Annotated in this window: 54 protein-coding genes, 1 pseudogene and 1 riboswitch (1 of these 56 running past the window's edge); of the genes and pseudogenes, 30 read left to right on the top strand and 25 right to left on the bottom strand. The window is 51.1% G+C overall.

Going from position 1 to position 57,671, the window contains the following annotated elements; translation table 11 throughout:
- Positions 1–2,233: the 5' portion of a heavy metal translocating P-type ATPase gene (locus tag AC1BI1_RS11095; protein ID WP_476717361.1), read on the bottom strand. The gene continues 332 nt to the left of window position 1, outside the view; the window shows 2,233 of its 2,565 coding nt (coding positions 1–2,233); its start codon is at positions 2,231–2,233; its stop codon lies off the left edge, out of view.
- A 392-nt stretch (positions 2,234–2,625) separates the two neighbouring features.
- Between AC1BI1_RS11095 and phnD the strand changes: the two genes are divergently transcribed.
- The 5 genes from phnD to AC1BI1_RS11070 all read left to right on the top strand — a co-directional run bounded on the left by phnD (position 2,626) and on the right by AC1BI1_RS11070 (position 6,846).
- A complete protein-coding gene (gene phnD / locus AC1BI1_RS11090; RefSeq protein ID WP_476717360.1) occupies positions 2,626–3,519 on the top strand; it encodes a phosphate/phosphite/phosphonate ABC transporter substrate-binding protein in 894 nt (297 codons plus the stop codon).
- A 15-nt stretch (positions 3,520–3,534) separates the two neighbouring features.
- Positions 3,535–4,287: a phosphonate ABC transporter ATP-binding protein gene (locus AC1BI1_RS11085; RefSeq protein WP_476717359.1), complete on the top strand. Its 753-nt coding sequence runs from the start codon at positions 3,535–3,537 to the stop codon at positions 4,285–4,287.
- On the top strand, positions 4,280–5,170 hold the full coding sequence (gene phnE, locus AC1BI1_RS11080; protein WP_476717358.1) for a phosphonate ABC transporter, permease protein PhnE: 891 nt from the start codon (positions 4,280–4,282) through the stop codon (positions 5,168–5,170). Before AC1BI1_RS11085 ends, phnE begins: the two co-directional genes overlap by 8 nt.
- A 207-nt stretch (positions 5,171–5,377) precedes the next feature.
- Entirely contained in the window at positions 5,378–5,641 is a 264-nt protein-coding gene (locus AC1BI1_RS11075; RefSeq protein ID WP_476717357.1) for a DUF2933 domain-containing protein, read from the top strand.
- Between the two features lie 71 nt (positions 5,642–5,712).
- Positions 5,713–6,846, top strand: coding sequence for a murein hydrolase activator EnvC family protein (locus AC1BI1_RS11070; RefSeq protein WP_476717356.1), 1,134 nt, complete (start codon positions 5,713–5,715; stop codon positions 6,844–6,846).
- A 370-nt stretch (positions 6,847–7,216) separates the two neighbouring features.
- Here the strand turns inward: AC1BI1_RS11070 and AC1BI1_RS11065 are convergent, their stop codons facing one another.
- Positions 7,217–7,354 (bottom strand): hypothetical protein, encoded by a 138-nt coding sequence (locus tag AC1BI1_RS11065; RefSeq protein WP_476717355.1) that lies wholly within the window; start codon positions 7,352–7,354, stop codon positions 7,217–7,219.
- Positions 7,355–7,370: 16 nt separating this feature from the next.
- A complete protein-coding gene (locus AC1BI1_RS11060) occupies positions 7,371–8,831 on the bottom strand; it encodes a putative sulfate exporter family transporter (RefSeq protein WP_476717354.1) in 1,461 nt (486 codons plus the stop codon).
- A gap of 400 nt (positions 8,832–9,231) precedes the next feature.
- Positions 9,232–9,341: riboswitch (SAM riboswitch) on the top strand.
- A gap of 61 nt (positions 9,342–9,402) precedes the next feature.
- Here AC1BI1_RS11060 and AC1BI1_RS11055 point away from each other — a divergent pair.
- The 7 genes from AC1BI1_RS11055 (at position 9,403) to AC1BI1_RS11025 (ending at position 17,361) form a co-directional block, all read left to right on the top strand.
- Positions 9,403–10,539, top strand: coding sequence for a trans-sulfuration enzyme family protein (locus AC1BI1_RS11055; protein WP_476717353.1), 1,137 nt, complete (start codon positions 9,403–9,405; stop codon positions 10,537–10,539).
- 34 nt (positions 10,540–10,573) lie between these two features.
- Complete coding sequence (locus AC1BI1_RS11050) at positions 10,574–11,713, top strand: trans-sulfuration enzyme family protein (RefSeq protein ID WP_476717352.1); 1,140 nt, start codon at positions 10,574–10,576, stop codon at positions 11,711–11,713.
- A gap of 97 nt (positions 11,714–11,810) precedes the next feature.
- Positions 11,811–12,737, top strand: a complete 927-nt coding sequence (gene cysK, locus AC1BI1_RS11045; protein WP_476717351.1) for a cysteine synthase A — start codon at positions 11,811–11,813, stop codon at positions 12,735–12,737.
- A 24-nt stretch (positions 12,738–12,761) separates the two neighbouring features.
- Entirely contained in the window at positions 12,762–14,732 is a 1,971-nt protein-coding gene (gene cooS, locus AC1BI1_RS11040; RefSeq protein WP_476717350.1) for an anaerobic carbon-monoxide dehydrogenase catalytic subunit, read from the top strand.
- A gap of 72 nt (positions 14,733–14,804) precedes the next feature.
- Complete coding sequence (locus AC1BI1_RS11035; RefSeq protein ID WP_476717349.1) at positions 14,805–15,803, top strand: ABC transporter substrate-binding protein; 999 nt, start codon at positions 14,805–14,807, stop codon at positions 15,801–15,803.
- A gap of 1 nt (position 15,804) precedes the next feature.
- On the top strand, positions 15,805–16,566 hold the full coding sequence (locus AC1BI1_RS11030; protein WP_476717348.1) for an ABC transporter permease: 762 nt from the start codon (positions 15,805–15,807) through the stop codon (positions 16,564–16,566).
- 12 nt (positions 16,567–16,578) lie between these two features.
- Positions 16,579–17,361: an ABC transporter ATP-binding protein gene (locus AC1BI1_RS11025; protein ID WP_476717347.1), complete on the top strand. Its 783-nt coding sequence runs from the start codon at positions 16,579–16,581 to the stop codon at positions 17,359–17,361.
- A gap of 57 nt (positions 17,362–17,418) precedes the next feature.
- Here AC1BI1_RS11025 and AC1BI1_RS11020 read toward each other — a convergent pair whose 3' ends face one another.
- From AC1BI1_RS11020 to AC1BI1_RS10985, 8 genes are all read right to left on the bottom strand, one after another.
- Positions 17,419–17,589, bottom strand: coding sequence for a DUF1540 domain-containing protein (locus AC1BI1_RS11020; RefSeq protein WP_476717346.1), 171 nt, complete (start codon positions 17,587–17,589; stop codon positions 17,419–17,421).
- A gap of 97 nt (positions 17,590–17,686) precedes the next feature.
- Positions 17,687–18,367: an ABC transporter ATP-binding protein gene (locus AC1BI1_RS11015; protein WP_476717345.1), complete on the bottom strand. Its 681-nt coding sequence runs from the start codon at positions 18,365–18,367 to the stop codon at positions 17,687–17,689.
- 18 nt (positions 18,368–18,385) lie between these two features.
- The gene (locus tag AC1BI1_RS11010; RefSeq protein ID WP_476717344.1) at positions 18,386–19,516 is read right to left on the bottom strand and encodes an ABC transporter permease; all 1,131 of its coding nucleotides are present in this window, start codon (positions 19,514–19,516) and stop codon (positions 18,386–18,388) included.
- A 10-nt stretch (positions 19,517–19,526) separates the two neighbouring features.
- On the bottom strand, positions 19,527–20,816 hold the full coding sequence (locus tag AC1BI1_RS11005; protein WP_476717343.1) for an ABC transporter permease: 1,290 nt from the start codon (positions 20,814–20,816) through the stop codon (positions 19,527–19,529).
- Positions 20,817–20,828: 12 nt separating this feature from the next.
- Entirely contained in the window at positions 20,829–22,091 is a 1,263-nt protein-coding gene (locus AC1BI1_RS11000; RefSeq protein WP_476717342.1) for a Fe-S-containing protein, read from the bottom strand.
- Between the two features lie 78 nt (positions 22,092–22,169).
- Positions 22,170–22,805: an iron transporter gene (locus tag AC1BI1_RS10995; protein WP_476717341.1), complete on the bottom strand. Its 636-nt coding sequence runs from the start codon at positions 22,803–22,805 to the stop codon at positions 22,170–22,172.
- Positions 22,802–23,998, bottom strand: coding sequence for an FTR1 family iron permease (locus tag AC1BI1_RS10990; RefSeq protein WP_476717340.1), 1,197 nt, complete (start codon positions 23,996–23,998; stop codon positions 22,802–22,804). Before AC1BI1_RS10990 ends, AC1BI1_RS10995 begins: the two co-directional genes overlap by 4 nt.
- Positions 23,999–24,029: 31 nt before the next feature.
- Positions 24,030–24,536 (bottom strand): cytochrome b5 domain-containing protein, encoded by a 507-nt coding sequence (locus tag AC1BI1_RS10985; protein WP_476717339.1) that lies wholly within the window; start codon positions 24,534–24,536, stop codon positions 24,030–24,032.
- 445 nt (positions 24,537–24,981) lie between these two features.
- On the opposite strand from AC1BI1_RS10985, the gene AC1BI1_RS10980 reads away from it, so the two are divergent.
- From AC1BI1_RS10980 to AC1BI1_RS10970, 3 genes are all read left to right on the top strand, one after another.
- Complete coding sequence (locus tag AC1BI1_RS10980) at positions 24,982–25,368, top strand: rhodanese-like domain-containing protein (protein WP_476717338.1); 387 nt, start codon at positions 24,982–24,984, stop codon at positions 25,366–25,368.
- 108 nt (positions 25,369–25,476) lie between these two features.
- On the top strand, positions 25,477–26,352 hold the full coding sequence (gene lgt, locus AC1BI1_RS10975) for a prolipoprotein diacylglyceryl transferase (protein ID WP_476717337.1): 876 nt from the start codon (positions 25,477–25,479) through the stop codon (positions 26,350–26,352).
- Positions 26,353–26,533: 181 nt separating this feature from the next.
- Entirely contained in the window at positions 26,534–27,208 is a 675-nt protein-coding gene (locus AC1BI1_RS10970) for a methyltransferase family protein (protein ID WP_476717374.1), read from the top strand.
- On the opposite strand, the gene AC1BI1_RS10965 is transcribed toward AC1BI1_RS10970, so the two are convergent.
- The gene (locus tag AC1BI1_RS10965) at positions 27,180–27,269 is read right to left on the bottom strand and encodes a hypothetical protein (RefSeq protein ID WP_476717373.1); all 90 of its coding nucleotides are present in this window, start codon (positions 27,267–27,269) and stop codon (positions 27,180–27,182) included. The genes AC1BI1_RS10970 and AC1BI1_RS10965 overlap by 29 nt on opposite strands.
- 140 nt (positions 27,270–27,409) lie before the next feature.
- Here AC1BI1_RS10965 and AC1BI1_RS10960 point away from each other — a divergent pair, with 140 nt between their 5' ends.
- On the top strand, positions 27,410–27,544 hold the full coding sequence (locus AC1BI1_RS10960; RefSeq protein ID WP_476717336.1) for a hypothetical protein: 135 nt from the start codon (positions 27,410–27,412) through the stop codon (positions 27,542–27,544).
- A 161-nt stretch (positions 27,545–27,705) separates the two neighbouring features.
- Here the strand turns inward: AC1BI1_RS10960 and AC1BI1_RS10955 are convergent, their stop codons facing one another.
- The 10 genes from AC1BI1_RS10955 to AC1BI1_RS10910 all read right to left on the bottom strand — a co-directional run bounded on the left by AC1BI1_RS10955 (position 27,706) and on the right by AC1BI1_RS10910 (position 40,692).
- On the bottom strand, positions 27,706–29,706 hold the full coding sequence (locus AC1BI1_RS10955) for a stalk domain-containing protein (RefSeq protein WP_476717335.1): 2,001 nt from the start codon (positions 29,704–29,706) through the stop codon (positions 27,706–27,708).
- Between the two features lie 432 nt (positions 29,707–30,138).
- Positions 30,139–31,230, bottom strand: coding sequence for a sugar ABC transporter permease (locus AC1BI1_RS10950; RefSeq protein WP_476717372.1), 1,092 nt, complete (start codon positions 31,228–31,230; stop codon positions 30,139–30,141).
- Between the two features lie 116 nt (positions 31,231–31,346).
- Complete coding sequence (locus AC1BI1_RS10945; protein WP_476717334.1) at positions 31,347–32,870, bottom strand: xylose ABC transporter ATP-binding protein; 1,524 nt, start codon at positions 32,868–32,870, stop codon at positions 31,347–31,349.
- A gap of 92 nt (positions 32,871–32,962) precedes the next feature.
- Positions 32,963–34,045, bottom strand: a complete 1,083-nt coding sequence (gene xylF, locus AC1BI1_RS10940; RefSeq protein ID WP_476717333.1) for a D-xylose ABC transporter substrate-binding protein — start codon at positions 34,043–34,045, stop codon at positions 32,963–32,965.
- Positions 34,046–34,304: 259 nt separating this feature from the next.
- A complete protein-coding gene (locus AC1BI1_RS10935; RefSeq protein ID WP_476717332.1) occupies positions 34,305–35,357 on the bottom strand; it encodes a sugar ABC transporter substrate-binding protein in 1,053 nt (350 codons plus the stop codon).
- A gap of 35 nt (positions 35,358–35,392) precedes the next feature.
- Positions 35,393–36,973, bottom strand: coding sequence for a response regulator (locus AC1BI1_RS10930; protein ID WP_476717331.1), 1,581 nt, complete (start codon positions 36,971–36,973; stop codon positions 35,393–35,395).
- A 68-nt stretch (positions 36,974–37,041) separates the two neighbouring features.
- The gene (locus AC1BI1_RS10925; RefSeq protein WP_476717330.1) at positions 37,042–38,547 is read right to left on the bottom strand and encodes a sensor histidine kinase; all 1,506 of its coding nucleotides are present in this window, start codon (positions 38,545–38,547) and stop codon (positions 37,042–37,044) included.
- A 4-nt stretch (positions 38,548–38,551) separates the two neighbouring features.
- Positions 38,552–39,562, bottom strand: coding sequence for a sugar-binding protein (locus AC1BI1_RS10920; RefSeq protein ID WP_476717329.1), 1,011 nt, complete (start codon positions 39,560–39,562; stop codon positions 38,552–38,554).
- Between the two features lie 128 nt (positions 39,563–39,690).
- Positions 39,691–39,843: an IS3 family transposase gene (locus AC1BI1_RS10915; protein ID WP_476717328.1), complete on the bottom strand. Its 153-nt coding sequence runs from the start codon at positions 39,841–39,843 to the stop codon at positions 39,691–39,693.
- 81 nt (positions 39,844–39,924) lie between these two features.
- Positions 39,925–40,692, bottom strand: a complete 768-nt coding sequence (locus AC1BI1_RS10910; protein WP_476717371.1) for a sensor domain-containing diguanylate cyclase — start codon at positions 40,690–40,692, stop codon at positions 39,925–39,927.
- 155 nt (positions 40,693–40,847) lie between these two features.
- Between AC1BI1_RS10910 and AC1BI1_RS10905 the strand changes: the two are divergent.
- Positions 40,848–40,949, top strand: a pseudogene (locus tag AC1BI1_RS10905) (ferredoxin); the annotation flags it as partial.
- Here the strand turns inward: AC1BI1_RS10905 and AC1BI1_RS10900 are convergent.
- Positions 40,935–41,867 (bottom strand): TIGR01777 family oxidoreductase, encoded by a 933-nt coding sequence (locus AC1BI1_RS10900; RefSeq protein WP_476717327.1) that lies wholly within the window; start codon positions 41,865–41,867, stop codon positions 40,935–40,937. The pseudogene AC1BI1_RS10905 and the gene AC1BI1_RS10900 overlap by 15 nt on opposite strands.
- 84 nt (positions 41,868–41,951) lie before the next feature.
- Positions 41,952–42,212 carry a hypothetical protein gene (locus AC1BI1_RS10895; RefSeq protein ID WP_476717326.1) on the bottom strand — a complete coding sequence of 87 codons (261 nt, stop codon included), beginning with the start codon at positions 42,210–42,212 and terminating at the stop codon, positions 41,952–41,954.
- A 726-nt stretch (positions 42,213–42,938) separates the two neighbouring features.
- On the opposite strand from AC1BI1_RS10895, the gene AC1BI1_RS10890 reads away from it, so the two are divergent.
- From AC1BI1_RS10890 to AC1BI1_RS10830, 13 genes are all read left to right on the top strand, one after another.
- Complete coding sequence (locus AC1BI1_RS10890; RefSeq protein ID WP_476717325.1) at positions 42,939–43,742, top strand: respiratory nitrate reductase subunit gamma; 804 nt, start codon at positions 42,939–42,941, stop codon at positions 43,740–43,742.
- Positions 43,739–45,082, top strand: a complete 1,344-nt coding sequence (gene dsrK, locus AC1BI1_RS10885) for a sulfate reduction electron transfer complex DsrMKJOP subunit DsrK (protein ID WP_476717324.1) — start codon at positions 43,739–43,741, stop codon at positions 45,080–45,082. Before AC1BI1_RS10890 ends, dsrK begins: the two co-directional genes overlap by 4 nt.
- 144 nt (positions 45,083–45,226) lie before the next feature.
- A complete protein-coding gene (locus AC1BI1_RS10880) occupies positions 45,227–45,772 on the top strand; it encodes a Uma2 family endonuclease (protein WP_476717323.1) in 546 nt (181 codons plus the stop codon).
- Between the two features lie 6 nt (positions 45,773–45,778).
- The gene (locus AC1BI1_RS10875) at positions 45,779–45,934 is read left to right on the top strand and encodes a hypothetical protein (RefSeq protein ID WP_476717322.1); all 156 of its coding nucleotides are present in this window, start codon (positions 45,779–45,781) and stop codon (positions 45,932–45,934) included.
- A 112-nt stretch (positions 45,935–46,046) separates the two neighbouring features.
- On the top strand, positions 46,047–47,087 hold the full coding sequence (locus AC1BI1_RS10870; RefSeq protein WP_476717321.1) for a copper amine oxidase N-terminal domain-containing protein: 1,041 nt from the start codon (positions 46,047–46,049) through the stop codon (positions 47,085–47,087).
- Positions 47,088–47,501: 414 nt separating this feature from the next.
- Entirely contained in the window at positions 47,502–47,678 is a 177-nt protein-coding gene (locus AC1BI1_RS10865) for a hypothetical protein (RefSeq protein WP_476717320.1), read from the top strand.
- A gap of 33 nt (positions 47,679–47,711) precedes the next feature.
- Complete coding sequence (locus tag AC1BI1_RS10860; protein WP_476717319.1) at positions 47,712–49,910, top strand: molybdopterin-dependent oxidoreductase; 2,199 nt, start codon at positions 47,712–47,714, stop codon at positions 49,908–49,910.
- A 5-nt stretch (positions 49,911–49,915) separates the two neighbouring features.
- A complete protein-coding gene (locus tag AC1BI1_RS10855; protein WP_476717318.1) occupies positions 49,916–50,479 on the top strand; it encodes a 4Fe-4S dicluster domain-containing protein in 564 nt (187 codons plus the stop codon).
- Complete coding sequence (locus tag AC1BI1_RS10850; protein ID WP_476717317.1) at positions 50,480–51,301, top strand: dimethyl sulfoxide reductase anchor subunit family protein; 822 nt, start codon at positions 50,480–50,482, stop codon at positions 51,299–51,301. It begins immediately after the preceding gene.
- 283 nt (positions 51,302–51,584) lie between these two features.
- Positions 51,585–53,564, top strand: coding sequence for a molybdopterin-containing oxidoreductase family protein (locus AC1BI1_RS10845; RefSeq protein ID WP_476717316.1), 1,980 nt, complete (start codon positions 51,585–51,587; stop codon positions 53,562–53,564).
- Positions 53,561–54,118, top strand: a complete 558-nt coding sequence (locus tag AC1BI1_RS10840; protein ID WP_476717315.1) for a 4Fe-4S dicluster domain-containing protein — start codon at positions 53,561–53,563, stop codon at positions 54,116–54,118. Before AC1BI1_RS10845 ends, AC1BI1_RS10840 begins: the two co-directional genes overlap by 4 nt.
- 130 nt (positions 54,119–54,248) lie before the next feature.
- Positions 54,249–55,436, top strand: a complete 1,188-nt coding sequence (locus AC1BI1_RS10835; protein WP_476717314.1) for a PucR family transcriptional regulator — start codon at positions 54,249–54,251, stop codon at positions 55,434–55,436.
- Between the two features lie 91 nt (positions 55,437–55,527).
- Positions 55,528–56,589 carry a tetraprenyl-beta-curcumene synthase family protein gene (locus AC1BI1_RS10830; protein WP_476717313.1) on the top strand — a complete coding sequence of 354 codons (1,062 nt, stop codon included), beginning with the start codon at positions 55,528–55,530 and terminating at the stop codon, positions 56,587–56,589.
- Here AC1BI1_RS10830 and AC1BI1_RS10825 read toward each other — a convergent pair.
- Positions 56,518–57,507, bottom strand: coding sequence for a polyprenyl synthetase family protein (locus AC1BI1_RS10825; protein ID WP_476717312.1), 990 nt, complete (start codon positions 57,505–57,507; stop codon positions 56,518–56,520). The two genes, AC1BI1_RS10830 and AC1BI1_RS10825, sit on opposite strands and share 72 nt — an antisense overlap.
- Positions 57,508–57,671: the final 164 nt, after the last annotated feature.

Raw genomic sequence — 57,671 nt, 5'->3', positions numbered from 1 at the left:
CGGTACCGCTGCCTATGGCTATGCCCACATCGGACTGGGCCAATGCCGGCGCGTCGTTGATACCATCGCCTACCATGGCTACCTTAAGGCCCTGTTCCTGGAGCCTCTTTACTTCGCTGGCCTTATCCTGGGGAAGTACTTCGGCCAGCACCCGGTCGATGCCTGCCTGCCGGGCAATGGCCTCAGCCGTACGCCGGTTATCGCCGGTAATCATGGCCACTTGGATACCCATTCTTTTTAGCCTCGCGATGGCTTCCGGTACGTATTCCTTCAGGGTATCGGCTACGGCTATAACTCCAGCCGGTTTCCCGCCCACCGCCAGGAACATGGCCGTCTTGCCCTGCTCTTCCAGTTTCTCAGCTTGGGGCAAGAGCCGGCTTATGTCTATCCCTTCTTCGGCCATGAGCCGCCGGTTGCCTAAAAGGATCTTTTCTCCCCGCCAGGAGGCCTCCACCCCGCGGCCAGGTATGGCCCGGAACTCAGTCGCATCTTCCAGCTCTAAGCCACGGGCCTTAGCTTCCCGGACGATAGCTTCGCCCAAGGGGTGCTCGGAATTTTTTTCCGCTGTAGCGGCGTAAAGCAACACACGCTCTTCATCCCAGCCACTGGCGGCCACAACATCGGTTACTTCGGGCTCACCCTTGGTTAGGGTGCCGGTTTTATCAAAAACCACAGCATTGAGCTTGGAGCTAGCCTCTACCGCATCGGCTCCCTTAAAGAGGATTCCGTTCTCCGCCCCTTTACCCGTGCCAGCCATCATGGCACTGGGGGTGGCCAAGCCTAAGGCGCAGGGGCAGGAGATGACCAGAGTGGTCACGCTTAGGAGCAGGGCAAAGCCAAAAACCCCGATTTCCGCCAGGCTATAGGGAGAAAGGATAAAACGGCTATCCGGGAGGAAATAACGATCAAACCCGTAGAAAAACCAGAAGAGGAAGACAATCAGGGCCAGGACGTGCACCCCGAATATAAAGTGCGCGGCCACAAAATCAGCCAGCTGTTGTATCGGTGCTTTGGAAGCCTGGGCATCTTCCACCATTTTTATGATTTGGGCCAGGGCCGTCTCGCTCCCTACCCTGGTAGCCCGGAATTTAAAAGAGCCTGTTTTATTGATAGTGGCCCCGATAACTTGGTCGCCCACTTTCTTTTCCACCGGGATACTCTCGCCCGTGATCATGGACTCATCCACTGCCGAATAGCCCTCGATCACCTCGCCATCGACCGGAATCTTATCTCCCGGCCGCACCACCACGATATCGCCGATGACCACCTCATCCACCGCGATTTCTATCTCCTGGCCGTCCCGGATAACCCTGGCCGTCTGGGCCTGAAGGCTCATCAATTTACGAATGGCCTCGGAAGTGCGGCCCCTGGTTAAAGCCTCCAGGTAACGGCCCAGAACGATAAATGCGGTGAGGAGAGCAGCGGACTCAAAGAAGGTGGCACCTTTACCGCCAAAGCCGGCCTCCGGCCAGAGGCTATTAATAGTAGCGATGATATAAGCTGCTCCGATACCGGTGGCATAGAGCAAGTTCATATCGGTGGCGCCTTTCTTTAGGCCCCTCCAGCTATTCACAAAGAACTGCCAGCCAGGGATAAAGACCACTGGAGTAGTTAAGAGCCACAGGAGTAACGGGTTGTGCAAGAACTCGGGAACAAAATAACGAAGGATCCAAACTTCCCGGAACTGCCCTAGCATGACCAGTATAGCTAGCGGCCAGGCGATCCACATGTTGCGGGCCTGTCGCCGAATCTCCCGCTGCCGGGCCTCCCTCTCCCGATCCAAAGCTTCCTGACCGGTTACTTTCTCACTGGCCTCGTATCCGAGCTCACTGATAGCCTTTTTTATTTCGCCTTTACTAACAGCCCCGGGATAGAAGCGCACGCGGGCGGACTCCGCCGGGAGGTTGACCACCACCTCCGTCACCCCTGGGAGGCTCTTCACCACCTTTTCTATTTTGGCTACGCAGGAGGCACAGCTCATCCCCCTGATATTTAATAAAACTTCTTCCTGGGGAACGTTGTAACCCAGCTCTTCTATAGTCTTGACCAGTGCCATAACCTGAACTTTCCTTGGGTTGTACTCAACTGTAGCCTTCCTGGTCAAGAGGTTAACTTGAACAGCCTGTACACCTGAGATATTTTTTAGGGCTTTTTCTATCTTGGCTACGCAAGAAGCACAACTCATACCTTCTACCGGTAAACTTATCCTGGTAGTAGCCACCTCTGTTGCCATAAGCAACCCCCCTTTTCTGGCATATACCCCTTAGGGGTATCCTAAAACTAGTATAGACCTTCCCTTAAAGAACGTCAAGACTTTCCTCTCATAATCAATTTTTATTTTATCCCCTGAGTGAAAATTTTATTTATCTGTTAACTCCGTTGCTTCCCTTAACCCAGGAGACAGAAGAGACTTCCTTGCTGCAATTTATTGTTTACAATACAGGTGGTATTCCAAAATGGAATAAATGAGATAACAGGAATTAATTATTTCTTGGAGAATAAATAACCAGACTACAGGCCACCTCACCTGTTGCCCGGGCTTCGCCAATTTCCCGGGGTCCGGCGGCTATAGAAGCGCTGACCTACTGTAGGTAAGAAAAGGTAAAGTTGGGGGGAATTTGCCGCATGCCATTCAGAACAACTAAAATTAATACTCGTATATTAGTATTTGGGGCTTTAATGGCCTTTGTAGTGGTATTATTGATGGGCTGTACCGGGAGCCGTAATCCAAACCCGGCCAAACCGTTGAGGGTAGGTTTAATCCCCAATCAATCGCCGGATAAGGTTAAGGCTCAGTACGAGCCCTTCAGAGCCTACCTGGCCCAAAAACTGGGCATGCCCGTGGAACTGTTCGTAGCTACTGACTATGCTGGTGTGGTGGAAGCCATGGCCAGTGATAAGTTAGATCTTGCTTACTTTGGGGCCTTGACCTATGTGCAGGCCAAACAACGAGCAGATATCTACCCCATTGTGACTGAAATAGACCGCTTCACCCATACCACCAAGTATCATAGCTTGATCATTACTCGTTCCGATAGTCCCCTGAAAGACCTGTCTGACCTTAGGGGAAAAACCTTTGCTTTCGGGGATATCAACTCCACTTCCGGTTCTCTATACCCCCGCATCATGTTAGACAAGGCCGGAATAAAGGTACCTGATGATTTGAAACAAGTGCTCTATACCGGTGGCCACGACGCTACCGCCCTAGCCGTGCAAAATGGTACCGTAGACGCAGGAGGAATCGAGGACCGGATCTTGTATGCCCTTCAAGAAAAAGGGGTTGTGGATAAGGCCAAAATAAAGGTTCTGGCCAAGTCCGATCCCATTGAAGGCTATCCCTGGGTGGTAAGGGCCTCCCTCGACCCGAAACTGGTTGAACGTATCACCAACGCTTTTCTGGAAATTCGCGACCCAAAGTTGTTACAACTGATGCGGGCCGAAGGATATGCCCGGGTAAGCGCAGCCGATTACCGTTATATAGAACAAGAAGCCGTCAGGTTGGGATTGTTACAAAAGTAGCTAGGGATGATATCCATGGTAGTTATCGAAGCGCAAAAGCTCTCTAAAGTTTACCCCGGCGGGCATGAAGCCTTAAGGGATGTCACAGTAACTATTAGGAAAGGTGAAGTGGTAGGCATCCTAGGGCACAGTGGGGCCGGGAAAACCACTTTTTTCCGGTTGTTAAACGGTGCCCTGCGCCCGACCACTGGTTCCTTGATAGTGCTGGGACAGCCCATGGACCAAATTTCTGTCAAAGGCCTACAGCGGTTGCGGCGGCGTATGGCCTTCGTGTACCAGCACCCCCACCTGGTACCTACCATAAGTGTTGCTCACAATGTACTGATAGGAGGCATAGGCAACTACTCCTTGCTTCAGACCTTACGCTCTCTTATCACTTTGCTTCCCCAAGAGCGGGAAAGAGTGTTTACCGCCCTGGAGCAACTGGGAATGGCAGACAAAATGTACCGACGGGCCAACGAGTTATCAGGTGGAGAACAGCAGAGGGTGGCGGTGGCCCGGGCTTTAATTTCCTGCCCGGAACTGCTGCTGGCTGATGAGCCCATCGCTTCCGTGGATGTCAGGACTGCAACCGTGGTCTTAGAGGCATTGAAAAAGTTGAATGCCTCCCAAGGCACCACTATCCTCCTTAATTTGCACCAAGTGGATTTTGCTTTGCGCTACTGTTCCCGTCTGCTAGTTCTCTCCGAAGGGCGACTTGTATATGATGGCTTGCCGGAAGGCATCACGGATATGAACGTTTACGGGGAGAATCGGTGTTATGCTTAACGGCAAGAGAAAGATACTTGAACATAGGTCCGGCTTGTATAATGCGATGCTCATTATTTTATTACTTATTGCCACTGCCATTAGCGCCCACCAAACCCAGTTCTCTCCCAGGTCCCTGTTCGAACCGGGGAATGCCAGGAACATTGCCCGCTTCGTGACAGGGTTATGGCCTCCCGAGGTCAGCCCTGAATTCCTCCGCAATACCCTTAGTTTGATGCTCGAAACAATAGAAATTTCCCTCGTGGGCACTTTTTTGGCGGTAATGTTGGGCTTTCCCCTTTCCATCCTGGCCTTCCGGGAACAGGGCGAGGAGTTCTCCCGGCCTTGCAGAGGAATCCTGGCCTGGAGGCTGTGTTGGGCAAAGTACTACATTGCCCGCTTAGTGCTCAATCTTTTACGCAGCATTCCAGAGCTGCTGTGGGCCCTCATCTTTGTAGTAGCAGTAGGACTTGGTCCCTTCCCCGGCGTACTAGCGCTGGCGGCCCATAGCACCGGAATACTGGGTAAGCTTTATGCAGAAATCTTTGAAAGCGTCGACCACCGCCTAGTGGAGGCAGTCCGTTCTACCGGGGCAAACCGCCTACAGCTGCTGTTCCTGGCCCGATTACCCGCCAGCCTGCCAGTTTTTCTCTCCTATACCCTGTTCCGCTGGGAGTGCAACATGCGGGCCGCAACTGTACTCGGGTTAGTAGGAGCTGGTGGAATCGGGAGCCAGTTAATCATCAGTATGAAGCTCTTCCGGTATAACGAGGTGTTGACATTAATAATGGCTATCCTGGCAATGGTTATGCTAGTGGATCTGCTAGGGCAGGCAATACGTCGGCGGGTGCTGGAGGGACCCCAGGCAAGGTGCCGGCTATCTATAACGAATAATACCCTGTAGCTAGGGGCAGACCGAGCAAAAAGGGCTGCCGGACTGAAAACACCTTCTACCTGATACTAGAGACCGATGTGAAGATATTATGAACAATATTAGGGAAATATAGGAAGCGTCTGAAAGATAATATTCCTATCTTGACATATACCCGGCCGGGGTATATTCTGGGAATAGACTGATGTCTTATTAACTGCAAATAAGGAGGGATTGGGGATGAACCATAGAAAGCATAGCTTGTTAATGCTCCTGGGTTGTGGCCTGATGATAGTGGCCGTATTTTTCTTATTGGCTCGCGGGGCAGCTACAAGTGATAGCACCTCAGGTGGTAGTTGGGCCTGGTTATTGTTTTTGCTCTGTCCCCTCATGCACCTTTTCATGATGGGGGGCCATAACCGTAGTGAATGTCAGCATGGGGAGCAAAAGGATACCACCAGAAATGATCACCCCGAAGTAGGGAAAACCCAGGTAAAGAATTAAGATGAGCGGCTATTCTAAAAGCCGCTCCTGTCAATATCAAGAGACAATTGGGTTTGCACAGAGGTGGTATTTTGCGTTGTAGATCTAAGTTTTTTCTACTTGTGATAATATTAGCTCTAAGTGCCATGCCAGCGTATGGTGAGACCCTGGAACAATTGAACAGGCAACAACAACAGTTACAACAAAATATTCAAGAGCACAAAAGGATTTTAGAGCAGAAAAACGATGAAGGACAAGCCTTACTCCAGCAATTGCAAGAAGTAGAGCAGGAAATCCAGGAAAAAGAACAACAAATACTCAAACTTGATGAAGAACTGGCCGTAGCCCAACGTAATATTTTACAAGCTACAAGAGAACTGCAACGGGCGGAAGCAGCCCAGGAAAAACGTATGCAGATTTTACGCAAGCGCCTAAAGGATATCTACCAGATAGGCCAGGTCAACTACCTGGAGGTACTCCTCCAGTCTACCAGCCTAGAAGACTTCCTGGTACGGATGGAACTGCTAACCAGAGTTGCCCGGGCTGATATGAAACTCATTCAGGAAATTAAGGTGGAACGGGAAAAAATTGCCGCCTGGAAGGCCCAACTGTTAGCGGAGCGGGATAAGGTTGCCATGCTCCGGCGCGAGGCAGATAGGCAACGGGTCCAGTTAGCTTCCCGCCAAGGAAGCCAGCGGCGGCTCCTGGCCCAGATTGAGGAGGAAAAAAAGCGAGTAGCTCAAGCTTTAGCGGAAGAAGAAGCGCTGGCGCGCGAAATTGCGGCTCAAATCCGGAGTATCCAAGACAAAAGTAAACGACAGCTGCCCCCTGAGGGAACAAAGGGTATGCTCTGGCCCGTACCGGGTTATACCCAGATTTCTTCACCCTTCGGTTGGCGCATCCATCCTTTGCTAAAGACCAGGCGTTTCCATATGGGTATTGATATCCCGGCACCCGAAGGCACGGAAGTCATTGCCACCTTGGACGGCCAGGTTATTTTCACAGGCTATCGCGGCGCTTTCGGTAATCTCATTGTCATTGATCACGGCGGCGGGTTATCCACCCAGTATAACCACCTATCGGCAATCCTGGTCCGGGAGGGACAGGAAGTAAAAAAGGGTCAAGTAATCGGCCGAGTTGGGTCAACGGGCTGGAGTACAGGCCCCCATCTGGATTACATGGTTTTACTCCGCGGCGAGCCAACTAACCCCATGGATTATTACTAAACACCATTCTGCACCGATATCACTTCTTTCTTGCAAAACCAAGCAACCTGTTGTTGCGCAACGCCATGCGTACACCTAAGGTTTATCCAACAAGCAACACTTTTCGAGCTAAATCTCGATGAAATTAAGGAGATTATTGGTCTTAGGTCTGAAAGTGTTGCAGTATGAAGAGCTTACATCAGTCCCGGACACTTCTACCGGAACGTTCTTGGGGTTCATCGAACGAAAAACGAAAAGCGCTCCCCTTTGAAGAATTGAACGGTTAAGCCCCTAATTAACGTTGCCGCAAAATAATCTGCCGGGGCCATCACGTTCTATTTCTTCATTTGATAGGGGAGCCGCCTTATTAGTAACCGTAGGAATCCAGCTCCTAAACAGTACGAGTTAGGAAAAACATGATAACTAGAAGAGCGATCCCCATCCCCAGGCTGTAGCCTATTAACTTTTTCTCGGCAGGAAGCAAATCAAACCATTGTTCCCCTTTAAACAGGTGTTCTTTGTTGTCCATGTTTGTTCCCCCTTTTTTATGCTATTGGCGGTGGGGTTATCCCCCGGAACAAGAGCCAGGAAATTAAAAGGCCAATCCAAATAATAAAGCCAAACAGGGAAATTACATAGACCACAGCCAGCTTGCCCATGCCTTCTCCCCAGAGTTTCCTAAAGTCAGATATTAAGCCGATGGTGAAAAAGGTTAAGGCAAAAAAGATGCCGCGCAAGGTATCGGCCTGGCCAACTCCTGCACTTAAGAGCTTGAGTGTCCCTTTATCGCCAGTCGAGCCAAGAAGGAGCATGATGATAAAAAGGGCAGCATAACCGATAACGAATTTCGGGAACCGCAACCATATTTCCCCGGCCGTTACTTTTTCACCCCGCCTGTTAATTTTCCAGGACCAGACCACAGCCAGGATGAAGGCCCAGACGGCAATAAAGATATCAATAAAGACCTTGACGGTCGTAGTGGTCATCAACATCCAACCCTCTTGCCACCTGATACCCAGGGCGCCGGCGGCCTTACTCCTGATCAGGGCATCGACCATGGCGCCACTCGCCGCCGCCGCCCCGTCGGTCTTGACCGCCAACCCCATCCAGGCCGCGGCGACCATGGGTTCCTTGTAGAGCCAGGCCTGGGCGGCAAAGGGCAAAATTAGCAGCTCTACGACGGCAAAAATAACCACCAGGGAAGAAACAATAATGGGCACAACTGGTCTCGCCTTGATGGCCCCACCGGTAGCAATAGCTGCCGAAACACCGCAAATAGAAATACCAGAGGCCAGGGGCGCTGCCCATTCAGGGGTGAATTTAAAGTACTTGCGGGAAACAAAGTAAACTATGGGCCAGTATATCAAGTAAGCTTCGACGATAGCAAATAAGCCTCGCCAGATTACCTGGGCGGCCAGGCCCGTAGACTGGAGGGCCGCAAGTCCGATTTTAGCACCAAGGATAACGATGGCTGTCTTTACAAACCAGTCGGGCCTGGTAGCTTCCTGAAGATATCTTGTTAGCCCAGGGAAAAAGTTGCCGATAATTAAACCCACGATTAGGGCGATAATAAATCCCGCCTCCCCGGTCATCCCCAAGGACCAGGGAATTTTCACTTTGGCCAACTGGTCCGGCGTTGCCGCAATAAAGGCGTAGTTACCGATAATCAGGCTGAGGTACGTAATGAAGAAGATAATGGTAAACCCCGCAACGAAGCGCCTGACATTGCCTCCCATGGCAGCCACGCCAAGAGCGAGGATTGCTGTGATAAAAAGATAAGTAAGAAAAAGTGAGACCACACCGGGAACACCCCTGTACACCTCCGAAACTGGAGCGAGGGCCCTGGAAAGATCGAGCCATATATTGGTTTTAACAACCCAGCCAATGGCGTCAACGCCGGTTACCTTCAACAGACCAAGGAAGACAATGAATAACCCGATCCATACTGCCCACCAATCTTCACTTTTCAAAAGCGGCGAGCGGTTTGTTTTCACTTCTTGAACCATTTTTCTCCCCCTCTTTATTTGCGAAGCCCGCAGGCAGTTTTTTATTGCTGTAGAACCATTATGGTAAAAGGTTCCTTTGAGCTTTTGGCGGCATCACTACCTGCCCCTATAACCTTACCCTGCCCGGAATCAAGCCAGGTACGGAAAAATTGTCTCCCGCTCTTCACAGGCGTTGATACTCATCGACTTAACCTCCCATTCATAATTAAGTTTTTCTATCGTTTTAGTTGGAATTTGTCTCGATTTTACCTCGACCAGGAAAAGTTGTCAAGGGCCCCTTTTCATCACAAAAACTACAAACTCTCACCCTTGACGGTACCGCCAAGAAAATAGTATAATCAATACAACTATTCCGATTAAAAAACTGTAAAAATGCAAAGCAAAAGTAAATACGGGCAGACTCTTATCAAGAGCTGGTGGAGGGACAGGCCCGATGAAACCCGGCAACCGGCCTTACTGGGTTAAGGTACGGTGCCAATTCCTGCAGGAGATATTCCTGGCAGATGAGAGTTAAAAAAGCTCTTCGTCTGTGAAGGGCTTTTTTGTTGACATAAGGAGGTGGGGCTTATCCATGCATTTAGCAACAAAGTTAGTACAACTGGGGGTGGGATACGATAAGGCGACGGGCGCCATCAGCACCCCCATTTACCAGTCGGCTACCTTCCGCCACCCGGCCCTGGGCCAGAGTACAGGTTTTGACTATAGCCGTACTGGAAACCCTACCCGTCAGGTCCTGGAAGAAGGCATGGCCAGGCTGGAAAATGGCTGTCGAGGCCTGGCCTTTGCCTCCGGTATGGCAGCCATTGCAGCTGTCCTCTGCCTTTTCCGTCCCGGGGACCATCTGGTGGTTTCTGAAGATCTTTATGGTGGTACTTACCGTCTTTTGAACCAGGTAGCCGTCCCTTTTGGTCTGGAGTTTTCCCTGGTGGACACCACTGACCTGGCTGCCCTCAGCGAAGCCATCAGGGACAACACCAAAGCTATTTTTCTGGAGACGCCTACCAATCCTTTAATGAAGATCAGCGATATCGCTGCTATCGCCGACCTGGCCCGCCGGCAGGGGTTGCTTACCATTGTTGATAATACTTTCATGACCCCTTACCTGCAGCAGCCACTGGCGCTGGGAGCCGATGTGGTAGTCCACAGTGCTACCAAGTACTTAGGTGGCCATAATGACGTCGTGCTGGGAATAGTAGTTGCTGCCCGGGAGGACATCGGTGAAAGACTTGCCTTTATCCAAAATACCATCGGCGCGATTCCGGGTCCCCAGGATTGCTGGCTGGTAATCCGGGGGTTAAAAACCCTGGCCGTACGCCTGGAACGGGCTCAGGCCAATGCTTTCGAGCTGGGGCGGTGGCTGGCAGAACACCCCCTGGTGACCAGGGTTTACTATCCGGGGCTACCGGATCATCCCGGACACGAAATCAATAAGCGCCAGGCCCGCGGTTTTGGGGCCATGCTTTCCTTTGAAGTAGCCCGCCCAGAACTCGTAGAGCAGATTTTGCAACGCCTAAAGATTATTTCTTTTGCTGAAAGCCTGGGCGGGGTAGAAAGCCTGATTACCTTCCCCGAGCGCCAGACCCACGCCGAGATCCCTGAAGCGATGCGGCTGAAACTGGGTATTAACGATCGTCTATTACGTTTGTCGGTTGGCCTGGAGGACATCAATGATCTTAAAGCCGACCTGAGCCAGGCACTGGCAGGTTAGCTTACTTTGTAGAAAAGAAGGTGCAATTAACCAAATGCAAACGGGAACCCGCCTCATCCATCACCGTTCAGCTATGGATTCTGTCACCGGCGGGGTGAGTATCCCCATCCACCAGAGTGTGGTATTTGCCCAGGAGAGCCTGGAGCAACCGGGCGAATACGAATACACCCGTTCCGGCAATCCAACCCGGCGAGCCCTGGAAGAAGCCATCGCCGATCTCGAAGGAGGCAACTATGGCTTTGCCTTTGCTTCCGGGATGGCGGCCATTACCGCTGCTTTGAGTCTCTTTTCCGCCGGTGATCATCTCCTCGTCTCCCAGGATATCTACGGCGGCACTTACCGTGCCCTGACCAGGGTCTTCAAACGCTTTGGCCTGGAAATTACCTTTGTCGATACTACTGACCTGGAAACAGTGGCTACCCAGATCCGGCCTTCCACTAGAGGGCTTTACCTTGAAACCCCTTCCAACCCACTGATGAAAATTACTGACCTGGCCCGGGCTGCTGCCTTAGCCAAGGAGCACGGGCTCATAACCATAGCTGACAACACCTTTATGACGCCTTACCTGCAAAGGCCTCTGGAACTGGGAATTGACGTGGTAGTACACAGCGCTACCAAATACTTGGGGGGGCATAGCGACTGCCTAGCCGGCCTGGCAGTAACCAGGGATGTCACCCTTGCCCGGGAGCTGGCTATGCTGCAGAACACCCTGGGAGCAGTGCTGGCACCCCACGAGTGCTGGCTTATTTTGCGCGGTATTAAGACGTTAAAAGTACGCCTAGCCCAGCAAGAGCAAACCGCCACCACCCTGGCAACATGGCTGGCCGGGCACCCGCAAGTGAAGGCCGTTTATTATCCTGGCCTGGAAGGCCATCCGGGCCGGGAGGTGCATTTCCGGCAGGCCCGCGGCGCCGGAGGTGTATTGTCTTTCCGTCTGGCCACACCGGAACTGGCCCGCCAGGTAATCAATAAGGTGCGCCTGCCGGTCATCGGCTCCAGCCTGGGCGCAGTAGAAAGTATTATCACCCTGCCTGCTACCATGTCCCATGGTAGCCTGCCGGAAGAATTTAAACATCGCTTGGGGATTACTCCTGACCTGGTACGCCTTTCAGTAGGGCTGGAGGATGCCGAGGATCTTAAGGCTGACCTGGAACAGGCATTGAAATCCTCTTGATGAATAGCGTACTAAAGTGATAAAATTACTACACGATTAATTCCGTGTAATTTGATTTGAATACTATATTTATTTTATCTAGGGAGATGAGATGTTTATGGCCCGAATTTACGAGAGCATCGTCGACCTCATTGGAGGAACGCCGCTAGTCAGGCTCAACCGCATTAACCGGACGGCGGCGGAAGTGCTGGTGAAGCTGGAACTGTTTAACCCCGGCGGCAGCGTCAAAGACCGTATAGCCTTGGCTATGATCGAGGATGCCGAAGCCAGGGGACTCCTGGATAAGGAGACGGTGATTATTGAACCGACCAGCGGTAATACGGGGATTGGTTTGGCCATGGTAGCCGCCGCCAAGGGGTACAAGCTGATCCTGACCATGCCGGAAACAATGAGCTTGGAACGGCGCAAGCTCCTTAAAGGATACGGCGCCGAACTGGTACTTACTCCGGGAGCAGAGGGGATGAAGGGTGCCATCCGCCGGGCGGAAGAACTGGCGGCCGAATATCCCAAAGCCTTTATCCCCCAGCAATTTGAAAACCCGGCCAATCCAGCCATCCACCGCCGCACCACGGCAGAAGAGATTTACGCCGATACCGACGGGCAGCTGGACGTCCTGGTCTGCGGCGTCGGGACCGGCGGTACCATCACCGGTGCCGGCGAGGTGTTAAAGGAGCGCATTCCCGGGTTGTGGGTGGTGGCGGTGGAACCGGCCGCCTCGCCGGTCCTTTCCGGCGGCATGCCCGGACCCCACAAAATTCAGGGCATTGGGGCGGGTTTCGTGCCGGAGATTTTAAATATCGAGGTTTTTGACGAAATCTTCCAGGTGAGCGACGAAGATGCCATCGAAACAGCTAGGCGCCTAGCCCGAGAAGAAGGAATGATGGTGGGCATTTCTTCCGGGGCTGCCTGCTACGCAGCACTTAGCATCGCCGCTCGTCCGGAAAATGCCGGTAAGAGAATCGTGGCTGTGCTGCCGGATACCGGGGAGCGCTATCTGTCAACCTCCCTGTTCCAAGGTATTTAACAACTTGCAGGAAGGGGCTTACCCATGAAGTACCAGTATCCCCAATTGAATGCTGAAATGCCAGGCCGGGAAGACGTGCTGAACCTCACCCCCAACCCGGCCAGCAAAGACCTGCTGGAACACCTGCACCAGCAAGGCGTGGAAACCTGGCTGGATCGTTACGAGGCTCAACAACCAATGTGCGGCTACGGTCTGCGAGGCCTTTGCTGCCGTATGTGCCAGTGGGGCCCCTGCCGGCTCAGTGACAAACGCCCCCGCGGCATTTGCGGCCGGGATATGAGCACCGTCATTATGGCCAACCTGGTGCGGGCGCTGGTAGCCGGCCTGGCGGCTCACGGCCGACACGCCCATGAAGTTATACTGGCCGTAATAGCGGCGGCGGAGGGCAAGGCCCACCTGCCCCTCAAAGGAGAAGAACGGGTGTGGGACGTGGCCCGGCGGCTGGGGCTTAACACCGAAGGGCGGGAGCTGAAGGAAGTAGCCCGGGAGGTGGCTCAGGTGCTGCTAGACGACCTGGGCCGCATGACCATGGCCCCCTTGCGCACCCTGGAAGCCTACGCCCCGGCGGAAAGGCTGGAAACCTGGCGAACCCTCGGCGTGCTGCCGCGCTCGGCTGCCTACGAGATCATGGAAACCCTGCACATGACCACCCTGGGAGGTACCAGTGACTGGATGTCCCTAGTGGAACAGGAACTCCGCTCCGCCCTGGCTTACTGCTACAGCACCCTGTTCGGCAGCTCCCTGGCCACCGAGATGCTGTTCGGCATTCCCCGGCCCAAACTGGCCACGGTCAATTACGGCATCCTGCGGGAAGACCACGTCAACATCCTGGTGCACGGCCACTCGCCGGTGATGGTGGAGAAAATCCTGGAGAAAATAGCCACCCCGGAAATCCAAGGTTTGGCCAAGAGCCTGGGGGCCAAGGGCATCGTAATTGGCGGCATGTGCTGCACCGGCGACGAGTTGCTGGCCCGCTACGGCATCCCCACCGTAACCAACATTATGGGCCAGGAACTGGCCCTGGGCACCGGTGCGGTGGATGCGGTAGTGGTAGACATGCAGTGCGTTATTCCCGGAATGAAAATCGTCGCCGACTGTTTCGGTACCCAGGTAATCACCACCTGCAACTCCAACCGCATTCCCGGGGCGGTGCATATTCCCTTCGACCCGGAGCGGCCGGAAACCCTGGAGGAAGATGCCCTTAAAGTCGCGCGGCTGGCGGTAGAGGCTTTTGCCCGGCGGGATCGCAGCAAAATCCATATTCCCCAGGTCACTACCGAGGCTATGGTAGGATGGAGTTACGAGGCCATTACCGAAGTATTCGGCGGGATCGAAGGCCTGCTGGGCCTTTTGCGGGAAGGAAAAATTAAAGGCATCGCCACGGTGGTAGGTTGCAACACGCCGAAAGTTCCCTACGAGTTTAATCACGTAACGGTGGTCCGGCGCCTCATCGAGGCCGACATCCTGGTGACCACCACCGGGTGCTGTTCCCACGCCCTGTTAAACGCCGGGCTGTGCTCTCCACAAGCGGCGGCATGGGCCGGTTCGGGCCTCAAGGAGGTTTGCCAGGCCAGGGGCATTCCACCGGTACTGGCGGTGGGCGGCTGTGTAGACAATACCCGCACTTTACGCTTGTTTATCGACCTGGCGGCGGCGGCCGGGGTGGCGGTGAAACAGATGCCCTTTGTCTTCGTCGGCCCGGAACCCGGCAACGAAAAGACGGTAGGGCAGGGAGTAACCTTCCTGGCCCACGGGGTGTCCAACGTCATCGGCTTTCCCGGGCCCATCCCCGTCCCTCAGCCCCGGCCCCGGGAGGGGGCGACGGCGCCCGATGAATACGAACGGGGCAGCAACGAAGTAGCCGACTTTTTTGCCGGCGACGGCTTGTACGCAAAGGTAGGGGCGCGAATTTATACCGAGCCCTACCCGAAGCTGGCTGCCCAGACCATACGGCTGTTGATCCGCCGCCAGCGGCTGGGCCTGGGCTGGCGGTAGCCGGCCAAAAAGACCGGGCAGTAGTTTAGGAATATAAAGGCTGTAACGAACGAAGGGAGCGGAAAAAAGATTATGGGGGGCAGGAAAATCATCCTCCTGGTACTGGTATTATTGGTGGTAGCCGGCCTGGTGGCCGGGTGTGGAGACCAAAAACCGGGCACGGCCCAGGGCAAAAAACCGACGATTAAAATAGGTTACTTGCCCATTACCCATTCTCTGCCACTTTTAGTAGCGGATGCCCAGAATAAAGCCGGCTTTCAAAATTTCCAACTAGAACTGGTCAAATTCGGCTCCTGGCCGGACTTAACCGAAGCCCTTAATTCTGGCCAGCTTCAGGGTGCCATCACCATGCTGGAGTTAGCCCTGGTAAGCAAAGGGAAAGGTATTCCTACCGAGGTGGTACTGTTAAGCCACAGGAACGGCGATGTCCTGGTGGCGGACCCGTCCATTAGCGAGGTTAAAGACCTGAAAGGTAAAAAGGTAGCCATCCCGCACCGCCTGTCCGGCCACAACATCCTCCTCCATCAAGCCCTCCAGAAGGCCGGCCTGGCTTATGAGGACGTGGAAAAGGTGGAAATGGCCCCGCCGGAAATGCCCGCTGCCCTGGCCCGGGGGGAAGTAGCAGCATACATCGTAGCTGAACCCTTTGGCGCCCAGTCGGTGGTGACGGGAAAGGCCCGGGTGTTAAAACGAGCCCAGGACGTTATCCCTGATTGGGCCTGCTGCGGACTGGTGCTTAACTCCCGACTGGCCCGGGATAATCCTGCTGCGGTCCAGGAGCTGGTGAGCCGCCTGGTGGAAGCCGGCCGCTACATCATGGCCAACAGAGCCGGAGCCATCGCCATTGCCCAACAATACATGCCCTTATCCCGGGACGCCTGGGAGCAATCCCTGGAATGGATCGACTACGACAATCTGACACCGGCAGTATCCGACCTGGCTCTTATCCAGCAAAACTTAAGGGAAATTCCCTGGGACGGCCAGCCGGGGCGCCTGTTACCGGCCGAAATCAAAGTGGAAGAGCTGGTCAACGACCGGTTTGCCCGGCAGGCCGCCGGAGGGGTGAAGTAGCTTGACCCGCCTGGAGCGCTTCTTACTGCCGCTGGCCGGCCTGGCAGCCGCCATCGTCCTCTGGCAGGCCGTGGCCTGGTCCGGCATCTACCCCAGGTACCTCTTCCCCTGGCCGGCGGATGTGGTGCTCGGCCTATCCCAGCAAATCAAAAACGGTGCTCTCTGGGAACATATCGGTGTCAGCTTGTACCGTTTCTTCGGTGGTTACCTGGCCGCCGCGGCAACAGGGGTACCCCTGGGACTCGTGCTGGGCTGGTCGCGGCGGCTTTGGGCTGCGGCGGACCCGCTGGTGCAAGTATTACGGCCGATTTCCCCCATCGCATGGTTGCCGCTGGTCACCCTGTGGTTCGGCATCGGCGATCTGCCGGCTATGGTCATCATCTTCATGGCCGCCTTTTACCCCATCCTGCTCGGCACCGTAACGGCGGTCAAAAATGTGGACCCCGTGTACCTGAAGGTGGCCCAAAACTTCGGTGCCTCCGGACGCCACATTCTGTGGCGGGTGGTCATCCCGGCCGCCTTCCCCTACATTACCATGGGCATGCACATCGCCGTAGGTACTGCCTGGGTGTTCCTGGTAGCGGGGGAAATGATGGGGGTTAGATCGGGACTGGGTTTTCTCATTATTGATGCCCGCAACAGCATGGAAACCGGCTTGGTGGTGGCCGCCATGCTAGTCATTGGCCTGCTGGGTCTTACCATTGATCGGGTGTTTGCCTGGCTGGAGCGGAAAGCCCACGGCCGGTGGGGTGTAGCACGATAGGAGGGAAGGAATTTGGCAGCAGTAAAGATAGATGTACGGGGTGTACACAAGGCCTACGCCGATAGTGAGGGGAAACAACGGCCTGTGCTGGTAGACATCCAGCTTCAGGTGCAGGACAACGAATTTCTCTGCCTGCTGGGTCCCAGCGGATGTGGTAAAAGCACCCTGTTAAGCATCATGGCCGGGTTTGAACGGCCTGACCAGGGTGAGGTGCTGATTAACGGGCGGCCGGTGACCGGTCCGGACCCTTGCTACATCACCATTTTTCAAAACTACGGCCTATTTCCATGGCGCTCGGTGCTGGGCAATGTGGAATACGGCCTGGAAGTAAAAGGGGTGCCCACCACCCACCGCCGGGCCATAGCCATGGAGTATATCCGCCTGGTGGGACTGGAATCATTTGCCTACCATCACCCGCACCAGCTATCAGGGGGCATGCAGCAGCGAGTAGCCCTGGCCCGGGCATTGGCGGTAGACCCCGAAGTCATCTTTATGGATGAGCCGTTGGGCGCGCTGGATGCCCTCACCCGCATCAAAATGCAAGAGGAACTGGTGCGCCTCTGGCAGGAAAAACAAAAGACCATCGTCTTTGTCACCCATGACATTGACGAGGCGGTCTTCCTGGCAGACCGGGTCGTACTTTTTACCGCCCACCCCGGTCGGATTAAAAAGATAATCCCTGTTGAAATCAGCCGGCCCCGAGATCGCAGCCGCTCAGATTTTGCTGACCTGCGGGACCAGATCTTCACTGCCTTCCAGATGAAACACGAGAAAGAATTGGAATACTATATTTGAAATCCCCTCAAAAATGAGAGGCCCCGTCACCAGGGGCAGGGCCTTTCTCTTATTTTTTCATTTTTTCATTGCAACAGTGTGTCTTGGTATAAAAGTTCCGCATGCCGTGTCATCGGAAACCGTGGTCATGTTATCCATGGCCGTTGGACGAACCTGAATACTGGATGCCTTGCACTCATTGCCTTCTTGGTAGAGGCAGTCGGCTACCGAGCACTTGATACGGGGCACTCCTATCACCTCCTCCACTAGCTGTAGGATACACCTTACAGGGTTAATTTATACATACCTTCCTCCACCCCACGACCTGCTGCCCTGAAGAAAAATCTCACCCTACCTTGTCGAGTACACTGCCTACTCTAAAGCCAGCTATGCGTCCATGGTCGAGAATAAGGCATTTCTCGGCCAGGTCGGCAACTTCCGGATCGTGGGTAACCATTATAATAGTGTGACCCTCCCGGTGCAGCTCCTGGAAAAGCTCCAAGACAATATGCTCATTAGCTTCGTCAAGATTTCCCGTCGGTTCGTCGGCCAGGATCAGCATGGGGTAATTGATTAGGGCGCGGGCAATACATACCCTCTGCTGTTCCCCGCCAGAGAGCTGGCTGGGCAGGTGCCGGGCCCGTTCCTTTAACCCCACCCGCTCCAGGGCCGCCATGGCTTCCTTTTCATCGGGCAGGCTATGATAGTATTGGGCCACCATGACGTTTTCCAGGGCCGTTAAGTAAGGAATAAGGTGAAACTGCTGGAAGATCAGGCCAATTTTATCACGGCGAATAACTGTCAGTTCCCTGGAATTTAGAGCGGTTATCTCAACGCCGTCCAGAATCACCGAACCAGAGGTGGGTTTATCCATACAGCCGATGATATTCATGAGCGTAGTCTTCCCGGAACCGGACGGCCCCATAATGGCCAGCCATTCACCCCGGTCGACTGTTAAGTTGATATCCTGGAGGGCCTTAATGGTACCGTAAATCTTAGATACGCCCCGTAACTCTAGTAAACTCATACCATCAACCTCCTTCATTCATTCACCCCGTAAAACTATGGCCGGTTCGACGCCGGTCGCCATCTTCACCGGGATAAGGGAGGCCAGCCCGGATACCACTATGGACGCTAAAAGGGCCACCAGTCCTATTAGCGGCTGGACAGAAACTGCCCGGCCAAAGACACTTAAACCTACAGCCTGGGCAAAAAGAAAGCCCAAGACCATTCCTAGCAAACCACCAAGTCCCCCCAGGGTGAGGCTCTCTCCTAAAAACTCCAGGATAATGCTCCGGTTTTCCGCCCCCACGGCTTTTTTAAGGCCTATTTCCTTGCGCCTTTCCGTTACCACGGCCATCATGGTAGTAGCCACGCAAATCAAGGTTAAAAGTAAAACGATCACGGTCACCAAGTAGACGAGGGCACGTAATTTGCCCAGCACTATTGCTTCTGACTGAGTAATACGCTTGACGATCCGGTAGGTTAAGCCTGGAACTTTTTCCTCCAGCCTTTGGGCTAGAAAGTTAAGTTCCTCTTGCGACGCTATGATACTTACGTGGGCAACGCTGACCTTCCCCGTTTTACCCAGTAACTCCTGCAACAGGGAAAGGTCTACAAAAATAAAGTTCTCTTCGGCACCACCAGTCCTGACAATACCCTGTACCACCACCTTTTTCTCACCGCCGCTATCTGCTGCTACCAGGGTAATCTCCCGTCCAGGTTCCAGGGCCAAGCGTTCAGCCACCTCAGCACCTATGAGGGCGCCTGCAGAATTTTCCACTGGCCACTGGCCTTCGACCTTCCAGTAGGGACTTACCTTGCTTACCTGCTTAAAATTTGTCCCGGCTACCAGCAAAGGTTGTTCATTCACCTTAACTGTACCGTAAAGGTAAGGTACTATGCCTACAACCTTTTCCGGCGGTAAAAGTGCCGCCGCTGCCTCAAGATCTTTTTCCAAGAAGGCCTGACTGTTGCCGGCTGGAATTAAGACCATATTAGCCCCGTACGAGCGGAATTCCCGGCCAAGTTGGCGGGGAACATCGTAATAAATGGTAACTAGCCCCGACAGGACCGCTGCCCCAATGGCTACAGCTAAAAGGGCAATCATCATACGGGAACGGCGACGGGCTAAAGAATTGCAAATCATCCTTGTATACAGAGAAAACTTCGTCATACTAAAACCTTCACCTACCATGCAAAACTTCTGCCGGGCGTAAGGAGAGGAGGAGTCGCATGGCTGGCAGGCTGCCTACCAGGGTAACAGTCACCACCAGGACCGTCACCAGAGGGATTACCATCGCTTTGGTCGCTACCGCAGCGCCAAAAACAGTCCGGCCGATAAGTTGGGCAAAACCAAGGCCTAGAAAATAGCCTGCCAGTCCGCCTGCTATACCGGTAATCACGGTTTCGGCCAGGGATAGAATTAAGATGGCCATGTCGCTTGCTCCCAGGGCCTTAAATAACCCGATTTCCCGGCTGCGTTCCATTATGCTGGCAGTCACCAGGTTGGAAATACCCAACGCCGACGCTACAAGGCTAAGGGCTGTAATCAATAACATTAAAAGCTGGGTCTTCTGCAAGATGGCCCCCTCAGACTCCGCCACCTGCCGGATGGGTTTAGCGCGGGCACCGGGAATGGCCTCTTCAATCTGATAGGCAATAGAGCTAACGTAGGCGGTGCAGTACCAGGTTTCCCATTCCTCGGTGCTAAGGCTTGCTGGATCTTGAGCCGCCCTGCGGGCCAGTTCGTTCTCAGGTGTGGTTAGGGCGCTTACTTCTACCTGGCTTACTTTACCTCCTAGGTTAAGGGCCCGCTGGACAAAGCCCAGTGGTACAAAGATACTTTCATCTTCGGGCCCGCCACTATTCAAGAGACCCCGTACCGTGAGCTTCTCCCTGCGCTCTCCTCCAGCTAAACTTACCTCTAGCTCCTCACCAGGGCGCAAGCCCAGCTTTTTAGCCAGCAAACTACCAACCAAGGCGCCCTTCTCGTCAGCATCTTCTACCCAAGCGCCCTCAACCTCCCACCAGGGTTTGAGTTGCTTAATACCTGTCTCCAGGACCTCACCAGTGGGCAGTTCCAGGCGCCGGTTAAACCAGGTGCCAACCAGCGCCACTTCAGGACCTCCCGGACTGAGGCCGGCTTTGGTCTGCAAATAAGGGGTAAAACCTACGATATTGTTGGCCCAGAAAATAGTTTTGATCTTGCCCAGATCTGCCTCCTCCAAGTACTGTCCGGACGTTCCGGTACCGGCCTCCACGCCATAGAGGTCGTTCAGCAGGGAGACCGTCCGGGGTGTAACCAGGATATTGGCGCCATAGGCCTTCAGTTCCCGGTTGACCTTATCTCCCACATCCAGCATCACGTTTAGCATAGCTGTAGCCAGGGAAGATCCAAGGGCAATGGTAAGTGCTATCAGAAGTTTCCCCTTTTTTTGCCTGATAAGGGCTCCCTTAAGCATCCGCCAAAACATACCTTGGCCTCCTTACTGGAATCTTTCTTTTTCTTTTTCCAATACTGAAGCCTGAATAACAAGTTGTCCTGAGGCTATCTTGTACTCAAGGGGGACAGGGTTGCAGCCGCCCTTATAGCCAATGGTGGCGGTGTTAATCACTACATCGCATCTTTTACAAACAACCTGCCCCTTTCGCTGGTAATAGCCTGTCGGCCCACAAATATTACAGGCGTCCAGACCCACACCGTAAGCTGAGCCACCTTTTTTGATAACGATAAAGCGCACTTCAGTCCCGTCCGAAGCAGTATAGGCAAAGCGATGCAGTTTACCATCGCCCACGTCTTCCAGGGGAATCTTGACATCCCCCGCATCTGCCATCACCGCCTTTGCGGGGGAAAGCTTAACTTCCGAACTCGCGTAAACCTTGCCGGCTATCGCTAAAAAGATAGTCAGGAAAAGGCTTAGCATTACAGCTCCACCCCAGCGCAGCTGAGCGCGAAAGGCGGCCTGGATTTTCCGTCGCTCGCCCGGATTCAGACCTTCTGTTGCTAACGGCCGCCTCCGCAGGAAAAGGGAAACCGGAAGGGAAGCTGCCGTCGCCAGCAGGAAGTAAAAGAACCAGTCCTGGTAGTTAATCAGGGGAATTATAATGCCCAGCAGCCACTGGCTCATAGGAATGACCTCCCTTACCAGCAACACCTGGATCACTGTCACCGTTTGCTCTCCCATGATAACTAGAAAACCTGCCGTTGTGGTGGCTAATAATAAACCTTCCGGCAGGGCAGGTGCCACCCGGAGAACAGCCCAACCGGCCAGTAACGCTAGGCCTGAACCAAGGAGAATGCTGGCCAGTTTAAACATGAACTCCGTGCTAAGTAAAGCAGAAGAAGAGATAAAAACTCTGGTGGAAAAAAGAAAAACTTCCGGACCGCGGTGGAGGAACACGGCAGCGGCAACAAAAGCCATAAGCCAGCCGGCGAGGTTACCTGTAGCTTCAGAATAGCCCTTTTTCCAGGCGCGCCAAAAGATACTCAGGAGAAGGGCCTCCCCCGGCAAGGCCAGCCCCAGGACCCATCCTTCGTAAATTTCCCGTTCTAGGAGGCCAGGCTGCAACAGCTCCAGGACCACTACAATAAAGGCCCCAGCTGTTCCCAAGGTTACTCCCCGCCGGACCCAATTTATTAAATCTCCTTGGTGTCGCTGGTGTCGCTTGGAAACAAAGGCCAGTAGCATAGCCAGGGGGAGGATGGCCAGACCCAAGTTTTGCATTACGGGTACGAGGGATTGCAGCATACTTTCCCACCTTCTTCTGACTTGTTCCCTTAAAGAGGGGTGGGTCCGGGCCAAACTTACCCGGACCGGTAGCTTACCTTACCACTTCCTAGGTAAAAAGTTAAATTCCCACTTAACTTCTAGAGGTTTCTTCCAGAAACGACCTTCGACGCCCGTTTCTTTGTCGGTGTGCAACGCGTATCCCTGTTTCTCGGGAGATTCAATAATGTAAGTTAGCTCATATTTGCCGGCCCCGAGCATCTTGACATTGGCTCCGTAGTGGGGGCCATCGCTGGCGTTCATGGGCATAAAGGTCCCCTCTATAACCTGCCCGTTATCCAATTTTTTTAGCTTGTATCTCACGTTGAGGTAGGGAACCCACTCGCCAATGCCAAAGCCGGTCTTGTTATCAGGGGTTGCCGTAATATCAGCCTCCAGATGGATGTCGGCCTTATCCGGCGCAAGACCTGCTCCGGCTGGTTCCATAGTTACCGGCTGGAAGTAGACAGCAGCAATCTTTAGCCCTTCCACTTCTTTTTCATCCCCGATGGGATATTCCTGGAAACCTTTAACCTGGTTGGGATCTGCTTTGCTTGCTTCAGCTTTGCTCTCGGTTTTATTCTCGCTCCTTTGGGCGGTGCCAGGTGTTGCTTGTTTTCCGCATCCAGCCACAGTCAGGGCCGCCACTACCAGCAGAATAGTCGATAAGATGATATGCTTTTTCTTGTTTTTCATTTTGCTCCTCCTTTTGACAATGAGAATGTTTTCCTCCATGGATACATCACCCCACCTATTGCCAGCGACAGAAGAATTATTTGTGGTACAAGGGTCTGCCATGTGGGGTAAATCCCCAGGAGGTCTATTGTTGGAACGCCCGGTACAGGCGTTACGCCTATAACTCCGGCTTCCTGCAGTTCTTTAACCCCACCGCCGGCAAAAACAAAAGCCAGGTAGTAAAGCAGGAGGCTGGTACCCAGGAAGAAAGGCTTCAGAGGTATCTTTAAACTTCCGTAACGGACCAGCAGGAAGATGACGGCCAGGGCCACGCAACCCAGGGCAAAGCCCAGCCAGATCATCCCTGTGCCACCGCCGGTGTTACTTAATAGGGCCTGGTAGAAGAGCACCGTTTCCGCCCCTTCACGATAGACGGCCAGGAAAGCAGCGGCCCCCAGGGCCAGGGTGCTGCCACTGCTCAAAGAACCCTGAACTTTGTCTTCAATATAGCGTTGCCAGGCCTTTGCTTCGGCTTTCCCTACCATCCAATGGCTTACGGAGAAGAGGACTACTGTCGCCAGCAGCATGGTTACACCTTCCAGGATTTCCTGGCCTGCGCCGCTGATGCGAAAGACCATTTGTAAGGCTATGGCCGTCAGGAAACTGGCCAGCACAGCCAGGACAGAGCTGGAGTAGATAGTACCTACTTTGTGGCCGTTACCGGATTTGATCAGGTAGGCGGCTATGGCGCCGATGATCAGGATAGCTTCAAAGCCTTCGCGGACTAAAATAAGAAAGGATGAAAGGAATATCTCTACGGGGTTTTGTTCCGTACCGTCCAGCCGGGCAGCATCTTCCTGCAGCATCACGACCAGTTCCCCGATGGCCCGTTCAACCTCCGGAACAGGCGATTGGTTACTCATTAACTTTTTTATGTTGCTAAACTTGTATTCCAGCACGGCGGCCCGGCGACCTGAAATGTTGGACAGTATCGCCCTTTCCATACCTTCCTTTTCAAAAAAGCCAAAATAGGCATCGTTAACCAGGCCCTTGGCCTTCTCTATATCTCCCTGCCGGTAGGCATTGAGGGATTGCTGCATCACATCCTCTATGTCGCGTGCAACTTTTTTCCATGACATTGCCGCCAGGCCCGCGCTTTGCCAGGCCGTGACCAGTATCAGCAGCACCAGCAGGGTTAGCATCACTCTGCGCATTATCCTACCCCTTTCTCCTCAAAACCCTCTGTTATTGCCCCGCCGAACTCTTAAGCCTGCCTACCACGGGTAGTTTAGCCCAGAACTCCTTTTGCCGGTGGGAAGGCGGCGCCTTGGCTAACTCGGAAGTCAAATCGCGTCCGGCTACCCTCTTGTCACTCCAGGGTTTGTGAACTCCTTCCTTCCATCCCTTAACATTGGTAACATCATAAACCAGGCCGTTAACGGCAACATAAGCCGGTTTACCGTTGCTCCCGTCGTACTGAGCCAATTCCTCTAAGGTAAATTCCTTTAGGCTGGTTGTCTCCTGGCTTTTGTCTACCCCAGTTTCAGCAGAGTTTTTGCTGGAAGTTGCTTGCTTTTCCGCAAAGGGCTGTGTTGGGTTGGTGTCCGCCGTCCTTTGGGTGGCCTCCTGGCTGGATGATGAACTTTTACTCTCCTGGTTGGCAGGAGGTTGGCTTCGCTGCGGTGAACATGCCGCTATAAGCAGCAGTGCCAGTACGAACAATGCAGCCAGTGCAAGGAAACGCCGAATCATAAATTTTCACCCCGGTTGATATTGAATGTCATTCTCATTATTAGAGTATTAGTCCGCCATCGACCCCCTCCCCTCTGTTCCAGATATTGAGTACCATCCTCATTATTACGGTGTTGATTCTCTACTAATCTACAAAACTTAATCCACAAAACTGATATGGCGTCTAAATTATTGCCTTACCATATCATTTTCTATTGATAATGATTTTCATTCTCTACGTTATCAATTATATTTACCATTTCTAGCAATGTCAAGCTCTCCGGTAAAAATTCTTTTATTTAGTGCAGAACTACAATTCCCACTTAGACTCACGGTAATGATACCCCTAAGATTTTGTAGTTTTTGTTAAGTTCCTTGACAGCGGATGCCGTGCAAAATATAATTTAAATAACATTTAGATACTAGATACCCGTATTAGGTATCGAAATGGTAGGAGGTACAGGTCATGGAACCAGCTCAAGCCAGGGAGTTCCTTGAACAAATTACCTCCCAACGAATTTATATTGAAGCTGATGAACTGGATGGGCTCTTGCAAAATGGGCCCTGCGAAAATATGGTCATCTTGGATATCCGTAATGCTGAAGCCTTCCAAGCAGTAAGAATAAGATATTCTTGGAATCTACCCTGGGACCAGATTGGCGCTGCAATCCACTCCATTCCTAAAGACAAAACTTTGCTCCTTGTCTGTAATACTGGACAGAGAGCCTCGCTTATAGGGGCACTGCTGACCCTGTTGGGTTATAGTGTTGCCATTCTTCATGGTGGCATTAATGAGTATATCGATCTGGATGGAGCTTTTGTGGAAAGAGGACCCATGAAGAAACTGGCGTAGGACAAAAGTAGTGCCAAGAATTGCTGGCAAAAATGGCCCGGTATATGGCAAGAGAGAAACAAACTGGATGCCGATTACGAAAAGGTTGATGTTAGAAAGGGGTAGCGAATGCGGCGGGTACTTTTTTCTTTGGGCCCCATACCAATTAACACTTTCGGTTTTATGATTGCCCTGGGCGCCCTGGCAGCTATCTTCATAATTTACCGGGAAGCGAAGCGCAAGGGTTTAAATGCGGAAAAGGTTTTTGATTTTGCTTTATGGGCTATAATTTTAGGAATCGTAGGAGCCCGGATCGGTTACGTCCTTATTGCCGACCCAGTTTATTACTGGCAAAATCCCTTGAAGTTCTTCCATCTTCAAGAAGGCGGCCTTTCTATCCATGGAGCAATAATCGGAGGTATATTAGCAGGACTGCTCTTTAGCAGGTTTTACCGGGTGCCCTTCTGGCGTTTGGCAGATACCGTGGCACCAGGATTGGCACTGGGAATTGCTATAGGCAGGATAGGCTGTGACGTCTTTGGCCGGCCCATGAGCCAGCCCTGGCCCTGGGGGGTTCTAGTAAACGGGCAATGGCTCCACCCGGCGCAGGTTTATGAGTTTGTCCTCGACTACCTTCTTTTCTTTTATTTGTGGCGGCGCAGGAAAAAAATTGACTATGATGGGCAGCTATTTTTACACTTTACGGTGTTGTATGCAGCCATCCGGGGAATAGTAGAGTTTACTCGCTACAATCCCCCATTCTTTGGCCCCTTGTCGGTGGCCCATGCAGCCAGCTTGATCTTTATAATTGCTGCAGGCCTGGCAAGTGTAGTGCTAAAGCATCGATCCAGGCCAAGTGTAGACTCTGGTGGTTTCCAGACAGCAACAGTTGGCGAAATTAGGGGCATTGCAGCCAATATTGAGGATAACCTGGTCTGGCAGCTGGTGCTCTTAGGTTTATTAATCGGATTATCTCTCCTAGTTTTCTACAGTTTGGGACCGTAGACTCTGACAGCAGCAAACAGTAGCTCCAGTCTAAAATCCTCGGCCCGTAACCAGAGAAGTAAACTTGTTCGTTGTGGCTTTTAGACCCACAGGCAAGTTCTGCCACCTTTCGGGGTTACCAAGGCCAGATTTGTTAAGCTGGAGCTCGCTTACGGCGGTAAGTTAGCTGGAGAAAAGGGTGATGGATATGGGTTATGCATATGTATACGACTATGGATATTGGCCGGTTGTAATAGGAAGCGTTCTATTTATGACGTTCATTGTACTTGTAGCATTTAAACCTAGAACGAAAAGAGATTGGAAGAGTATGGGAGCTTTAAGTGCCTTTTTTGTTGCTCTGTTTACCGAAATGTACGGCTTCCCTTTGACTATATACCTGTTGTCCTCCTGGTTAGGTGAAAAATACCCCGTAGTAGATCCATTTTCACATTCCAACGGACACCTGCTCAAGGTTTTTTTGGGTAACTCTCCCATAATTTCGTTTATTATTCATCCAGGTACTGATATTTTATTAGTTATAGCTTTAATTATGATATACATTGGGTGGAAAAAAATTCATAAGGCCCGCGGACAACTGGTGACCGACGGGATATACAAATATATTCGCCACCCTCAATATGCAGGCTTTTTCTTAATCATTATTAGCTTTTTGATCCAGTGGCCCACCTTAATTACTTTAATTATGGGGCCTATACTGATCTGGAAGTATCATTCTCTAGCGAAAAGAGAAGAAAAGGAATTGCTGGAATTATTTGGAGAACAGTATACGGAGTATATGAAGACTACTCCGCGCTACTTTCCTTTTTTCGCTCATTTGAGGCAATTTTTTACCGCGAATAGTTGGGCGGATGGCTAAGCTTTTGTGCCAATACCCGCTGACCGGTAAGCAGAAGATTGGCCATTCCCCCAAACGCCATCTTCAGCATCTTTCAAATATCGCGCCTATTGAAGAGGTAAACAGCAGCAGCCAAGGAGGTGACTGTTTAGAAAGATAGTCTTCCCCTCCTGCTTTAAAGCCAAAAAGGGAAATATGATAAGCTCAACGGAGGCGGGGCTTTTGTATCTTGAGGAATTTTCCAAGGCTTTGAAAATTGTAATCTCGGCTGCTCAGGAAGTCTATGGCAGCCGTTTAGTCTCCGTAGCTGTCTTTGGTTCCGTGGCTCGTGATACACCTCGCCCGGATTCAGATTAGTTGTAGCCGACAACCTACCTCAGGGTCGCCTCAAAAGAATGGAAGAGTTTAGCCACATAAAAGGCTCGTTCAGCGCCGAGCTGCTGGATTTAAAGATGTTAAGCCAGACCTTTCATCGAGCCTTGAACTCCACTAATAAATAACCCCCATCATACTGCTCCTCACCCCTGCCTCGGCCACACCACTACCTGCTGCCTGCTTTCCACCCAACCCACCTCATATCCCAGGGCCTCGGCCACATATCGTGCTGGCAGAAAAACACGCCCCTCCCTATCCACAGGCGCCACATCCATGGGCTTGATCTGCCCATCCACCTCTATCTTTTTCTCCCCCACCCGCAATATAACAGTACGTCCTTGGGAAGAAATTTTCACTAACTGCTCTTGGTCATCCCAAATAATATCTTCCCCTAGTACTCCCAAGGCCTGGGCCAAAAATCGCAGAGGAACAAAACTGCGCCCTTCTTCACTAAAGGGAGCCACATCCATCTCCCTTACCTCACCCCTGGAGATGTAACGCTTCTCGCCCAGGGTGAAAACTACTGCTGGGACGCCTCCACCTTCTACTAGGAAGGTCCGGCTAAAGGCTTCTCTTCCCTGGCTATCAAAGACCTTGACCTCAAGGGTTACAGGCCCATATACCCGGCCAAAATCAAACCTGGCCAGGTAAGGAGGACTGCTGGCCTGGGCTATAAGCCTGCCGTCAAGATAATATTCCACCCTGCTGATAAAAGGGTCATAAATCTTGGTATAACTACCCAGGATAACCTCGCCTTGAAGTCTCTCGCCTTCTCTTAGCTCCTGGTAAAAAGGAGCCGTACTGTTCTGGCCTACCTTCTCCAAGTAATAAGGGCTAGCTATAGCTTCCCGGTAAGCCCTCCATACCTCTTCTTTATCGCTTAAGCGGTAGTCGCTCACCTTGGCCTGGGTATACAGGGGGTCGCTTTCATCAAGGTCAAAATACACAACCGCTTTAACACGGGGGTAAAGGAGGGGCAGGGTGCTGTAAAACTTGCGGATATAGTTAGCCGCCCACCGGCTTACATCCTCCCGGTAAGGCTTAAGGGCCGTATGGGCGATCCCGAATTCGCCCACCATAAGGGGCTTGCGGGCGGAAAACACTCGGTACCAGTAATCCAAACGCTGCAAGGGATCTATCCCCGCGCCGGGCTGTTCTGCCTGGCCGCTTAAATAGTAGTCACTGTAGAAATTTACCCCCACCCAGTCCACGTAGGCATCTCCCGGATAATAGGAAAGGGCGGTGGCCTTAACCCCTTCCGGCTGTACTATATCAAAGGGATTCCATACCATGGCTACATTCGGCGCATATTCCCGCATGATAGAAGCAACCTTACGGAACCAAAAAACATATTTCTCGGGATCGCCGTGCCACTGGTTGGTGCCCTCCATATTCATTTCCGAAGCAAAACGCAAGAAAACCGGTATGTTTAAATCTCCCAACTGCCGGGCCACGGTTACAATATCTTCTTCCCTTAGCTTATCCAGGCCGCAGTTGGGTTCCAGAGCCAGGACCAGCCCGGCTCCTGGGACCTCCTGCACCTTATGTATGGTATCCCAAGGTAAGAATACATCTCCCGCCCCATAGATATGGGCATAGCTTAAGAAGAGGGCGTGCTGCTTACCGTACAGGTCCTTCACCCGATTGTAATCGTACCTGGCCTCTCCCCGCTCTTCATAAAGACCTAGATAAGCGCCGCTAGAAGGCTCAAACTTGGCTAAAGCGGGGATATCCCCCGCTCCTATCTGGTAAAAAAGGCGTGCCGCCGGCCGCAACGCTTCTCCCCTGGCTGTCTCTCCCCAGGCCCAGTCCGGCTTGCCTGCCTGCTCAAAAAGGGCCGCTTCCTTGGCATAAGCCTCTCCTGCTTCCCTAAGCTTTCCCTGACGCTCACAGAGATAAAATATCTTCTGCCAGGCCAGGCCCGCATTAATAAAGTCGCCCTGTTCCTCAAAATAGGAAGCTGCCCGGCGATAAAGGTTCTCGGCAGAAGCCGGATCAGTCACCTCGATGTCTTTAGCCCTCTGCCAGTCCGCCCAAGGATCATACCCAGCTAACGCGTGGGGGGTAAGCAGAATGAGGAGCAAAAGAAAGGCTACCCCGGCTTCACCCTTAAGAAGTGATAGATTACTCGTATATCTTTTCAATTCCTGCCACCTCACAATTCCCTTCTTACCCAGGAATACCACAGTGCGGATCGCTTGCTAGCTGCCGCAGCCCCTCTAAAAGTCTTCCCTGGCATAAAAATCATCTGACTTCATCCCCATTCTAACCAAAGGCTGCCAGTCTATCAAGCTTCGTTCACTTCCCCTTCTTAAATTAAATGGGCGATAAAATTTTATGGTAGAGGCAGGAATTGCCAGCATTAACAGCGAAGAAGGTAAGTGTTTCTTGCTGTTACGATGGCTTTCGACATTACACTTGCCGCCTTAAAGGCTAAAAGATTGGCCAAGGTCCAAGCCCCCACCGCTCCGGAGACCATCAAAAAGAGAGCTAGTACACCCCGTTAGCAATTTAAGCCGCACGCCCACCTTCCAGCGCAGTTCCATAACCCCCCAACCTTTTTTCTCTTGCTAACCTTACCGGGTTCTTTTCTTAGTAGCTATATCTACCCATACCGCCAGGACCAGAACTAAGCCCTTAACAATTGTTAAAATAGAGTAGTCAATGTTTAAAAGACTCATCCCGTTATCAATGCTGCCCATGACCAAAGCTCCTATTACCGCGCCAGGAATAGTCCCTACTCCTCCCAAGGTGCTGGTTCCACCGATAATGGCTGAGGCAATGGCATCCAACTCAAATAAGTTCCCGGCGCTGGTGGTGGCTGCATCTAGCCTGGAAGTCAAAACTATACCGGCCAGAGCTGAAAGCAAGCCCATTATAAGGAAGATAATCATGTTGGTCCGCTTAATGTTGATACCCGAAAGGGCTGCTGCTTCCCGGTTTCCTCCGATGGCATATACATAGCGGCCGAAGGTGGTATTATTGGCTACAAAAGTCATAAGGATCACCAGGAAAAGGACGATCATGACCGGGAGGGGAATGCCCTCGTAGGCAATCATCACACCTATAAAAGTGGCGATAAAAGCTAGCACAGCTAAAATCTTAAGGGTCTCCACTGTCCAGGGTAATACCGGCAGCTCATATTTTAACCGCGACCGCCGGTTGCTCAAGGTCATATATACAAAGCCCATAGCCGCAACTATACCGATGGCGATGCTCCAGGCCGCGGGGATATATCCCTGGCCTATCACCTTGAAATCCGGCCTTAAAGGTGAGATGGTAATACCCTTAGTGATAAGAAGGATGCCCCCGCGGAACACGAGCATGGAACTTAAGGTTACAATAAAGGCCGGTACTCCCCGATAAGCTATCCAAAAGCCCTGCCAGCAGCCTATCAGGAGGCCTACTAATATCCCTGCTAGTATAGAGGGCACGGTTTCCCAGTGATACCATAGCTGAAGTATAGCCACTACCGCCCCTACGAAACCGGCCACCGAACCCACTGAAAGATCTATATGGCCGGCCACGATTACTAGGACCATACCTACAGCTAGGATGGCTGTAATGGAAACCTGCCTCGTCAGCATGGACAGGTTCCGCGGGGTAAGAAACCTTCCTTCGGTGAGGATAACGAATATTATCCATATGGCTAGCAGAGCAATGATCATGGTGTAAGCCTGTATATCCCATTTAAACCCAGACCATGGAGCTTGCCCGTTCTTCTCTTTAACCCCATTCAGGGCCAAGCCCCGCCATAAAGCCTTGCCGCTCTTTTGTTCCACGCTCATGCTGCTCTACCCCCGGTAGCGCAATGCATTATCTTTTCCTGATCGGCTTCCCTTTGGTTGAACTCCCCGGTTATCCTTCCTTCATGAAGCACCAAGATCCTGTCACTCATACCCAGGATCTCTGGTAGTTCAGAAGAAATCATGATCACACATACACCCTTTTCGATAAGCTCATTCATAAGGGTATAAATCTCAAACTTGGCCCCTACATCAATACCCCGAGTCGGTTCATCCAGGATTAAAACCTTAGGTTGGACGGTTAGCCATTTAGCCAGGACCACCTTCTGCTGGTTGCCCCCGCTTAAGTTCATTACCTTCTGCATCAGGCTAGGGGTTTTTATTCTCAGATCATTTACTAAATCTTGGGCGATCCTTATTTTTTGATTAGTATTTATAACTCCCCAGCGCGACATTTTCTGGAGGCTAGGCAAAGTTATGTTCTCCTGCACGTCCATTAAAGGAATAAGACCATACCTCTTGCGATCTTCTGAAAGATAGGCGATGCCACTACGGATGGCTTCTTCAGGATTGCGTATAGTTACCTGGTGCCCATTTAGATAAATTTCTCCTGTAACTTTACCCGGGTAGGCACCGAAGATAGCCAGAGCCATTTCAGTCCTGCCAGCTCCCATCAATCCAGCTATGCCCAGGATCTCCCCTTTTTTGACTGTAAAGCTTACGTTATCCACGACCTTCTTGGTGGGTATCTCGGGGTCATACACCGTGAGATTCTTTACTTCCATTACCACCTCGCCGGGGGTATGCTTTACGCGAGGGAATCTCTGTGTCAATTCTCTACCCACCATAAAGGAGATAATTCTATCCTCCGTCAGATTTTCAGTCGTAGCAGTATGGACAGTCTTTCCATCCCGCAAGATGGTAATGGTGTCGGCTATCTTAAGTACTTCCTGAAGCTTGTGGGAGATGTAGATACAAGTAACGCCTCTGTTTTTAAGATCCACCAGGATATTGAGCAGATGTTCCACCTCAGCCTCGGTAAGGGCTGAAGTGGGTTCATCTAAGATAAGTATTTTGGCCCTTTTGGAGATGGCCTTGGCTATCTCCACCATCTGTTGGTGACCTATACCCAGGTTCATAACCTTGGTGTAGGGGTTTATATCTATGTTCAGCTCCCGGAGAATGGCCCTGGTATCGGCATAGACTTTGGCCCAGTTTATAATACCGGCCTGGGCCGGCTCCTCTCCGAGGAAAATGTTCTCCCCTACGGTCATATATTTGACTAAAGCCAGTTCCTGATATATTATGGCGATACCTGCCCTCTCGCTATCCTTTATATGCCGGAAACGCTTTACTTCCCCTTCGATGACTATATCTCCCTCATAGGTACCGTAAGGGTACACCCCGCTTAAAATTTTCATCAGGGTAGATTTGCCTGCCCCGTTCTCCCCGCACAAGCCATGGATTTCTCCTTTTCTTACCCGGAAAGTTACATTGTCCAGGGCTTTAACCCCTGGGAAGACTTTAGTGATGTTCCTCATCTCCAGGATGTACTCGCTCATATCCGTCCCCGCCTTATTGGTAAAGAAAGATTCAAGGGGGTAGGCTTTTTAAGCCTACTCCCTTGAATTTCTTACCGCTTTACTAAATGAGGTTAGCTACCATATACATCAGACTTCTTAAACCAACCGCTCTCGATAAGAACCTTGTCTAGGTTCTCCTTAGTTACTATTTCCGGCGTTAACAACACAGAGGGTACATCGATTTTGCCATTATTAACTGTTTGGTTAGCCTCCGGCAAGTCCTTGACAGCCTTGCCCTTAGCTAGCTCCACAGCTACCTCCGCTGCCTTTTCAGCTAACTTCCTTACATCCTTAAATACTGTCATGGACTGGGTACCTGCTAAAATCCTCTTGGCTGCAGCTAGCTCAGCATCTTGTCCCGTAATAACCACTTTACCCGCTAGCTTCTGGGCCTGTAAGGCCTGGATTATACCACCTGCTGTACCATCGTTGGGGGCTAAGATAGCATCTACTTTGTTGTTATTGGCAGTGAGGGCGTTTTCAGCTAGTTTTAAAGCTTCTTCCGGTTGCCAATCTTTAATCCATTGATCGAAGGCGATCTTTATGTCCCCCTTATCAGCCAGGGGTTTAATGTACTTCATGGCCCCTTCCCGGAAGAGTCTTGCATTGTTATCTGTAGGAGCTCCTGCAAATATGAAATAGATACCCTTGGGAACCTTTTCCGTTAAAAACTTACCCTGTAGTTCACCTACTTTAACGTTATCAAAAGAAATGTACAGATCCACATCCGCGTTCCTGATGAGCCGGTCATAAGAGATAACCTTGATACCAGCCTTATGCGCCGCAGCAACTAGCGCCGCTGCCGAATCCGCGTTCTGGGGGTCCAGGACTAAGACATCGATACCCTGGGTAATGAGGTTTTCCACTTGGCTGTTCTGCAAGTTCTCATCGTTATTGGCCGCTTGTACCAGGACCTCGGCTCCTAGCTCCTGGGCTTTCTTGACAAAGTAGTCCCTATCCTTGGTGTACCTCTCCTCCCTTAACGTGGGCAGGGAGAAGCCTATCTTGATCTTCTTACCCGTGCTTTGAGCCTGGGACTGGCTGGCAGCACCTGACTCCTGTTGCTTGGTGCCCTTGGAGGAGCTGCATCCAGCTACCACTAGCAAGGCCAAAACAGCCACTGCCATCAAGGCTACTAATTTCCTAAGAGACATAATCACCCTACCTCCTTTTTGTTAAAGTTTTGTTGGGTTTAGGTTATGGTGTCGTTAAGAAAATACCATAAAAAACGTTTCTATCCTCTATACCTTTTTGGGATAGATCTGCATTTTATAGCGGAATTACGTTACACGCTCCTTCTAAATGGGTATTATTTTGGCATAAAAAAAACAGGTCTTAAGACCTGGAAATACTTTTGTGTTTTCCCATACGGCAAGCTGAGCGGACCTTCGCTCATAGGGCAGCTCCCGCGGATCACTTTTTCGGTCTATATCTGTACACGTCCTGGGAAGAATGAAACCCGTCTTTTATCACTGTTTCATCGATATTGTTTTTATCTACGCTTATGGGTTCTATGACATAAGAAGGAACAAAATACTTCCCATCATAAATAGTATCCCTTGTGTCTAGGGTTTCTCCTCTAGCGAGCTTCAAGGCCATCTCCGCCGTCTTTTCCGCCAACTTAGCTATAGGTTTATATACTGTCATAGCCTGAGTTCCTTCTACGATCCTCTGGCAGGCAGCGAGATCCGCGTCCTGTCCAGTTACTAGAGTACTCCCTGCCATCCTATGTTCCGCTAGGGCTTTTATGACACCCCCGGCCAAGCTATCGTTCCCGGCAATTACTGCATCAATCCTTTTGCCGCTTTGGAGTATATCATCTGTAACCTTGAAGGCATATTCCACCATCCAGTTAGGTGCCCATTCCTCGGCGAGGATTTTTATGTTTCCGCTAGCCACTCGCTCCTTTAAAATGCTGTCATATCCCTCTTTTATCATCTTGGTGTTATAATCCGTAGTAGCGCCATTTACTATTAAGTAATTACCCCGGGGTACCCTGTTTACCAGGTATTGGGCCATAAAGCGGCCCACCTTGACATTATCGAAGGATATATATAAGTCTACGTTAGATTCCGTAACCAGCCGATCATAGGAAATCACTTTCACGCCCTGTCGTTTAGCCATCTGGACAGCAGCCGCCGCCTTCTTAAGATCATTAGGTACCAGAATGAGTACCTGGATCTGTTGCTCAAGGAGGTACTTTACCTGTTTTAACTGATCTTCATCATCGTTATTGGCATTTTGCACAAACACTTCCGCCCCTAACTCCTTAAGCTTGGCCATTAAAATATCCCTATCCCTAAGCCACCTTTCCTCTTTTAAAGTCCCCAAGGAAATACCTATCCTAATTTTGCCTTTTTCTTCTTGCAGGGCGGCTGGGCCCGGCTGGGTACACCCTACAAGAACACTTACAAACAAGGATACCAAAAAAAGAAACAACAAGCCCTTCCTTAATTTCCTATACATAATCTCCTCCCCCTTCCTCCGCTGGGAAGCCAAGTTTATGGGAGGCCCAATCTAGTGCGGTACTCGCTGGGTGTTAAGCCGAAAACCTTCTTAAATATCTTGGTAAAATAATTAGGATCCTGGTATCCAACCTGATAGGCCACATCTTTGATGCTTAAGGACGCGTTTTTTAAAAGTTCCTTGGCGTGGCGGATCCTCACCTCCGTGAGATAATCGGAAAAGTTCTGTTGAGTTTTTTCTTTAAATAGCTTGCTGAAATAGTGATAGCTTATATTTACGGCCCGGGCTACCTCATCCAGGGTGATCTCTCTAAAGTAGTTCTCGTTTATAAACTGCAGAGCCTTCTCTATGACTTCGCTTATCTCCTGGGATTTATACAGCCCTATGTCTTTGATAATAGCCTCCAGGTTTTGGAGGAAACGAAGCTTTAACTCCGTGATATCGCTTACGTTTAAGAGCTCAAGGAGCCTCTGTTCCTCCACTACTCTATTGGGGTGGGAGTAGGATACCATCCTCATCAAAACTATCGATAACTCCAGAAGCCGCATCTTTATCTTGGCTTTATCGTTAACATAATTAAGAGTCAACCAGACAAAGATTTCCTCAAATATTGTCTGGGCTCCAGCTACATCTCCCATTAAAACCTTCTCTATAAGCCTTTTTTCTTTATGCAGGGGGTAAAAATCCGGTGGAGCCTCAGGAAGGCTTAAATCCCTGTAGTGGATAATCTTCTCCCCACTGGATAACTTGACCGCTCGGTCGGCTTCTTCGTATGATTTCCAAAAGTTTTCCAACACATAAGGGCTCCCTATCCCTATGCAGTAAAGTAGGTCCACGTCTGCCTTGAACTTATCTATTATATCCTGGGCTATTTCTATGGACTGGTTGCGTAAAGTGTACTGGTCAACGTCTTGGGGAACCGGTACATATACCAGAACCCGGTTAAGCATAAAGGGGCCTACCAGGCACTGGACAGTTGCCTTAGCCGCGTCCCTAAAAAGAAGGCTTAAGTTATACTTGTCCAGGCTGGATTTCAAGTCCTCCCGGTCTTTATCTTCAATGTGGAACAGCATCACATATCCAAAGGCAAGGGGCATCCCAAAAATTTCCTCATAAAAGTGGAGATAACGCAAGCATTGGTTATCAAACAATAAGGAGTATACGAATTCCCCTTCCAGATGAGGGATTATTTTTAAAATCTTTTCTTTAAGCTCTAATTCCTGGAGGAACGCCCGGCGGTTCTGTTCTATAATCTCCCGAGCCTTATTTATAATCTCTATAACTTTATTTTTGTTTATGGGCTTTAAGAGATAATCTAACACCCCCAAATTTATTGCTTCCTTTGCGTAATTAAAGTTTTCATAGGCAGTAATAATAACAAACAAAATAGCAGGGTGCCGTTTCTTTATCTGCCTTATAGCTTCTAGCCCATCTATTCCCGGCATCCGTATATCTATTAAAATGACGTCGGGTTTTAATACTTCCGCCTTTTCTACCGCCTCCCGGCCCGATTTAGCAAAGCCGACTACTGTAGCTCCTTCCGTATATTTGTCTATTATAAACTTTAAAGAATCCAAAACGATCTGCTCGTCATCAGCTATCAACACTTTTACCATAAGCTCGTTCACCCCTCTCAAGGGATTTCTAAACTGCCTCAGTGCCCTTGCCTCTAACTTTGTACAATTCAGCTATCTTCTTTTAAAGGGATTTTTAAAATTACCTTAGTACCCGCACCTTTCTGGCTGTAAATCTCAATGATATCCTGGGCTTCTTCTACATTGTAAAATAGCATCAGCCGGTTTATAACGTTATGCATACCTATACCGCTTACATGTCCTTCCTGGCCATCATCCGCTAGTTCCACCTTAAGGATAGACCGTATTACATGATCTTCCATACCCACGCCGTTATCCTCTACCTCTATGGCCACGTATCCGTCCTTCTTTTTTACTTTCAGGGCAATTTTCCCAGGACCTTCCATCTTTTCTATACCATGAAGGAAAGCGTTTTCCACCACCGGCTGTATTACTGTGCAGGGGATCTCCAAATCTAAAACATTATGGTCAATATCTAGATAAAAATTTATTTTGTCGCCAAACCTAGTTTTGAGGATATACATATACGTTTCTACATGCTTAATCTCATCCCTCAACGTTACCGGTTTGTCCAGGCGTTTAAGGTTATATCTGAAAAGATCCGCCACCTTCTCAATAAACAAAGCTGATTTTTCTGCTCCTTCCATCATAGCCAGCTGGGAAGCAGCGTTCAAAGTGTTAAATAGAAAGTGGGGATTTATCTGGGACTGGAGGGATTTAAGCCTAGCATCCTTCAAAAGATTCTTCATCATAAGGTTTTGCATTTCCTGCTCTTTGAGCCTTTTCTCCATCTCTGCCTGGTACTTGATTTTATCAATATAATTCTTTATACTCACCGCCATCTTGTTGAAAGCCTCAGCCAGTACTCGAACCTCATCTTCCGTTTCCCCCTGGATATTTACCGGATCTACACCAAAGTCCCCCCGGGAAATTCTCTCCGCAGAACGGGAGAGCTCAATAATGGGTCGCGTGATTTTGTAAGTAAAATACACAGCCAGGAGGATACTGGATAGGAGTAACCCGATAATTAGGAAAAAATTAAGGTAGCTTAGCAATACCATGTGGCCCTTGATGCTTTCGTATTTCTGGGAGCCCTCCTGGAGTTTATTATAGAGTAGCTCGTTTATATACGTCTTTATATAACCGGCAATCTTATGGGATTCTGTAAAATGAACCAGGTATACTCCGCCCATACGTCCCCTTTTGGCATTAACTGTAGCGTCTGCTTCTTGCAATAGATTATCCATCATATTCCCGATATCTTTGAGCATCAAGGTATTCTTGTCATAACCCTTTAGTTGGGAAAGTTTGTTAGCCTGTTCCTGTAATTTGTTGTTTAAGTTATAGTATTCTAACAGGGCCTCCGAAGATTTACTTCCCAGATACCTTTCTACAGCGCTCTCCAAGGCGGTAATTTCTGTGTACAAATTGTTTAGATATACGTAATCAATAAAAATATTGGTAAGGCGGGATATAAGGGTCTGGGCGCTATAGTAAGAAGCAAGGCTGGTAAGCCCCAACAGCAGAGTGATTACTAGGTAATATAATAGCATTTTTTTGCGCAAGCCGGTAAACTCCCAGAAATTCCAACCCATGTTCTCACCTGTTCTGGCCAGCTTGTTGGGCTTCCCGGTAGCGGTTTACATTCTCCTTGGTGATGATCTTGACGCCTGTATCAATAAAAGTAGAAGTGTTATCCTTCTCCTTGATCTCTAGAAGAGCCTTTATGCTTTCGTAGCCCATTTTATAGGGATCGTTCATAACTGTACCGTAAATTATACCCCTCTCTATATAGCGCAGGATTTCCGGTGTGTCCCCGTATCCCACTATCTTTATATCCCCTACCCGGTTGAAATCCACGATGGCCTGGGCTACCCCTAGAGTATCCACAGAATCCATACAGTATATGGCATCAATGGAAGGATGATCATTAAGGATAGATTGGCTTATTTCTTCAGCACTCAAAATACCTAATTTAGAGGTGTAAATATCTACAACTTTCATATCCGGGTACTCGCGCAAGGCGTTTAAGAAGCCATTCAATTTTAAGTTCTGGTATATGACGTCCTTTTGGCCATCGTTGCTAACAATTATAGCTATATTAGCTTTGCCACCCGTGGCCTGCACCATTAGCCTCCCGGCCTGTTCACCCAAGACAAAACTATTAGCCCCCACAAAAGCCTTCCTTTTGCTTTCTTTGGCATCATTATCAATAGTTATTACTGGAATACCTCGGGAGTAAGCTTTATCAATCAGGCGGGTAAAATCAGGAGCATAAGAGACGTGGGTTACTATACCATCAACCCTGGCGGTAATAGCCATATCCAGGTATTTTATTTCTTCCTCACTGCTATTAAACCGGGGAGCACTGAACTCCAGGGCCACATTATATTGTCTAGCTGCTTCAGAGGCTCCCCTATATACTTCCCGCCAAAAGGGATCCACTGAATTAGGAGCTACCAAGTAAAAATGATATTTTGGGGGAATATTGTTAAAAAGGGGCTGGGTAACCGGGGAAAAATCCCGGGTCTCAAAAACATAAATCTTAAGTACTAAGCCGAGCGTAAATAAAACCCCCAGACTTATTAGAAATACCCTTGTTGAGCGCATCTTTTTCTCCTTAAAGCAGGATTTTTCTTTTGTACATATGTACATTCGACACGGGTTACCTTTGTCCTGCAAGCCAGAAACGAACCTAACCTGTTTTCTAGGCCACCAAAACCGGGCTGGCCCCCTAATTATGAAGATCGTGCTATAAAAGATTGCGCGCTCATTAATTTGCTCATAAATGCTCTATGAAACTCTTCAGGAGCCATATAGCCTAGGCTACCATGTCTCCTTTTCCGGTTGTGATACTCTATATACCGGAATACTTCAGCATATACCTCCATAAAGTCTGAAACTCATGCCGGCTGTAACATTCCAAACATGATACTAGCGCACTTGCGCCTGTCATTAAGTCGCGGTTACTTTCAGGAACCGCTCCATACACAGTTTCGGCCATTTTCTTTAGCTCTGTAGAGCATGCCGTCTACCCTCTGGGTGATAGTATCTATGGTGTCTCCAGGGCGGTATCCGGTTACCCCGAAACTGGCCGTCACGCGGCCCACACCGGGAATATCCATTTCGCTCAACCGTCGCCGAAGGTCTTCCGCCAGAACAGCGGCCCCCTCTACTGCGGTTTCCGGTAAAAGGATCACGAATTCCTCCCCGCCCCAGCGAGCGAGGCAGTCCGTCTTGCGCAGCCTCTCCTTAAAGGTGGCCACAGTTTTTTTCAGGACCAGGTCACCGGCAGCGTGCCCGAAGCGGTCGTTTATGCTTTTGAAGCGGTCCAGGTCGAACATGATCAGCGAGAAGGGCCGGTCCGTCCGCCGCGCCCGCTCGACCTCCCTCTCCAGCATCTCCACGAAGTAGCGCCGGTTGTAGGCCCCGGTCAGGGGGTCGGTGACCGACATCCGGTAGAGCTCCTCCTCCAGGCGTTTGCGCTCGGAAAGATCCACAAAGGCCTCTACCAGCTTCTCCCCGCTGTCCGTATGCAGACGCCTTACAGTCTTAAGGACCGGAATCTCCAGGCCGTCCTCCCGGCGCAGAAGCCTTTCGGAGCGCTCCATCTCGACGTTTGAGCCGGTTGCGGGGCACTGCCCGGAGCAATGGGGGAAAAACTGCCAGCAGTGCCTGCCGGCTATGTCTTCCGGCGCGGCCCCCATCATGGCCGACGCCTCCAGGTTGGCCTCTTCGATACGGTGGAGGGGGATATGGTAGTTGTTGAAACCGATCAGGAGCCGTGGTATCTATCTCCGGCGGAACCTCAGAACTTTAGCGAAGCGCTACAGGCCAGGCTTCGCTAGGTAGCGGTCCAGTCTGGGAAGGGTAAGTTGACTGGGACGACGAGGGCTTATCGCTCGTGACCGTGGACGAAGTGCCCGAGGATCTGGAGGAATGTGTCCGGGAAGCCGTCGCCTCCTGCCCAAGTGAAGGAAACTCACCTTGTAGTTGAGCCAGATAAGATAAGCAAGTCTTCCAGGGCCCCCGCCAGTTCCGGATAGCTAAACTTATAGCCCTCTTGTAAAACCCGGGCTGGTAACACCCGCTGGCCGGTAAGCAGAAGATTGGCCATTTCCCCTAAGGCCATTTTCAGCACCCATGCCGGTATTCGTAAACTGGAAGGCCGCTTCAGCACTCTACCCAAAATAGAGGTAAATTCCTCCATTCGTACTGGCTGGGGTGCGGTAAGATTTACCGGTCCATCCACGGTTGTACGCTCGAGGACTAGCTGGATAATCCCTACAGCATCAGTTATGTGAATCCAGGAAACCCACTGCCGGCCGCTGCCCAACGAGCCGCCGAGAAACAAACGAAAAGGAAGAACCATACGTGGCAAAACTCCCCCTTCCCTGGCCAGAACCATGCCGGTGCGCAGGGTTACCACCCTAATTCCTAATTCCCTGGCCTGGTTGGCCTCCAGCTCCCAGGCCCGGCATACTTCAGCCAGGAAGTCATGCCCCGGCGGCGAGGCCTCGGTTAGTTCTTCGTCGCCATGGGGGCCATAATAGCCGATTGCCGATCCGCTAATGAATACCCTGGGACGCTGGTTTAGCTTTTGAAAGGACTCTATCAACTCCCGGGTGACACTTAAACGGCTTTGCCTAATAGCCTGTTTTCGCGAAGCAGTCCAACGTCCGGCGCCAATATTTTCTCCGGCCAAGTTGATAACCGCTTCTACACCTTCCAGGGCCTCCCGGGGTACCCTTTCCGCGCCGGGCTGCCACTGGATAAGCTGAACCCCGGAGGGTAGCCTGCCCCTCGCTGCCACAGCATTCCGTGAGACAACGATTGGATCATGACCTGTCTGCAGGAGTTTTGTACAAAGGGAACGTCCTAAAAGGCCTGTACCGCCGGTGATTAGTACTTTCAAAGCCACCCCTCCTTTGAGTTTCCTGAACCTTCAGGACAGCGGTTGATCCATTGGCTTCTTAACTGCAGTCCTGGTATTCAAGCTTTACTTGTCAATATAGTAGAGCCTACCCTGTGCGTCAAAACCCAAGCCCTTTAGAGAGAGGTCATAGGTCCTCGAATTTTCCGCTGGGGGGTTAAATCTAATTATCAGCTTTTCCTCATTTAGCCAATTGAGTTCCCATTCTTCGGCTGGCGCTACCTGGGCAAGGGCCCGGGCTACACTGTCTTTATCCATAGGCTTGTTAAACTCCATGCCTATCTCCGCTTCCTCCGCCGATGCCCAGTACGTACTGAGAGGCCGCATTTTCAAGAGCTAGACACCTGGTCGGTGTTGCCTGCTCATAGTGGCCACGCCCACGGAAATGTGTAACTTCCCATTCCAGATCTTGGTACAACTACTAATCTCCACACACCTTATTACCTTCATCAAATACCTTGGTCTTTTGATGAATGCATCCCTCTACCATGATGAGGAATATCGATATAAACACAATGAGGAAAAATTTCCACCTTATGTTGGATCGGCCAGTATAGTTGGAGATTAACATTTGCGACCAGCTCCTAATGCAGTATAAATATTTAAGGAAAGGGGCTACTTAGGAAAAAGATGGGTCTTAGCCCACTCAACATTCGGCTAAAAAAGCTCAGACCTAAGGGACAGGTTTTCCTCGTTCTAATATATTGAATAAAAATCGACCCACCAATCATCATACACTAATTGCCCATTTTTATATAGGTCAGATCCCACTGTCGTACCCCACGCGCCTGGCGGGTCCCTGCCACTGGATAACCTGAACCCCGGAGTGCCGACAGCCCAGATATCAACCTGTCCCGTTTCATTTCTTCACAATTTCTTTATATTTTTAACACAGACTTGTAACATTTTTCTCCTATACTTAAACAAAAACGATTTTTTTCGGGATATTTAAAGCCTTGCACTCCCCGGAACAAATGGTTTGGGTATTATCCTAACATAATTAACACCCTGCTGACATCATTGCCACCTATAGCAGAAGGAGGAAGAGACAGGATGAATGGAAGCGCCTTATTGATGGCTTTATTAACCTATATAGCCGTCGCAGCATTTCTAGGTGGAATGGTGTGGCACCTATGGTACTGGGCTAGGGCTCCTTTGCCTTTCCGGCTGACAATCTTCCCTGCAGCGAAAAATCAAGGGCAAGCCATTGCCAGGGTAGTGTGGGAGACCCTTACTTTCCGTAGCCTCTGGCATGGTAACAAAGAGGCCTGGGCGTCAGCCTGGTTCTTTCACGCGTTTCTGGCTTTTTGCCTTGTTGGTCATGCCACCGGGATTGCTACCCTGGGCCTCCAGCTTTGCCTGCTAGGCTTTAGTGCTGCCCAGAGCATGGCTTTGTCGCGACTGCTTGGTGCCATCTCGGGTATACTTTTGTTACTAAGCCTGATTTACCTTCTGGGGCGAAGGTTGGCCTTAGCCCATCTGCGGCTCATTTCTCGCCCAGAAGACTACTTTGTCCTGGTTCTGCTCCTGGCCATTGTCATCAGTGGCAACTGGATGCGCTTTTTTAACGAGGTGGAATATGCCGCAGTACATGATTTTCTCGCCGGTCTCTTGACCTTCAAGCCGGTACCACCCCCGACTAATCCCTACTTTATTATTCACTATACCCTGGTTATGTTCCTTTTGTTGTACTTTCCAGTAAGCAAGCTGGTCCATACCTGCGGCTTTTTCTTTACCAGGTGGGCCATCAGCCGCTATTACCCCAGGCAAATACTCCTTGAAGCTGGAACTCAAGGCCCGGGGTATCGACGGTGGTCCCTTAGCCGGTATTCTCCCAGGCAGGTGACTTCGAAATGACGGAAAAGATCCCCGGAGCACCCTATTTAGCGACGGATTTATCCTTTCTGGGAATTGAAATAACACCCCCTGGAGAAAAACAGGATAAAGCCCTGAAATTAATGGAGTTGATGCGCAAGTACCGCCGGACCTTTGCCTTATACATGGAGACTTGTACTAAATGTGGGGCTTGTGCCGAACAGTGCCATTCCTACTTGGGTACAAAGGATACCAATAATATACCGGTGATGCGAGCTGAACTTGCCCGGAAAATCTATAAACGCTATTTCACCTGGGCAGGGAAAGTTCTCGGTAGCTGGGCAGGGGCTGAAGATATAGATGACAAGGTGATTAAAAACTGGTATAAGTATTTTTACCAGTGCAACGAATGTCGACGCTGTGCTGTATTTTGCCCCTTTGGTATCGATACAGCCGAGATAACAATAGCTATGCGCGAGATCCTGGCTTACCTGGGGATGGTACCCAAGTTTATTGCTGAAGTGGCGCAGAATATATATGCTTTTGGTAACAACATGGGTATTTCGAAATTGGCATTGGAGGATATGGTAGCCTTCCTGGAGGAAGAGCTTAAGGAAGAGACAGGCAAGGCGATTCCCATACCTTTGGACCAGCCGGGAGCCGAAGTATTATACAACCCCTCATCGTCGGATTTATTCACTAATACGGACTCCATCATGGGTGTAGCGAAGATGTTTTATGCGGCCGGGGTAAGCTGGACTTTGAGCAGAGATATAATCGAAACGGCCAACTTCGGCCTGTTTTTCCATGAACCCACCCTCAGGGCCCATAACCAACGCCTGATAAATACTGCCAAAAAGCTCAAGGTAAAAAGAATAGTGGCTGGTGAGTGCGGCCATGGCTGGCGGACGTGGCGGATGTTCACGGAAACCATCAATGGCCAAGTGCCTTTTCCCATTGTCCACGTCATCGAAGAGGCCCTGGATTATATCCGCAGCGGCCGAATCAGGGTAAATAAAGAAGCCAATCCAGATCCCGTAACCTATCATGATCCCTGTAATCTTGCCCGGGCCGGGGATCTCATCGAAGAACCGCGGGAAGTACTACGTGCAGTGGTAGTGGATTTTCGTGAGATGACCCCCAACCGGGAAAAAAGCTTCTGCTGCGGCGGGGGTTCAGGACTGCTGATGGATGAGATTTTGGACATCCGCGTCAAGCTAGGTAAAGCTAAAGCGGAGGGAGTGCGAGATACAGGAGCCACCATTCTCTGCGCACCATGTGCCATTTGTAAAGCTCAATTACCGGTTGTAATGAAACACCACCAGGTTGAAATAGCAGTAAAAGGCCTAATGGATCTTGTTGGGAGGGCAATCATTCTTTAAGTTTAGGGGTGGCCTGTACTCTATACCTTATCAAGGCTACCAGGTCGCCACCCAAGGTACGATAAGGTCTTGATCGGCCAGCTTTTAAGCCAGGGAAATAAATGGTACAATACCATTAAAGGAAATGTCCCGGGAGGGATGAACATGGCCGTTAACGAGGTTAAATTTACTTACGAAGACTATTGCCAGCTACCGGAGGACAAAAGGTACGAGCTCATTGGGGGTAAGCTGTATATGGTACCGGCACCAAGTGTCATTCACCAGATGGTTTCCGGGAACCTGGAGTTTATTTTGCGCCAGCATGTGGAAGAGAAAAAAATAGGGATAATTCTGCACTCACCTATTGACGTATATTTAACATCCGAAGATGTCGTCCAGCCAGATATCCTCTTTATCAGCAATGAAAGACGGGCCATCATCACCGAAGCCAATATCAAGGGAGGGCCGGACCTGGTAATTGAAATTCTCTCCCCCTCTACCGCTGAGCGAGATCAGGTAATAAAGAAAAAGTTATATGCTGCCCACCAGGTGCGGGAGATATGGTTTGTCCACCCGGTGGCCCAAACTATCGAAGTTTGCACATTTACTCCCGAAGGAGAAAAAAAAGAGCTCTACACCCGGCGGGGTAAGAAACCTTTTACTTCCACAGTTTTACCCGAATTGGATTTAGATTTAGACCGGGTTTTTTAATTAACTATGGCCGGTAATGCCATAGTCCAGGCTATAGAAGCCATCTGGCAGGCAGCAGCTACATCGGGGGTAGATACCACTAAACTTGAAGAGGCGCGTAAACTACACCGCCAGGCCCAGTGGCGCTGGGATTGGATTTTTGTTCCATTAAATATCCATTAACGTAATTGGTATCTAAATAACTAATACTCTAGAAGAGGTTTGCAGGAACACCTAAAATCGATGCCGAATAAAAGTTGGGAATTGACTGCCAAAGATTAGGGAGGTCTTACGCGTGTATTGCACCCAAAAGCGCTTTCGGCTTTTGGTCCTGCTGATCCTGGGTTTCCTGCTGGCGGGACTTTTCCCCGCCGCTGCCCTAGCCCAGTCAGGAGTTATTACCATCATCATCGACGGCGAAGAGTTAAAGCTACAAGACCCGGCCGTGCTGCAAGATGGCTATGTCGTGGCCCCCGTACGGGCTGTGGCGGAAGCCCTCCAGGCCCGGGTGACCTGGAACGAAGCGACCAATGAAGTAATAATAACGGGGCCACAAACGACCATCAAACTAATCGTGGGCAGTCGAGAAGTATTCAGGGATGGGAAAAGGGTATTCCTGGCCGTGCCCGTAGAGCTCCATAATGACCGCGTTCTGGCACCGGTGCGCTTCCTGGCGGAAGCCCTGGGCGCCAGGGTCTTTTGGAACGGCCTGACCCGGACGGTGGCCATCACCACCCCGCCTCCCGCGGTGCCGGAGCGGGTGTACGCAGCGTCCTTTACCGGGAAACTCGTGATGAGCAACCTGGAAGGCCGCCATTTCGAGCTGGAGACCGGCCAGGGTCGCCTGGTCCTGGTACCGGCAGAGGGGGAACCCTCGGTGGCTCAGGCTCTGGAAAAATACGCTGGCCAGGTGGTTATAGTGGAAGGAGTAATAACCAACGAACCCAACATTTATATGCGTGCTCCCCTGATGCGCGTAAAATCCGTCCTCCCGACTGGTGAGAACGGCAAAACTGCACCCGGCAAGCTTACCGAGTTTACCATCGCCCGGCCCTACCTAGTGGTCAAGGGCCAAAGCTTATCCCGAGTGGAAATTTGGGCCATACCAACAGGTACAGGGATCACAGAGAAGGATTATATCCTCCTCGGCCAGGCCAGTAAGCAATCGGAAACTGCCGGTCAACAGGTCTGGACCTTCCCCATCCCCCGGGAAACCATCCTGGCGACGGAAATCTTTGCCCGGGGCTATGATGAACAAGGCCGGGAGGCGGGTAGAATCTCCCTGCCTATCATCGGAGTTACCGACCTTAATAAAGCCCTGGGGACGGGTGAATAAACACCCGTTTATTATTTTCCTGCTGGATTTTGCTCTGTTTTTCACGCCTTGGAATATTCCCTTACCCTGCAAATTTTCGCTGAATCCATTTCGCGGATATCGAAGACCCTCTCCACTTCCCCTCCGCTCCCACTCCACATCCGCTCTAGTCATAGTGAAAAGGTTTTTCATAAATACTATAAAATTTAGCAGAATCTGCCGCACACCAGAAGCCATAGATGAAAATTTAACTCAAAAACTTCAACGGGCACTCCGAGGGCGAGGCATTACTGTTAATCTTCACCGGGCCTAGTCTTTGTATTTTGCGCAAAAGCACCCGGGCCAAGTTTTGATTTATTTCAAAGGTAGGGGGCCAGGATTTAACGAAATTGTAATAAGACTAGCAAACACAAAGAAAAAAAGGGGGGGGTTGGGGTGAAAAAGAACATAATCTACTGGCTGCTGCTTGTGGTGCTTAGCCTTTTTCTCTTAAGCTGTAGCAGCAATAAAAAAGCCGTGTCCGTTCAAAGCGGCGCAACGGATCCCAATTATCGCGGCGTAATCTATGAAGATAAGCTGGGGGGACCAGATAGCGGCAAGCCCAATATTTAGAGCATCTAAAGCACTTTTCCGGGAGGTGAGCTTATGGGTTATAAAATTTCCCGTCGCTCCTTTTTAAAGGGTCTAGCCGCGGGAGGCGCTTTAGCTGCTGTGGGCGGCCTACATTATGCTCCCCAGGCTAGAGGTGTAGAAGCAGGAGAAGGATTTAAAGTTTTCCGCAATGTCTGTCCTCGTAACTGCTACGATACCTGCAGTATGCTTAGCTATGTAAAAGATGGTGTCTTGCGTAAGGTAACCGGCGATCCCCAAAACACCTTCACCAACGGTCGCCTCTGCGTTAAAGGGTACACGTATACCCGCCGGGTTTATAGCCCCGATCGCTTGAAATATCCTCTAAAACAGGAGCCCCGCGGCTCTGGAAACTGGAAACGGATTTCCTGGGATGAAGCCTTGGATATCATTGCCCGCAAGATTTTGGCCCTCAAGAAAGAGTACGGCAGCACCCTGCCCATTTGCCTTAATAAATACTCCGGCAATTTTGATATTCTCCATTATGGCATTGAAGGCTTCTTTAGCAGCATAGGCTACACTACCCGGGCTTTGGGGACGCCCTGCTGGCCGGCAGGTATAGATGCCCAAACTTTCGATTTCGGCACCCTCTGGAACAACGATCCGGAAGACCTGGTTAATTCCCGTTATATTATCCTTTGGGGGGTTAATCCAGCCTGGACTTCGGTGCACTCCTTCCGCTTTTTGTATAAAGCCCGGGAGAGGGGCGCCAAAATAGTAGTCATCGATCCCATCGTTACCCAGACAGCTTCCAAGGCTGACCTCTATCTCCAGATCAAGCCCAGCACGGACGGCGCCCTGGCCCTAGGTATGGCCCGCCATATTCTGGATAACGGCTGGGTGGATTTAGAATATCTTAAGGCCAATGCCATCGGCTGGGAAGAATTCTTTGACTACCTGCGCCGGGAAGTAACCTTGGACTGGGCCAGCCGCATAACCGGTATTCCTGCCGAAGTTATTGCCAACTTGGCCCGGGAGTATGCCACCACCAAACCGGCAGCCATCTGGATCGGCTACGGCCTGCAGCGCCATACCAATGGGGGACAAAACGTAAGGGCCATCGATGCCTTGGCCGCGATCACCGGCAATGTGGGTAAGAGCGGGGGTGGGGCCCTTTACGGCCACCTGGAGACCTGGGGCTTCAATTATGCGGCTATGACCATGCCTAAGCCGCCGGGTTCGGTAGGAGTGAAAAAACCGGACGGCACCATGTCGGACCGCTTCATCAACATAAACAACTTCGGCGCCGAGCTGCTCAACACCGATAACCCGCCCATCAAGATGCTCTGGATCGCCTGCCGCAATCCTTTATCTCAAGATCCTGAACCCCAGGTACTACAGAAGGCCTTGGAAAATATAGACCTGATAGTAACGGTAGACCATTTCCTCACCCGCACAGCCACCTGGTCGGATATTGTTCTCCCGGCTACGACTCATTTTGAAGAATACGGAGTTAACGCCAGTTATTGGCACTACTGGGTAGGCCTCAACGAAAAGGCCATCGAACCCTATTTTGAAGCCAAAAACGATGTGGAGATCGCCATGATGCTTTCGGCTAAATTAAACGCCCTGGAACCCGGCTCTTGCACTTATCCTACCAGCGGCAATCTGGAGGAATGGGTGGGCAAAGAGTTCAATCAAAAGATGCTGGACCTTCTAGGCATCAAAGATTACCGCGAACTGAAAGAAGGTCCGCGGAAAGCCAAGTTGCCGGCAGCGGCCTGGTCCGACGGGAAATTCCGCACACCGTCCGGTAAGATCGAAATTAAATCCCTGGAAGCCACTAAATACGGGCTTCCGGCCCTGCCCGTCTATGTGCCGGAAAAACAGGCGCCGCCCCAGTACCCCTATCGCTTAATCACGCCCCACTGGCGCCATGGCCTGCATTCCCAGTTCCAGAACATCGACTGGATGATGAATGTAAGCCCTGAGCCCTACGTGGAGATTCATCCTGCTACCGCGAAAGAAAAAGGGATTAACGACGGCGACTGGGTAAAGGTGTATAACGACATCGGCTATGTTATTTTGAAGGCCAGGATTACAGCCACTACAGCACCTGACGTGCTCGTGGCTTACGAAGCATGGTACAAGGATCTCGATTATAATGTCAATTATACCGTGAAAGCGGTGCCCAGTGACATGGGCAAAAAAGCTACGGGGAACCGGGGCCTGGCCTTCCACGACAATTTCGTCAATATAGATAAGGTGAGGTGATATCCTTGGGCAAGCAGCTGGGTTTCTTGGTGGACACGGAAAAGTGTTTAGGCTGTTTTAGCTGTGAAATGGCCTGTAAAAATGAATACCAGACGGAAGTTAAGCCGCGCTGGCGCCGCGTTTACCCGCAGAAGGAAGAAAATCTTCCCTACCCGGAAAGAAACTTCATGTCCCTGGCCTGTAACCATTGCGCTGATCCCCCCTGCCTCAAAGTTTGCCCGGTTAAAGCTTATAGCAAGCGGGAGGATGGTATCGTACTGCAAGAGCATAATCGCTGCATCGGATGCCGTCTATGCACCATGGCCTGCCCTTATGGAGCGCCCCAATATAACGAAAAGGAGCGTAAGGTGGAAAAATGTCAACTTTGTTATCAGAAGATTGACCGCGGTGAGGAACCGGCCTGTGTAGCGGCCTGCCCGGTAGAAGCTTTAAAGATAATCGATCTTAACACCTTTTCTTCTACAGGAACTGTAAAGTCGCTGCCGGGTTTCCCGGACATCAGCATTACCCGACCTTCCATCCGCTTTGTGCCTCCGCGGGTCGGGATACAGATAAGGAGGGACGGTTAAATGGCAACCGGGGAATGGTTCCTGGTACTATTTACGGTGCTTTCCCAAATGGCCGTGGGGTACTTAATTTTTGTAGTGCGACCGGCAGCCGGCCGGCAAAACCCCGTCCTTACCTGGCTGCTGCCAGCAGGGCTTTTAGGCCTCGCTTTGCTGGTCTCCTTAGGGCACCTGGGGCATCCGGAAGGGGCATATCGGGCCCTGTCTAATCTCTCTTCTTCCTGGCTAAGCCGCGAGGTCCTGTTCTTTGCCCTCTCTTTCCTGGCTCTGGTAATAGCTGTTTTAAGCGAAAGGGGGCAAAAGGCGGCGGCAGCCTGCCTAGCGGCTACTTTCGCCTTGGGCACCGGCCTTCTGGGGGTACTGGCCAGTTCCCTTATCTATCTTCTGCCGGCCCGCCCGGCCTGGAATAACTTCCAGACGGTCCTTTCCTTTTTCTTAACTTCCTTCCTGCTGGGTATGTCCCTGGCTGCCTTGGTCAAACAGTATCGACCCGAAGTACCGGTGGGCTTTAGCCCCAGCACCTGCGGCTTTGTTGTTTCCCTTCTTCTCCTTTTAAGCCTTATAAGCAGTATTTCTTATCTCACCTTCCTGGCTGCAGCGGGGCCGGAAGCCCGGATGACCCTTAGTGCCCTCTTGGCCAGCCCTTGGTGGTGGCTTAGAGTAGTAACAGGGTGGCTGGTACCCCTTTCTTTAAGCTACCGGTTGCTCCGGCAAGAAGAGGGTTTGCCCTCTATAACCTTAAGCCTCTTTATTCTCCTGCTGGTGGGTGAGTTTTTGGGCCGGGCCCTTTTCTATGGCACCGCCGTTCCTTTAGGTATAGGGTAGGGGTAAACTGCCCCCTGGCATAAATTTGTACTAATACTAAAGGGATAATCAGCCTCGCCGTCTACGGGCGATTATCCCTTTAATCTTTATCGGAGTTGCTTAACTAGATACCGGCCCCCATCATTGCCAGTAATGGACTCGCATTTAGTGCAATCCATGCGTTTAAAAAGGGTAAGTATGGGAGGCCCTTCATTTTAAAGGGAGCTTTACCGGAGGAGCCGCTGTTATTGTGGGGAAGAAAGGCGTATGTTAGAATATACAAAAAGGGAGTTACAAAAAGCACATGCCGGTCTATCGCTCTGTCTGCCCCTGCAACTGCTATGACGCCTGCGCTATGTTGACTTACGTGGAAGGCGGCAAGATAGTTAAAATCGAAGGCGACCCGCAGCACGGTTTTACCCGCGGTCGCCTCTGCGCCAAGGGTTATGCTTACCTGCGCCGGGTTTATAGCCCGGAGCGTCTGCGATACCCCTTGCGGCAATATCCCCGGGGTTCGGGAAACTGGCAGCGCCTTTCCTGGGATGAAGCTTTGGAAATTATAGCGGAGCAGATGCTGACCATTAAAGAGAAATATGGTAGCACCCTGCCCTTATGCCTTAATAAATACTCGGGCAATTTTGGCTGGCTGCACAATGCAGTGGAAGCCTTTTTCGACAGCCTCGGCGGCACCACCCGGGCCGGTGGCTCCCCCTGCTGGTCGGCCGGGCTGGATGCCTTTCTCCTCGACTTCGGGACCGTGCACAGTCCCGATCCGGAGAAGATGGCCCAGAGCAAGTGCCTTATCCTCTGGGGTACCAACCCGGCCTGGACCTCGGTTCATTCCCTCTCCTTTTTGCAGGAGGCCCGGCGGCAAGGAGCTAAAATTATAGTCATCGATCCCGTTTTCACGCCGACAGCCAGGTGGGCTGACTTATATCTGCAGGTTAAACCCGGCAGCGATGGCGCGCTGGCCTTAGGCGCGGCAGCCTATATATACCAGCATTCCCTTTATGACCGCCATTATGTCGAACATTATACCGTAGGATGGGAGGACTTTAGCCGTCAACTAGCAGCTTTAACCCTGGATTGGGCGGCGGGAGAAACCGGCCTTTTGCCGGAAGCCATAGCTACCCTGGCCGAAATTTACGCTACCACCAGGCCGGCTGCTATTTGGATCGGCTTTGGCCTCCAGCGCCATACCAATGGGGGACAAAACGTGCGGGCCATCAATGCCCTGGCTGCTATAACCGGCCACCTGGATGAAGAGGGCGGGGGTGTTTATTATGCTCACCAGCATACCTGGCCGCAAGGCTTTCAGGTGGAGCCTCCTAAAGACTCTCGGACTCCCAATCGTTACCTGAACATCAATAATTTTGCGGCGGAGATCCTGGCTGCTTCTGATCCTCCAGTAAAGTTTTTATGGGTGTCCTGTCGCAACCCGGTGAGCCAGGAAGCAGGCGCCGGGCGAGTAAGTGAGGCTTTGAATACCCTGGACATGATTGTAACGGTAGATCACTTCCTTACCCCTACGGCCCAGCTCTCAGATATAGTGCTACCAGCCTGTACCCTCTTTGAGGAGTGGGATATTGTTTCCAGCTACTGGCATTACTGGGTGGCCGTCAACGAGCCGGCCATCCCGCCGTGGTTTGAAGCCAAAAGCGACTTGGAGATTGTTTCCGCCCTGGCAGCTAAACTTAACGAGCTGGCTCCGGGGAGCAGCACTTTCCCCACGGATAAAGGGCCTACCGACTGGTTGGATAGTCTTTTTGATGAAAGAATGCAAAATCTCCTGGGAATTGAATCCTGGCAGGAGCTTTTAAAGGGCGCGCGCAAAGCCCGGGTGGAGGCTGCTTTTCCCCGCAAGATCAACTTGGTTTCTCCCGTTTACGTACCTCCCTTATCGCCTCCGCTCCGCTATCCCTTGCGGCTCCTGAGCCCCCACCAGCAGTATGGCCTTAATTCCCAGTTTCAAAATCTGGACTGGCTGCTGGCCATTAATCCTGAACCCTTTTTACTTATCCATCCGGTCACCGCCGAGAAGCGTCATTTACAAGAAGGCGATCTAGCGCGAATATTCAACGACAGAGGGGAAGTTGTCGCCCGGGTGAAAATAGACCCGGGAGTGCCCCAGGATGTGGTGGTGGCTTACGAGGCCTGGTACGGTAAGGGTAATTATAATGTGAATAAGCTAACTTCTCTCCTGCCTACCGACCTGGGTAGCCTCACTACCGGTTTCCCCGGGTGCGCTTTTTATGATTGTTTTGTGGAGGTTGCACGTTTGTGAAGCAGTGGGGTTTCTGGTTGCGCTTGGATCATTGTGTCGGCTGTCGCACCTGCCAGCTGGCTTGCAAGAAGGAAAAAGGCACTGGTAGCAAAATAAACTTGCGCCGGGTAAGGGAGGAAAAAGGACCGGGAGGCGAGCTTTACTTTTTGTCCTTGGCCTGCAATCACTGCAGCAATCCTGAATGCTTCAGGGTCTGCCCGGAAAAAGCCTACTGGAAGCGGCGGGACGGGATAGTGTTACACCTGCCTCGCCGCTGCCAGGGCTGCCGGGCCTGCGTGCAGGCCTGTCCCTATCAGGCTCCCCAATACAACGTAGAGACGCGTAAGGCCGAAAAATGCGATTTCTGCCGCTCCCGTCTGGAACAAGGGTTCCTGCCGGCTTGCGTGGAGGCCTGCCCTACCGAAGCGCTAAATATAATAGTTTGGGAAGAAAGCCCTAGAGGGACAAGTTACTCCCATTGGTTGCCTTCCCTGCTCGTTCCTGCTCTGACCAGGCCTTCCCTGCATTTGAGCTGGGAAAGGAGCACCCGTGCGTTCTGGCGTAGAGTTTTGTAATTTTTACAAAACGAAAGCACTTATTTTGTAGATATTACAAAGCTAGGAATCCGTGAACCCTAGCGCAGTACCATTGAGCCAGAGAACTTTAACCTATAAATACCAAAACAAGTGTGATTGAGGGATAAGCATGGTCAATTTAATGGATCTTATAGACCTAATTGTTAAGGGCGGCAGTTTAGCTCATCTGGTCCAGCGCCTGGCCGGGATATTTAATGCCGGCATTATTGTTACTAATCCCTGGGGAAAAGTTTTGGCCACCAGCGATTCTATGGCTTTCCCTCCAGAAAGATACTTGCCCTTTAGTCTGCGAACCCCACAAACACAAGGCACTTTTGCCCAGTGGTCCTATTTTGCCCAGGCCTTAAACACTGGGGGGACCGTGTACGGCTACCTGCTAATCATAAAGGAGCAAGAACTGCCCGCTGAGATAATTCCCCATATAACTCAGGCAGCCCAAATTATACTCCTCGCTCTGGCTAAAGAACAGGCTGTAGTGGCTACCGAAAGGCGTTATCGTACGGATTTTCTTTACGATCTTCTGTACAATAATTTTGAATCCAAGGAAGCTATGGTAGCCAGAGGACAACTCTGGGGTTGGGATTTAAATCGTCCCCATATGTTAATGGTGATAGAGCTTCAGCTCTTTAGGGATGAAGCTTCGGTCGATTCTGCTACGGTAGAGCAATTTCAGGGTCTTGCTTCCACTGCTGTTTTAGAAAAATATCCCCACGCTATGCTGCTTCCGCGTGGCCAGCAACTGGTCATAATATTGCCGACGCCTGAAGAAGAAAAAGTGGCCCGCCAGAAGCTAACGGAATTATTTGACTACCTCGTTCGTGCGGTGGCCAGATATTTTCCTCCCGGTTCCCTCCTAGGAGGAGTGGGATTGTTTTATCCTTCCGCCAGTGAGCTTTATTTGAGCTTTCAGGAAGCCAAAATTGCCCTGGAAATAGGAAAGCACTTGCGCCGGGAGCAGAGGCTGGTCTTTTTTGCCGACCTCGGTGTAGAAAAGCTCCTTTATCACCTCCCCTCGCCCCTACTGGAGGAATATTGCCAGCAAACTATTGGCAAGCTGGAGGCTTATGATAAAACCCATGGCACTAATTATATAGAGGTGCTAGAAAGTTTCTTCCAGTTTAATGGTGACTTCCAGGCCCTAGCCCAGCACTTCTACTTGCATCCCAACACTCTGCGCTATCGGCTGCAAAAGATCGGGGAGATTTTAGGTTTGGACATGCACTCTCTGGAGAACCAGTTGAATCTGCTGGTAGCTTTAAAAGCCAGAGCCTTTGTTAAACGCTGGAGCAAGGCCTAAGGCTGGCTTAGCTACGCGCAGATGAAGATGGGTACAATACCTGGTAGGGAGATGCATCCGGCATGTTGCCGGCAAGAGGAGACAAGAATTTATGCTGGCAATCTTCGAACACTTGGGGTTAATGTCGCGCTTCCTCTTCCAGGCCTTCCCCGGAGTGGCCAGGGAGCTAAAGGGATGGCGTGAACTGGCTTGCCGTTGTCCTGATCCCGAACTGCGTCGACAGGCGCTGGCTAGCCTGGCTTTAAAACGATTTCACTGCCAGGGGGCGAGCGTTTTTGCCGTATGGGGCGGGGCTGTTCATAAGGAACTCCTCAGGGCCATTGTGGCTTTACAAACAATAAGTGACTACCTGGACAATCTTTGTGACCGGGCCGGAGTCCAGGAAGAAAAAGCCTTCCAGCAATTGCACCATGCTTTCAGAGATGCTCTTACTCCGGGAGCTGCCCTTAAGGATTATTATAAGGACTACCCTTATCAGCAGGACGGCGGGTACCTGACTGCTTTGGTTAAGGCTTGCCAACAGTCCCTTTGGGCCTTACCTTCTTATGCCCAGGTGCAAGAAAAGGTGCGGTGGTTGGCCGACCTTTATTGCCATTTACAGGTAACCAAGCATCTCCCGCTGGACCAACGGGAGATGCGCCTGGTTCAGTGGCTAGATCCCCTGCTTAAAAGTCTGCCGGAGCCACTGAATTGGTGGGAGTTGGCAGCAGCTACCGGGTCCACCCTGGGCATCTTTGCCCTTATGGCCCTAGCGCTTAGGTCCCGGATAACGGGTGAGGAAGTGGAGCAGTTGAGCGGTGCCTATTTCCCCTGGATCGGGGGCTTACATATTTTGCTGGATTATTATATTGATCGCCAGGAAGACCGGGAAGGGCAGGACTTGAACTTTATAACTTATTACAACGATGAAAGGGAGGCGAGGCTTCGTCTGCAGTATTTCTTGCAGCGCTCCCTGGACAGGGCTGTTGCCTTACCAGACCCTGTCTTTCACCTGACAGTGATACGGGGATTACTGGCCCTGTACCTTTCGGACGCCAAAGTGGCTGCTCAAAAGCTAACAGGCCCCCGGAGGCTTCTCCTCTTAAAGGGAGGCTTCACTTCCCGCTACCTCTTTCTGCTCTGCTCCTTCCTGCGCCGGGCCGGAGTAATCTAATTCTTCAATTTTAGCTAGCACCCGGCTAGCCAGCCAGGCCAGCTCATTCCGGGCGGGACAGACAGGTAAACTTTCCAGGGCTGAAAAGGCAAAATTAATTTGCTCCCGGGCACGTTCCCTGGCATACTGGCAGCAGCCTGAGGACCGGGCTGTAACAATTATCTCTTCCATTTCTTCCGGTGTTAGACCCCGGCTTATCTTCTCCCGCCACCGGTCGGCCTGGGGAATAAGTTCGAGGAAGCGCAAAACAGGTAAAGTAATGATCCCCTGAGATAAATCCTGACGGCAGGGTTTGCCCAACTCTTCGGAATGGCCTAAGAGATCCAACAAGTCATCTATCATCTGGTAGGCCAGGCCCAAATGCCAGCCGAAGCGGGCCAAACCCTCCTGCCCTAAGCGTTTAAGGTGGCAGAGAACACCGCCGCAGCGGCAGGCGGCGCTTATAAGAGAAGCGGTCTTTTTGCCGATATGGCTGAGGTAGGCCTGTTCAGTGAGCTCGGAAACACTGCGCTGCTCGATTTCGCCTTCACACATAGTCCGGATGGTAGCAGTGACAATGTTAAGGACAGCCCGGGGGCTTTGGGCTAAGAGCCCGAAGGCGGTGGCAAAGAGATAATCTCCGGTAAGCACCGCAGGGATAGGGCCGTAAAGGGAATGCAGGGCCGGCCGGTGGCGCCGTACGGTCGCCCCATCCAGTATGTCGTCGTGAATTAGGGAAGCAAGATGGACCAGCTCAATAGCGGCAGCCACCCTGTTGACTTCCGCAGGATCATACGGCCCAAACTGGGCGCATATTCGTACCAGGGTAGGCCGCAGGCCCTTACCGCCGGAAAGGACGTGGGCCAGGAGTTGCCGCAGGGGAAGGCTTTCCGTGGCAACAGCCTTAAAAAGGAGTTCTTCCAGATCAGGCCAAACCAAGAAATGTGTAACCTCCTTATGCTATTTTCTTTCTTATTATGGCCTCCAGACTGGTAACAATACGCCCAACCCTAGGCTCGGGTGGCGTATCCCCACCTATGAAAAACCGCAACCCTGATTTTGGATGATTTAGGCTGCAGGAGAGGGTATTTCTGTCATCATTT

The organism is Thermanaeromonas sp. DSM 22490, from assembly GCF_056378755.1.
This window is presented reverse-complemented; position numbering and strand designations above follow the sequence as displayed.

What these genes read in the sequence shown, in the direction of transcription:
- AC1BI1_RS10930 (WP_476717331.1), bottom strand. Translation starts at nt 36,973, where the DNA reads ATGGTAAAAGTGTTGATAGCTGATGACGAGCAGATCGTTTTGGATTCT.
- AC1BI1_RS11085 (WP_476717359.1), top strand. Translation starts at nt 3,535, where the DNA reads ATGGTAGTTATCGAAGCGCAAAAGCTCTCTAAAGTTTACCCCGGCGGG.
- AC1BI1_RS11000 (WP_476717342.1), bottom strand. Translation starts at nt 22,091, where the DNA reads ATGCTGCAATCCCTCGTACCCGTAATGCAAAACTTGGGTCTGGCCATC.
- AC1BI1_RS10860 (WP_476717319.1), top strand. Translation starts at nt 47,712, where the DNA reads ATGGGTTATAAAATTTCCCGTCGCTCCTTTTTAAAGGGTCTAGCCGCG.
- lgt (WP_476717337.1), top strand. Translation starts at nt 25,477, where the DNA reads ATGCGGCGGGTACTTTTTTCTTTGGGCCCCATACCAATTAACACTTTC.
- AC1BI1_RS11015 (WP_476717345.1), bottom strand. Translation starts at nt 18,367, where the DNA reads ATGAGTTTACTAGAGTTACGGGGCGTATCTAAGATTTACGGTACCATT.
- AC1BI1_RS11035 (WP_476717349.1), top strand. Translation starts at nt 14,805, where the DNA reads ATGGGGGGCAGGAAAATCATCCTCCTGGTACTGGTATTATTGGTGGTA.
- AC1BI1_RS10995 (WP_476717341.1), bottom strand. Translation starts at nt 22,805, where the DNA reads ATGAAAAACAAGAAAAAGCATATCATCTTATCGACTATTCTGCTGGTA.
- AC1BI1_RS10875 (WP_476717322.1), top strand. Translation starts at nt 45,779, where the DNA reads ATGGCCGGTAATGCCATAGTCCAGGCTATAGAAGCCATCTGGCAGGCA.
- AC1BI1_RS11055 (WP_476717353.1), top strand. Translation starts at nt 9,403, where the DNA reads ATGCATTTAGCAACAAAGTTAGTACAACTGGGGGTGGGATACGATAAG.
- AC1BI1_RS11050 (WP_476717352.1), top strand. Translation starts at nt 10,574, where the DNA reads ATGCAAACGGGAACCCGCCTCATCCATCACCGTTCAGCTATGGATTCT.
- AC1BI1_RS10945 (WP_476717334.1), bottom strand. Translation starts at nt 32,870, where the DNA reads ATGAGCGAGTACATCCTGGAGATGAGGAACATCACTAAAGTCTTCCCA.
- cysK (WP_476717351.1), top strand. Translation starts at nt 11,811, where the DNA reads ATGGCCCGAATTTACGAGAGCATCGTCGACCTCATTGGAGGAACGCCG.
- AC1BI1_RS10970 (WP_476717374.1), top strand. Translation starts at nt 26,534, where the DNA reads ATGGATATGGGTTATGCATATGTATACGACTATGGATATTGGCCGGTT.
- AC1BI1_RS10835 (WP_476717314.1), top strand. Translation starts at nt 54,249, where the DNA reads ATGGTCAATTTAATGGATCTTATAGACCTAATTGTTAAGGGCGGCAGT.
- AC1BI1_RS10880 (WP_476717323.1), top strand. Translation starts at nt 45,227, where the DNA reads ATGGCCGTTAACGAGGTTAAATTTACTTACGAAGACTATTGCCAGCTA.
- AC1BI1_RS10965 (WP_476717373.1), bottom strand. Translation starts at nt 27,269, where the DNA reads ATGGCGTTTGGGGGAATGGCCAATCTTCTGCTTACCGGTCAGCGGGTA.
- dsrK (WP_476717324.1), top strand. Translation starts at nt 43,739, where the DNA reads ATGACGGAAAAGATCCCCGGAGCACCCTATTTAGCGACGGATTTATCC.
- xylF (WP_476717333.1), bottom strand. Translation starts at nt 34,045, where the DNA reads ATGTCTCTTAGGAAATTAGTAGCCTTGATGGCAGTGGCTGTTTTGGCC.
- AC1BI1_RS11005 (WP_476717343.1), bottom strand. Translation starts at nt 20,816, where the DNA reads ATGTTTTGGCGGATGCTTAAGGGAGCCCTTATCAGGCAAAAAAAGGGG.
- AC1BI1_RS10830 (WP_476717313.1), top strand. Translation starts at nt 55,528, where the DNA reads ATGCTGGCAATCTTCGAACACTTGGGGTTAATGTCGCGCTTCCTCTTC.
- AC1BI1_RS10985 (WP_476717339.1), bottom strand. Translation starts at nt 24,536, where the DNA reads ATGATTCGGCGTTTCCTTGCACTGGCTGCATTGTTCGTACTGGCACTG.
- AC1BI1_RS10915 (WP_476717328.1), bottom strand. Translation starts at nt 39,843, where the DNA reads ATGGAGGTATATGCTGAAGTATTCCGGTATATAGAGTATCACAACCGG.
- cooS (WP_476717350.1), top strand. Translation starts at nt 12,762, where the DNA reads ATGAAGTACCAGTATCCCCAATTGAATGCTGAAATGCCAGGCCGGGAA.
- phnE (WP_476717358.1), top strand. Translation starts at nt 4,280, where the DNA reads ATGCTTAACGGCAAGAGAAAGATACTTGAACATAGGTCCGGCTTGTAT.
- AC1BI1_RS11060 (WP_476717354.1), bottom strand. Translation starts at nt 8,831, where the DNA reads ATGGTTCAAGAAGTGAAAACAAACCGCTCGCCGCTTTTGAAAAGTGAA.
- AC1BI1_RS11075 (WP_476717357.1), top strand. Translation starts at nt 5,378, where the DNA reads ATGAACCATAGAAAGCATAGCTTGTTAATGCTCCTGGGTTGTGGCCTG.
- AC1BI1_RS10980 (WP_476717338.1), top strand. Translation starts at nt 24,982, where the DNA reads ATGGAACCAGCTCAAGCCAGGGAGTTCCTTGAACAAATTACCTCCCAA.
- AC1BI1_RS10845 (WP_476717316.1), top strand. Translation starts at nt 51,585, where the DNA reads ATGCCGGTCTATCGCTCTGTCTGCCCCTGCAACTGCTATGACGCCTGC.
- AC1BI1_RS10890 (WP_476717325.1), top strand. Translation starts at nt 42,939, where the DNA reads ATGAATGGAAGCGCCTTATTGATGGCTTTATTAACCTATATAGCCGTC.
- AC1BI1_RS11010 (WP_476717344.1), bottom strand. Translation starts at nt 19,516, where the DNA reads ATGACGAAGTTTTCTCTGTATACAAGGATGATTTGCAATTCTTTAGCC.
- AC1BI1_RS10950 (WP_476717372.1), bottom strand. Translation starts at nt 31,230, where the DNA reads ATGATCATTGCTCTGCTAGCCATATGGATAATATTCGTTATCCTCACC.
- AC1BI1_RS11065 (WP_476717355.1), bottom strand. Translation starts at nt 7,354, where the DNA reads ATGGACAACAAAGAACACCTGTTTAAAGGGGAACAATGGTTTGATTTG.
- AC1BI1_RS10935 (WP_476717332.1), bottom strand. Translation starts at nt 35,357, where the DNA reads ATGTATAGGAAATTAAGGAAGGGCTTGTTGTTTCTTTTTTTGGTATCC.
- phnD (WP_476717360.1), top strand. Translation starts at nt 2,626, where the DNA reads ATGCCATTCAGAACAACTAAAATTAATACTCGTATATTAGTATTTGGG.
- AC1BI1_RS10920 (WP_476717329.1), bottom strand. Translation starts at nt 39,562, where the DNA reads ATGCGCTCAACAAGGGTATTTCTAATAAGTCTGGGGGTTTTATTTACG.
- AC1BI1_RS10925 (WP_476717330.1), bottom strand. Translation starts at nt 38,547, where the DNA reads ATGGGTTGGAATTTCTGGGAGTTTACCGGCTTGCGCAAAAAAATGCTA.
- AC1BI1_RS10990 (WP_476717340.1), bottom strand. Translation starts at nt 23,998, where the DNA reads ATGCGCAGAGTGATGCTAACCCTGCTGGTGCTGCTGATACTGGTCACG.
- AC1BI1_RS10895 (WP_476717326.1), bottom strand. Translation starts at nt 42,212, where the DNA reads ATGCGGCCTCTCAGTACGTACTGGGCATCGGCGGAGGAAGCGGAGATA.
- AC1BI1_RS10850 (WP_476717317.1), top strand. Translation starts at nt 50,480, where the DNA reads ATGGCAACCGGGGAATGGTTCCTGGTACTATTTACGGTGCTTTCCCAA.